32 protein-coding genes (2 of these 32 only partly in view) are annotated in these 57671 nt (G+C 31.8%); all 32 read left to right on the top strand.

Translation table 11 applies throughout. The features are described from left to right. Window positions 1–515 carry the final stretch of a type VI secretion system baseplate subunit TssK gene (tssK, locus tag MOV42_RS03745; protein ID WP_324172463.1) on the top strand. Its footprint begins 817 nt before the window's first position, so 515 of the gene's 1332 nt are visible here — the last part of the coding sequence; its start codon lies off the left edge, out of view; the stop codon is at window positions 513–515. Window positions 516–530: 15 nt separating this feature from the next. Next, complete coding sequence (gene icmH / locus MOV42_RS03750) at window positions 531–1493, top strand: type IVB secretion system protein IcmH/DotU (RefSeq protein WP_324172464.1); 963 nt, start codon at window positions 531–533, stop codon at window positions 1491–1493. Continuing rightward, on the top strand, window positions 1486–4974 hold the full coding sequence (gene tssM, locus MOV42_RS03755) for a type VI secretion system membrane subunit TssM (RefSeq protein WP_324172465.1): 3489 nt from the start codon (window positions 1486–1488) through the stop codon (window positions 4972–4974). The genes icmH and tssM overlap by 8 nt, the downstream gene beginning before the upstream one ends. Then, window positions 4974–5657 carry a PP2C family serine/threonine-protein phosphatase gene (locus MOV42_RS03760; RefSeq protein ID WP_324172466.1) on the top strand — a complete coding sequence of 228 codons (684 nt, stop codon included), beginning with the start codon at window positions 4974–4976 and terminating at the stop codon, window positions 5655–5657. The genes tssM and MOV42_RS03760 overlap by 1 nt, the downstream gene beginning before the upstream one ends. Continuing rightward, on the top strand, window positions 5654–6514 hold the full coding sequence (locus MOV42_RS03765; RefSeq protein WP_324172467.1) for a serine/threonine-protein kinase: 861 nt from the start codon (window positions 5654–5656) through the stop codon (window positions 6512–6514). The genes MOV42_RS03760 and MOV42_RS03765 overlap by 4 nt, the downstream gene beginning before the upstream one ends. 122 nt (window positions 6515–6636) lie before the next feature. Next, window positions 6637–7155 carry an Hcp family type VI secretion system effector gene (locus MOV42_RS03770; RefSeq protein ID WP_324172468.1) on the top strand — a complete coding sequence of 173 codons (519 nt, stop codon included), beginning with the start codon at window positions 6637–6639 and terminating at the stop codon, window positions 7153–7155. Window positions 7156–7271: 116 nt separating this feature from the next. Beyond that, window positions 7272–10154 carry a type VI secretion system Vgr family protein gene (locus tag MOV42_RS03775; protein WP_324172469.1) on the top strand — a complete coding sequence of 961 codons (2883 nt, stop codon included), beginning with the start codon at window positions 7272–7274 and terminating at the stop codon, window positions 10152–10154. After that, a complete protein-coding gene (locus tag MOV42_RS03780) occupies window positions 10144–11199 on the top strand; it encodes a hypothetical protein (RefSeq protein ID WP_324172470.1) in 1056 nt (351 codons plus the stop codon). The genes MOV42_RS03775 and MOV42_RS03780 overlap by 11 nt, the downstream gene beginning before the upstream one ends. Further along, window positions 11199–13544, top strand: a complete 2346-nt coding sequence (locus MOV42_RS03785) for a phospholipase effector Tle1 domain-containing protein (protein ID WP_324172471.1) — start codon at window positions 11199–11201, stop codon at window positions 13542–13544. The genes MOV42_RS03780 and MOV42_RS03785 overlap by 1 nt, the downstream gene beginning before the upstream one ends. 114 nt (window positions 13545–13658) lie before the next feature. Beyond that, a complete protein-coding gene (locus MOV42_RS03790; protein WP_324172472.1) occupies window positions 13659–14177 on the top strand; it encodes an Hcp family type VI secretion system effector in 519 nt (172 codons plus the stop codon). A 116-nt stretch (window positions 14178–14293) separates the two neighbouring features. Further along, window positions 14294–17176 carry a type VI secretion system Vgr family protein gene (locus MOV42_RS03795; RefSeq protein ID WP_324172473.1) on the top strand — a complete coding sequence of 961 codons (2883 nt, stop codon included), beginning with the start codon at window positions 14294–14296 and terminating at the stop codon, window positions 17174–17176. After that, window positions 17166–18221 (top strand): tetratricopeptide repeat protein, encoded by a 1056-nt coding sequence (locus MOV42_RS03800; RefSeq protein ID WP_324172474.1) that lies wholly within the window; start codon window positions 17166–17168, stop codon window positions 18219–18221. The genes MOV42_RS03795 and MOV42_RS03800 overlap by 11 nt, the downstream gene beginning before the upstream one ends. Then, window positions 18221–20566 (top strand): phospholipase effector Tle1 domain-containing protein, encoded by a 2346-nt coding sequence (locus MOV42_RS03805; RefSeq protein WP_324172475.1) that lies wholly within the window; start codon window positions 18221–18223, stop codon window positions 20564–20566. Before MOV42_RS03800 ends, MOV42_RS03805 begins: the two co-directional genes overlap by 1 nt. Before the next feature lie 114 nt (window positions 20567–20680). Next, complete coding sequence (locus tag MOV42_RS03810) at window positions 20681–21199, top strand: Hcp family type VI secretion system effector (protein WP_324172468.1); 519 nt, start codon at window positions 20681–20683, stop codon at window positions 21197–21199. 116 nt (window positions 21200–21315) lie between these two features. After that, on the top strand, window positions 21316–24183 hold the full coding sequence (locus MOV42_RS03815) for a type VI secretion system Vgr family protein (protein WP_324172476.1): 2868 nt from the start codon (window positions 21316–21318) through the stop codon (window positions 24181–24183). A gap of 4 nt (window positions 24184–24187) precedes the next feature. Next, window positions 24188–25240 carry a hypothetical protein gene (locus MOV42_RS03820; protein ID WP_324172477.1) on the top strand — a complete coding sequence of 351 codons (1053 nt, stop codon included), beginning with the start codon at window positions 24188–24190 and terminating at the stop codon, window positions 25238–25240. Further along, a complete protein-coding gene (locus MOV42_RS03825; protein WP_324172478.1) occupies window positions 25240–27588 on the top strand; it encodes a phospholipase effector Tle1 domain-containing protein in 2349 nt (782 codons plus the stop codon). The genes MOV42_RS03820 and MOV42_RS03825 overlap by 1 nt, the downstream gene beginning before the upstream one ends. Window positions 27589–27702: 114 nt before the next feature. Next, the gene (locus MOV42_RS03830) at window positions 27703–28221 is read left to right on the top strand and encodes an Hcp family type VI secretion system effector (protein ID WP_324172468.1); all 519 of its coding nucleotides are present in this window, start codon (window positions 27703–27705) and stop codon (window positions 28219–28221) included. Window positions 28222–28337: 116 nt separating this feature from the next. Beyond that, window positions 28338–31196, top strand: a complete 2859-nt coding sequence (locus tag MOV42_RS03835) for a type VI secretion system Vgr family protein (protein WP_324172479.1) — start codon at window positions 28338–28340, stop codon at window positions 31194–31196. After that, the gene (locus tag MOV42_RS03840) at window positions 31189–32541 is read left to right on the top strand and encodes a tetratricopeptide repeat protein (protein ID WP_324172480.1); all 1353 of its coding nucleotides are present in this window, start codon (window positions 31189–31191) and stop codon (window positions 32539–32541) included. Before MOV42_RS03835 ends, MOV42_RS03840 begins: the two co-directional genes overlap by 8 nt. Then, a complete protein-coding gene (locus MOV42_RS03845; RefSeq protein WP_324172481.1) occupies window positions 32541–35135 on the top strand; it encodes a phospholipase effector Tle1 domain-containing protein in 2595 nt (864 codons plus the stop codon). Before MOV42_RS03840 ends, MOV42_RS03845 begins: the two co-directional genes overlap by 1 nt. A 98-nt stretch (window positions 35136–35233) precedes the next feature. After that, complete coding sequence (locus MOV42_RS03850) at window positions 35234–35752, top strand: Hcp family type VI secretion system effector (protein ID WP_324172468.1); 519 nt, start codon at window positions 35234–35236, stop codon at window positions 35750–35752. Window positions 35753–35868: 116 nt separating this feature from the next. After that, on the top strand, window positions 35869–38727 hold the full coding sequence (locus tag MOV42_RS03855; protein ID WP_324172482.1) for a type VI secretion system Vgr family protein: 2859 nt from the start codon (window positions 35869–35871) through the stop codon (window positions 38725–38727). Beyond that, entirely contained in the window at window positions 38720–40075 is a 1356-nt protein-coding gene (locus tag MOV42_RS03860; protein WP_324172483.1) for a tetratricopeptide repeat protein, read from the top strand. Before MOV42_RS03855 ends, MOV42_RS03860 begins: the two co-directional genes overlap by 8 nt. Continuing rightward, window positions 40075–42669 carry a phospholipase effector Tle1 domain-containing protein gene (locus MOV42_RS03865; RefSeq protein ID WP_324172484.1) on the top strand — a complete coding sequence of 865 codons (2595 nt, stop codon included), beginning with the start codon at window positions 40075–40077 and terminating at the stop codon, window positions 42667–42669. Before MOV42_RS03860 ends, MOV42_RS03865 begins: the two co-directional genes overlap by 1 nt. A 98-nt stretch (window positions 42670–42767) precedes the next feature. After that, window positions 42768–43286, top strand: a complete 519-nt coding sequence (locus MOV42_RS03870) for an Hcp family type VI secretion system effector (protein WP_324172468.1) — start codon at window positions 42768–42770, stop codon at window positions 43284–43286. 116 nt (window positions 43287–43402) lie between these two features. Beyond that, window positions 43403–47653 carry a type VI secretion system tip protein TssI/VgrG gene (gene tssI, locus MOV42_RS03875; protein ID WP_324172485.1) on the top strand — a complete coding sequence of 1417 codons (4251 nt, stop codon included), beginning with the start codon at window positions 43403–43405 and terminating at the stop codon, window positions 47651–47653. Beyond that, window positions 47650–48588 (top strand): tetratricopeptide repeat protein, encoded by a 939-nt coding sequence (locus MOV42_RS03880; protein ID WP_324172486.1) that lies wholly within the window; start codon window positions 47650–47652, stop codon window positions 48586–48588. Before tssI ends, MOV42_RS03880 begins: the two co-directional genes overlap by 4 nt. Window positions 48589–48596: 8 nt before the next feature. Next, the gene (locus tag MOV42_RS03885) at window positions 48597–51494 is read left to right on the top strand and encodes a type VI secretion system Vgr family protein (RefSeq protein WP_324172487.1); all 2898 of its coding nucleotides are present in this window, start codon (window positions 48597–48599) and stop codon (window positions 51492–51494) included. Next, window positions 51484–52536, top strand: a complete 1053-nt coding sequence (locus tag MOV42_RS03890) for a hypothetical protein (RefSeq protein WP_324172488.1) — start codon at window positions 51484–51486, stop codon at window positions 52534–52536. The genes MOV42_RS03885 and MOV42_RS03890 overlap by 11 nt, the downstream gene beginning before the upstream one ends. Then, window positions 52536–54881: a phospholipase effector Tle1 domain-containing protein gene (locus MOV42_RS03895; protein WP_324172489.1), complete on the top strand. Its 2346-nt coding sequence runs from the start codon at window positions 52536–52538 to the stop codon at window positions 54879–54881. The genes MOV42_RS03890 and MOV42_RS03895 overlap by 1 nt, the downstream gene beginning before the upstream one ends. 83 nt (window positions 54882–54964) lie before the next feature. Then, on the top strand, window positions 54965–57671 hold the 5' portion of the coding sequence (locus tag MOV42_RS03900; RefSeq protein WP_324172490.1) for a type VI secretion system Vgr family protein. 152 nt of this gene lie beyond the right edge of the window; 2707 of the gene's 2859 nt are visible here — the first part of the coding sequence; its start codon is at window positions 54965–54967; its stop codon lies beyond the right edge, outside the window.

Below are 57671 nucleotides of genomic sequence, written 5' to 3' on the forward strand. Positions count from 1 at the left end.
TATTTATGAAAAAAGAAAAGAGAATTATTGAAGAATTTGTGTATGATCATGAGTATCAGGGTGAGAGTTTCAACAAGGTTATTACAGAACTTAATGACATGCTTAGTATGGTCTTAGAGCAGAACAGTATTTCACTTCCAGTGGAAAAACAAAAATATGGAATATATACATCTAAAGTTGCAGAAAAGTCTATGATTAATTCTTCAAGTTTTGTATTTGCTGTCAAAGCAGATATTGAAGAAGACCAGCTTAAAAAACTGCTTCTTTCTAATCTTAAGATGGGAAGTATAGAGACTATTAGAGATCTCGTTAATTACCACCTTGGAGGTTTCAAACTTAAGCCTTTAGCAACGGCTCCAAGACAAATTCCATATAAAGTAAATTATATTTATTTTAAAGTAGAACTTGAACAGGAAGATAAAGAAAAACTTGTTCGTTCTGGTGGATTTGCTTTTCACCTTTCGGGTGAACTTCCAAATGTAGAGTATACCCTTTGGGCGATTCGTAATGATTAATATGGAGACTAAATAATGAGTTCAGTAGCTAATAAAACAATGATAGTAGCAGTTTCAAGTGGAACAGATACTCTTACAAATTTCAATCAAGAACAAGAGTCTTATTCCACTTTTAAAAATACCACGATTTCACGTGCTAAATTGAAAAATAATACAAGTAAAAATATATATGAAGGTACAAGCAATAGCTTCTTATTTCTATCTTCTGATATTTTTAAACAAATTGATAGTTTTCAAAATTCTTATGAGATTGGAGAGCTTCAAGATATGAGAGTTTTGCTTATAGAAGATATTAATTTCTTTACTGAATCAGCCAATGAAAAAGGTATTGATAATTCTCAGGTTATGCTCGCGCGTTATATATTATGTACCTTTTCTGATGAAATTATATGTACAACTTACTGGGGTAAAGATAATAATTGGGCAAACTCTAGTCTTCTAGGTCATTTTTATAATGAAACATATGGCGGAGATAAGTTTTTTCAAATTTTGGAACAACTTCTTCGCGCCCCTGCCAAGTATATAGATCTTTTAGAATTGATGTATATCTGTCTTTCTCTTGGTTTTGAGGGAAAATATAGAATCCAAAATAAAGGAAAGATGGAACTTGATTCTATTCGTGAAAGCCTTTTTAGACAAATGAAGATGATGGAGGTACGTGAGACTAAAAACTTTTATGCATCACAAAAAGTATCATCCAAAAGTAACTATCTTATATATAAAACTTCTTATCAAATTTTAGCTATTAGTATTGCTCTAATGCTTTCTTTAGCGTATGGGATACTGACTTTTTCTCTTGTAAATAAAGAAAACAGGGTTCTAGAAGTACTTAAGACACAATATAATAAATATACTACAGAACAAATAAGTGATAATACATCCTTTATTCAAGTAACAGAAGAGATACTTATTCCTGGTATGACAGAACCTACAAATGAAGTACCAAAAACAATTATTATAAAGGATTTAAATGAGTAAAATTAAACAATCCTCATTATTTAAAAACCCATTTTTTTGGATTATACTAATCGCGTTTATTACAACAATTTTAATAATTTTTGTTTCACCTTATCTTTTTGAATCATTAAAAAGCTTAACTCTTAGAATGCTTATAGGCCTGAGTGTTTTCTTTGGAACTATCCTGTCTTTGCTTTTGTATACACTGTTTGTTAAAGATGAATTTAAACAGAAGATTCGCAATATTAGAGAACAGTTAAAAAGAAAGAAGGAGTACTCTAGCATTACTTCAGAGAAAGTTCAAGACCTTAAAATACGTTTTAATGAAGCTATGCGTATTCTTAAAAACTCTAGTATATATAAGAATAAACAGATAGCAGGATATGAGCTTCCTTGGTACTTGATGGTTGGTTCTGGTAAAGAAGGAAAAACCTCTATACTTGAAAATTCAGGTTTAGATTTTCCTTTAAATATTAACTATGACAATCGCAGTGTTACAGAAGTAGGCTCTACAAAATCATTTCAATGGTATTTTGCAGAACATGCTATTTTTGTAGATATGCCAGGTAATTATGTCTCAAATAATCGTTCTGAAGAAGATTTAATCTTATGGGAGTCATTTTTAAAACTTTTTGGTAGAAAACGTTGGAAACGTCCTATTAACGGAATTGTACTAACTATTAGTGTAGATACTCTTATGGAAAAAAATGAAAAAGAGTTGGAACAATATGCAAAAGATTTACGTGATAGATTTGATGAGATTTCTCATGCTTTTGTATCTAATATTCCTATTTATCTTCTAGTTAGTAAAGTGGACAATATCGTGGGATTTAAAGAGTATTTTACAGGTATAAGTGAGGAAGAAAAAGAAGAAGTCCTTGGTGTTACCTTTGATGAGAATGAAAATAGTATAGATACCTCTGTCATTCAACCAGAACTTGAAGCCCTTCTTCAAAGACTAAATAGTGCAGTTTTAGATAAAGTGAATAGAGAGTGGGATACAGATGCAAGATCGAAAATTCTACTATTTTGTAATGAGTTCTCAGCACTATTTGAAAAACTTAATATGTTTGTGGATATAGGTTTTGCTCAAACGCGATATCGTAAACCACTAATGCTTCGTGGTATCTATTTTACTTCAGTACCTAATGGAAATGAAGTACCAGTTTCCCAAGAGTTTGAAAAGAGTACATTAGCATCTATTCAACCACAAAAAGGGATGTTTATTCAGAAGGTTCTTTCCGATATTATATTTCCTGAAGCGGATATTATTAAGATGGATACAAACTATAAAAAGAATCAAAGAATCAAGCATATAGGAGCTTTAGTTGCATCTGTTTTGATTGTAGCTATTGCTATTATCTATTGGGTTCAAGATTTTAATTCACGTCTTGATTCTTTAGATAAATCTGAAAAAGCTATGCTCAAATATGATAATACTCGCGCTATTATTTCAAATCAATCTGATTTTAAAGAAATTTTAGTTGCTTTGAATCAGATTAAAAAGCTTCAAGATGAAAATAAAGATAATATGAGCAATAGCATTTGGAAAGTTGCTTATTTTAAAGTTTCCGATAGAAATAAAATGATTGAAGATCATTATAAAGAGGCTTTAGAAAATATTTTACTTCCTCGTATTGCAGAGTTTATAGAAGAACAAGTTTCAGCAAGTATAGGTGACTATGATTTAACTTGGGAGAGTATAAAAGCGTACACCATGTTGAAAAATGAAGAGCGTCGTGATAAGGACTTTTTAATAGGCTGGTTGGCAACAGCATGGTCACATTTATATCCAAATATGAATGCAACACAAAATGACTTAAATATGCACTTTTCAAATCTCCTTGATTATGGCTTCTCACCATATGAACTCAGAGAAGAAACTTTAGCAATTTCAAGAAAACAGCTTTTAGAATTTGGACAAGAAGCACTTGTATATAAAGAGTTGAAAAATGAGGCAAAAGATAAAAATTTAAGAGACTTTCGTTTTTCAGAAGCATTGGGTTCTTATGCCTCCGCCTTTGAAGGAAGTGATCATATTGTTCCAGGGTTTTATACAAAAAAAGGTTTTGAAGATGTTATTATTGCTGATGGTAAAGAGCTGATAAAAAAACTTGTGGCAAATAACTGGGTGGTTGGATACTCTACAGAATTGACTGATGAAGAGTTAAATGCGATGTATGCAAAAGTACAAAATCATTACTTTATTGATTATAAAAAGCATTGGGTAGCTGCATTAAGTTCACTTAAAATTCCTAATTATAAATCAATTTCTGAAATTAATAATCAATTAACAGTTTTAACATCAGGAACTTCACCAATTATTGGAGTGCTTCATATGCTTAAAGAGAATACTCTTATATATACTCCTGCTGAGAAACTGCAAATAAAAGTAGATGCAACGCATAAAGGTGGTAAAGCTGCTTCAATCGCTTCTCAAAATGCTATAGAAAAAGCAAAGAAAATTATAAAAAATACTAATGTAAAAAATATTAGAGAATATTTTTCGGTCTACAATAACCTTTTAGGTAAAGATAATAAACCTACCCCAAAATTAGAAACTGCACTCTTAAAACTCAATACAGTTTATCAAGAGATGACGGCAATTTATGGTTCAGTAACACCTGAAAAAGATGCTTATACAATTGTAACAGACCGAGTGTCAGGACGTCATGAACCGATTATTATGCAAATTTCTGCTCTACCAAGACCTGTTGATAAGTGGTTTAAGACAGCACTTAAAAATGATTGGGAATATTTACTATCAAGAACGAAAAAACATATTAGTAATCAATATAAACAAGAGGTTTTAGGCTTCTATAATGATAAGATTAAAGGGCGTTATCCACTTGTTAAGCGTAGTAGAAAAAATGATATTAGAGTTCAAGACTTTGAGGAATTTTTTAAGAAAAACGGTATAGTAGATACTTTTTATAAAAATTATGTATCTACTTTTGTTAAGCTCAATACGAGAAGAGGAACTTATAAGTATAGAACTATTGATGGCAGTAATATGCGTATTAGTAAAGACTTTATGAATGCAATGCTAAATGTTGAATCTATAAGAAAGATATTTTTTACAAGTAAAGGTGATTTTTTAGGTACAAGTTTTTATCTAAAACCACATGCACTAGGACGAAAATTATCACGGATGGAATTTCACTATGATGAAAACTATATAGCATATGAACATGGACCAATTAAATCAAGAAAGGTTATATGGCCAGCTGAAAGTTTAAATAATGTCGCTAAATTTACTATGTTCAACCTTGAAAAAAAGAAAGTGGTTGAGGATATAAAAGATGGAGAATGGGCCTTCTTTAAACTTGTTGATAAGTTCAAGAAAAAAGGGCATAAAATAAGAAGAGGAACTGATTCTATAATTATTGAACATAAAAAAGATAGATATAGCGGTTCTTTTACTTTAACAGGCATGGCCGTAAAAGTTTTTACAAAAGCAAATCCTCTTAGAAGATTTAAACTTAATAGGGATGGTCTTTAATGCAGTGTATTAGTTGCTCTTTTACACATCCTGGGCATATCAGGATGAATAATGAAGATGCATATTTTACTAATAATGAATCAGAACTTTGGATTGTTTGTGATGGAATGGGTGGACATCAAGAGGGAAATTTTGCTAGTCATCTGGTAACAGATATATTTGAACATGTAAAACTTAACGGTAGTCTTGATCAAAAAATTGAAGCAATTAGTTCTCAATTTTATAATATACATCGTATTTTACAAAAAAAAGTCCACAAGCTTGGAAATGATGCTGTGATTGGAACAACTTTGGTACTTTTACTAATTGAAGGTGACCAAGCAGTTAGTATTCATTCTGGAGATAGTCGATGTTACATAGTAAGAGACAACACTCTCTCTCTTGTGACTCAGGATCATGCTCGTAGTATAAATCACGGAGAAGGTGAAAGAAAAGCATTAACTAAAGCACTCTGCGCACCAGGAGAACTCTCCTTAGAAGTGAAAAAATTCAAGATACAAAGAGATGATATTTTTCTTTTATGTAGTGATGGTTTTTATGATAATCTTTCTACTAGTATCATAAAAGAAGGCATGCAAATTAATCCCTTAGAAAGTGCTATGGATTATATGAGTTCAAAAGTATTGGAAGGTACTGCCGATGATAATCTTACTGCAACATTAGTGAGTGTACAATCTGTATGAGTACTTTTAAAAGTAAGTATAAACTAATCTTAAGTGGTAATGCCATGTTAAATAAACGATATACATTGGATAAAAAGATTGGAGAGGGTGGACTAAGTGAAGTTTATGATGTAAGTGATATATACTCTCAGTATTTTCAAGATACGAGAAACCTTGTTATAAAAATTCCATCATCTGAAATTGCCAATAAAAAAGATGTGGCTGCCTTTGTCTATTCTGAATACTCTTTGTTAAATTCCTTGCATCATGAAAATATTGTCAAAGCAGTAGACTTTGGAATTGATGAAGAATCAAGTATCCCTTATTTAATTATGCAAAAACTTGAAGGTGATTTACTTGTAAATATTGCTTTACATGAAATTGACATAAAGATGAAGCATAATCTTGCCTCATCTTTATATAAAGCAATCTTATATATGCATAATAAAGGTATAGTCCATGCAGATATTAATCCTACAAATATTATGATGTCAGCAGATGGAAATGCTCAGCTTTTTGATTTTGGTATCTCACAAAATGTGGGCACCAAAAAAACATTTAGTTTAGCTATTGAAAAAAATAATGCATATAATCCAATTTACACTGCCCCTGAGATATTTGAAGGTGAAGCAGCTTCATATAAAACGGATCTTTTTTCATTAGCGTGTGTTTTATATGAACTATATACGGGGGAACTCCCTTTTAAAAACTCTTCTCGTGAACTTGCAACTAAACCTTTGGGTCGAAAAAATCTTGAAAAAATACCATTAATTCAGAGAGCTTGGTTTAAAAAAATGTTAAGCCATAATCCAAATCTCAGACCAGAAAAAATACCTCTATATACTCGCTTTATTGTTTATATTAATAATTGTATTTAAAGTGAGTATATCCGAAACATATTAATCGAAAAACCTTTTAAAAATACAAAAATAAATATTTTAAGTTATTTTTTGTATTGAGTTAACTATAATAAAACCCAAATTAACTATAAGGAAATTAAATGGATAATCCAGTTTTTATGTCAATCGAAGGTAGCACACAAGGTAATATAACAGAAGGTGCAACAACACCAGAATCAGTAGGTAATATTTATCAGAATGGTCATGAAGATGAGGCGATAGTAAAAGCATTTACTCACAACATTAACATCCCACGAAATACGACTACAGGTCAGCCAACAGGTCAAAGAACTCACAACCCATTGATTGTTACTAAACTAATTGATAAGAGTTCACCACTTCTTTATAATGCACTAACTAAAGGTGAGACTTTAAAGAAAGTAGAACTTAAATGGTATAGAACTTCATATGCAGGTAAACCTGAGCATTACTACAGTATGACTCTTGAAGATGCTGTAATAACTAATATGGATGCATCTATGGAATCTCAAGAGAGTTCATCAGCGGCTCAAGTTATGCCTCTTGAAGTAGTATCTTTTTCTTACAGAAAGATTTCTTGGAGACATGAAACTGCTAGTACATCTGGAGAAGATGACTGGAGAGTAGGTGTAGGAGCGTAAGCCCCTATACTTTATTTCGGGGAAACCCGGAAAATAAATTTTAGTGTGAAAAGTACATTTTAGTACTTTTCATACCAAAGTTTATTAAGTATCTAAGTATCTTTAAAAGGTAGAAAATGTCACAACTAACATCTCCCATGAACAGTAAAATCCACCAACGAATCTCAGCCCAACTAAAACTATCTGAATATAATCAAGCAGATACTATTATGCAAGGAAGAGACTCCTATAGCGTATATGAACTAGAAGGTAAAAGTTCAATCTTAACTGGATACGAATATAAACTTACCTTCATAAGTGATGAAGAGATAAATGTAGAGGATATAGTAGATACAGAGACAGAACTACACTTAAGAGATGAAACAAGCCCACTAAACTCTAAAAAGATATATGGAAAAATCATTGAAGCTAAAGAGAATGGAAGTGTAGCAAGAAAAAAGCTTTACCAAATAAAAATAGTATCCCCTCTACACTATCTTTCACTTAATCAAAGATATGAAGTCTATCAAGAGATGAATGTACCTGATATCATTTCATCTATCATTGCAAAATATTCAGTACTACTAAATATTCAACTTGATGTAAAAATAGATACTCAAACTATACCAAAGCGTCATACTTGTACACAGTATAAACAAAGTGACTTTGAATTTATTAAAATGTTGTGTGAAGAAGAAGGTTACATCCTTCTAATAGATGCATCTTCAAATAATCCATACACAGTTACCCTGTGTGAACTAAACGAACATGCTCCACTAAATACAGAAATTATAGAATGTACATATAATAAAGTTAAAACATTTTCAACATCAGCACAAGCACAAGACTATTATGAAAATAAAAAGCCTTCTTTAGACTTCAATATACAAGCAGGACAAGTAATGCATAGTCATACTTTTGCTGATAATGAAGTAACATCCCAATTACGCTCAGATATAAAAAAAGAGACTCTCCGTGATAGACTTGATAAACTAGATGAGTCTCTGTATAAAGACCTCTCTCGTTATGCAAAGATAGATGCAGAGCAAGGTTTTTCACAAGGTATTAGAGTTCTAGGAAACTCAGAAGAATTAAGTGTTAAAGATGGAGTAGTTCTAAACCTAAAAGATATTAAAGGACATAAGAATACTCAAGTAATTGTTCTAAGTGTAAAGTATAAAGCAACATTTCCAAATGCCTTAGATGAGTATGCTCAAGTTGCAGATGATGAACAACAAGCACAGTACAGTGTAGAGTTCATAGCAATCCCAAGTGAAGTTATATATAGACCACAAGTAATTACTTCTAAACCACGAATCCACTCTATACAAACAGCAATAGTTTCAAATACAGATAAAGATACTTCAAAGTTTGCAAATGAAATAGATGTAAACGAAAGAGGAGAGATAAAAGTAATATTTCACTTTGATGAAAAGAGACCTACCTCTGCTTATGTACCACTCTCAAATATCTATAGTGGAGATGGCTATGGCGTACAGTTCTTACCTAGAGTTAACTCTGAAGTAATAGTAAGCTTTATAAATGGAGATATAGATAGACCAATAATAACGGGAGCTTTGCACAATGGAGAGAACCGACATCCATTTAACCTGCCAAAAGAAAAAACAAAGTCATTTATAAAAACCCAAACAACACCCCAATACGAAGATAAAGAGGGATATAATGAACTACTCTTTGAAGATAAACAAGGAGAAGAGTTACTAAGCCTAAGAGCACAGAATGATTATGAACTAAATGTACTAAACAATAGTAATACACATATAGCAAACAATAAAAAAACAATCATAGATAATGACCTAGAACTCACTGTCCAAAACGATTCAACCCAAACAATAGGAAATGATAAGAAAGTAAATATACTAGGTAATGAGATAAAGACAATAGAAAAAGAGCAAATACTAACAATCAAAGAAGACCAAGAGATACATATACTTAAAGATGCTAACACCATCATCAATAATAATCAAAAAACAATCATAGAACAAGATCTTATCCAAAGGATAAAAGGTCAAGTAACTCACTATATAGAAAAAGACCAAAAAGAGAAATACTTAGCAAATCTATTTTTACAAATAGAAGCAGAACTTGGGATTGAAATAACAAGCTCTTACCATTTAAACGCAAAAACAATTAAACAAGAAGCTGAAACTGTAGAAATAGAAGCAAGTGATGGAATAAGCCTAAAGTGTGGTGGAAGTGTTCTAACTGTAGATGGAGGAGGGATTCATCTAAAAGCATCAAAAGTTGATACTGACTCAGGAAATGCAGGAGTAACAGCGAGTAAAATTGCTATTGCTAAAATAGAAAAACCACTCTATAATAAACTCAGAGTTACAAAAGTGGAAGCAAGCATTACTAAACAAGATGAGATTACCCAAGTATTAACATACACAGCAAGTGTAGAAAAGTTTGAAGATGGTGCATGGAGTGAAACAACAGAACTTACAACAACACAAGAGGCACAAATCAACTGGTACTTCATTAAAAACAATGACCAAGAGAATAAAGATATATTAACAGATAACCCAACAGACGATACCATTAACAGCAAAGGTTTAAAAATGTCTGTTACACTAGAAAAAGAGAATATCTATAAACACGGACATGCTCATGCATTTGTAGTTGATGCAGTTGAAGAGGGATATGAAGTTACTGAACTTATGCGTTATCTTGAAGTAGAAAATATTTATCATGTAGGAAAAATAAAAGATGGTTCAGTAGAATGTGAAGCAACATTAAATGTTGAAGATATTAAAGAAGATGAAAAAGCAAAAATTCGTTGGAACATTAACGGAAAAGAGAAATCAGAGCTAAATGGAAAAACAGAGATAACACACGATTTAAAAGAAGAGAAAGTTAGAGATGTTCTCTTTAAAGCTTATATCGAAGGAAATCCTGAAAATGCAGCTATTATTACTTTGAGTAATGATGTTGAAAGTGAAGAGAAAACAACAGGCGACATTAAGGATGAAAAGGAAGTTTCAAATAATGATTCTTAAGTATATATTAGCATTTTTAGTAATAACTAGCGTACTCCAAGCAAAAGTTGGAAATTGTCAAGTAGGCAATGGTAAAAGTAGTTTTGTGAAATGTTTAGAAAAAGAAGCAAAAAAAACAGACAGTATTGAAGATATAAACTTCTTAGCATCATTTTACGCAATAGATAAAGAATATGATAAGTCTATCTCTTGGTATAAAAAGTCAGCAGAAAAAGGTAATGCTAAAGCTGCTTTTTTCTTAGGTGGTATTTATGATGAAGCTCTTGATGATAAAAAAGAAGCTCTTCGATGGTATAAAAAATCTGCCATGCAAGATTATGATGATGCCATGCAACATCTTAATGAAACGATGGAAAATGTTTATGGTAAAAGTAACACCATAGAGATATATAAAAAAGCTATAAAAAAAGGTGAAGATGTTTATTGGAATAAGCGTTTTTTAGCGAATTTTTATTTTAGAATTGAGGCATACGAAAAGAGAATTGAAATTCTTAATGAGATGCTAATCCAATACCCTAAGAAAAAGGACAAATGGTTGGTATCCTTAGGAAATACCTATATGAAAAAATTCTTAAATAATAGAGAAAAAGAGTTGGAATACTATCAAGAAGCTGCAAAGCTTGGTAATAAGATGGCAATGCATAACCTTGGTCTTTATTATGGAGATAAAAAAGATTATAAAACTGCGGAGATGTGGTTTAGAAAAGCAGATGAAAATCAAATGGTTTGTTTGATGTATAAAGAAATAATTAAAGATAAGGTTAGGGCTTTAGACTGTTATAGAGAAGAAGCTAAGAGTGGTAAAATAAATGAAATAGGAAGATTAGCATATATATATCAAGTAGAGTTTGAAGAATATGATGAAGCTTTTAAATTGTATAAAGATATAGTTGAAAAAGGGGATAGTTCGGGTGCGTTGAATATGGCAATAGCATATAAGTATCATTTCCATAATGATGAAAAAGCAGTATTTTGGTACAAAAAAGCCGCATCTATGGGCAATCAAAAAGCTATAAAATACTTAAGAAAGAAAGGATTACTCTAATGGCAAAAAAAGAGAAACGAGCCTTAGGAGCAGTAGCCTTTAACGAAGATGCTATGATATTAATTGCCCAAGCTTTAACAGGAAATGAAGCGAGTACAGACTCAAATGCTCAATGTGCTTCTTTTAATGAAAAAATTCGATGGGCTTATTTGCTTGTTGGATATAAAGAGAGTCAAGAGTTACGAAAAGCTAACAAAGATAACGAGTCTCTTCTGGATGCTATTAAAAGTAAGTATGCCCCCTTAGTTAAATCTGCTATTGATGAAAACGCAGTAAGTGAACGAAGTAAGATAAAACAGCAGGTGGTTGTTAAAAGTGGGAAACATATTAACTTAGTTCAATCCGTTGCATGTTCTAGCACCTCTTTAGAAGGGTTACTAAAAGTTTATCATATGAATGCACAAGCAAAGACCTTAGATGCTACCCATAAGGAAAAAGGTGCAATGAGAACACGAATGGTTCTTCCTTTTTCTACAAAAGAGAGTCATAAACTTATTCAAAAAGAAAAAGGTAAAACAGAAGGTTCTTATAAACATCACGCTTTTGCAGTGGTAGCGTGGGCTTATGGTTACAAAGGTGAAGATGATAAGTTAGAGCTTATAAAAGCGCAAAACCCTATCGTCGCTCTTCTTCCAAAAATCCGCTTTGAGTGTGGTCTCTTTTTTGATGGAACCAATAATAATAAGTTTAATACACAGATGCGTTTGGATTATAAATCTTACTTAGATAAGAAAAAAGAAATTATTGGCTTGGAATCATTTTCAAAAGAAAGTTGGGAAAGTAAACTTGATGACCCAAATATTCCAAAATCTGAAGTATTAAAGTTAATCTTCAAAGACCTAAAAGAAAACATAGGTTCCTATGGTCACACTTCAATATCCGAAAAAAAGTATGATGGTGGAAGCTGGTTTTTTGGAATGTGGCAAGACAAAGTCTCTTACGATGCTGATAAGATATATGATTATTTTCGTGATGAAGATTCAAAAGAGGTAGATGAGTTTATTGTTGATGAGCTTCTACCAAGTGGAAAAGATTCTAGTTATACAGGGGATGATACTAATGTTGTTAAACTGTATGATTTGTATAACACACAAGTAAATAATTCAAGTCATAAAGAACAGCATCTTTACAAATGTTACAGAAAAAAGCTCTACATTACTGGTGCTGGAACTTATGACAGTAGAAAAACTGGTAAAAAAGAGGAAGATGAAGTGTTCCGTGGTTCAGCTCTTGCAATGTTTTCAACAGGCGTTGTTACTAAGGTTGAACAGGCTTGTAAAGACTTAAGAAGAGAGTTAAAAGGGTTTAGTACAGGATATATTGATACTTTAGTTTTAGATGTTTTTGGATTTTCTCGTGGAGCAGCAGAAGCTAGACATTTTGTGGGTTCAATTTCAAAAGAATTAGATACCGTGTTTGAGAGAGAAGTAACAGATAAAAAAGGTAAAACTTATATAGAATATGAACTTAGTAAAAATGGTGAAAATCTCTATCCCTATTTGATTAAAGAGGGAAATGATGAAAAAGACCAGATTATAATTGACAGAATTATTTTTCGTTTTGTAGGTATTTTTGATACGGTTCCTCATTATGGACTCATCCAAAAAAATGATGCTGAAGATTTAGATTTAAAACTACATCATAAAAAGGTCTCAAGAGTAGTTCATTTAACTGCTCAACAAGAGTACAGATATAACTTTGACCTTTTTTCTATTAAAACATCTAGTAGTGAGCAACTACCAAAGCACTTTGAAGAGAAAGAGTTTTTTGGAGCACACTCTGATGTTGGTGGTGGGTATGGCGATGATAATGATGAACTTCGTAACCTTCCGACACAATTTTTCCATGATATAGACCCTTCTTTTGATAAAAAGGTCATTTCTAAACTAAAGAAATGGAATAAATTATATTCTTGGGTTAAAGATGCAAAATTTGAATTTATAAATAATAAAAAAGAGTTTTTAAAAGATATTGAAAGTAAAAAAATTGCAGATGGGTTTTATATTGATAAATGGGAAAATGAGGGAGATGAAAACATGGAAGATGATACTACATATTATATCTACATGTACAGAAAATCCATTGACGCAGAGTATGCTCAAATACCATTTGAATATATGTTTGAAAAAGCAAAGAAACTTGTTCCTATGAAAAATCTTGGAAAATTAACATACAAAAATATGAAAGAATTAGAGAAGGCTAAGGTACTTGACTTAGATGATGCGTATTTAAAGAAGTTTAAGTCACAGTTCTTACACCACTCTTCAACTTCAGGTATCGCCCACCATCCAAACAGCGGAGATGAAAATATCTTGTATGGAAAGCGTGATGTACATTATGTTTAGTAAATCTAAGCTCTAAAGTCTTTTTAACATAAATAACTCATTATTTCACAGTTTAAGTTGTTTGTTGTATTTTAAAGACTATAATAAAACCCAAATTAACTATAAGGAAATTAAATGGATAATCCAGTTTTTATGTCAATCGAAGGTAGCACACAAGGTAATATAACAGAAGGTGCAACAACACCAGAATCAGTAGGTAATATTTATCAGAATGGTCATGAAGATGAGGCGATAGTAAAAGCATTTACTCACAACATTAACATCCCACGAAATACGACTACAGGTCAGCCAACAGGTCAAAGAACTCACAACCCATTGATTGTTACTAAACTAATTGATAAAAGTTCACCACTTCTTTATAATGCACTAACTAAAGGTGAGACTTTAAAGAAAGTAGAACTTAAATGGTATAGAACTTCATATGCAGGTAAACCTGAGCATTACTACAGTATGACTCTTGAAGATGCTGTAATAACTAATATGGATGCATCAATGGAATCTCAAGAGAGTGCATCAGCGGCTCAAGTTATGCCTCTTGAAATAGTATCTTTTTCTTACAGAAAGATTTCTTGGAGACATGAAACTGCTAGTACATCTGGAGAAGATGACTGGAGAGTAGGTGTAGGAGCGTAAGCCCCTATACTTTATTTCGGGGAAACCCGGAAAATAAGTTTTAGTGTGAAAAGTATATTTTAGTACTTTTCATACCAAAGTTTATTAAGTATCTAAGTATCTTTAAAAGGTAGAAAATGTCACAACTAGCATCTCCCATGAACAGTAAAATCCACCAACGAATCTCAGCCCAACTAAAACTACCTGAATATAATCAAGCAGATACTATAATGCAAGGAAGAGACTCCTATAGCGTATATGAACTAGAAGGTAAAAGTTCAATCTTAACTGGATACGAATATAAACTTACCTTCATAAGTGATGAAGAGATAAATGTAGAAGATATAGTAGATACAGAGACAGAACTACACTTAAGAGATGAAACAAGCCCACTAAACTCTAAAAAGATATATGGAAAAATCATTGAAGCTAAAGAGAATGGAAGTGTAGCAAGAAAAAAGCTTTACCAAATAAAAATAGTATCCCCTCTACACTATCTTTCACTTAACCAAAGATATGAAGTTTATCAAGAGATGAATGTACCTGATATCATTTCATCTATCATTGCAAAATATTCAGTACTACTAAATATTCAACTTGATGTAAAAATAGATACTCAAACTATACCAAAGCGTCATACTTGTACACAGTATAAACAAAGTGATTTTGAATTTATTAAAATGTTGTGTGAAGAAGAAGGTTACATCCTTCTAATAGATGCATCTTCAAATAATCCATACACAGTTACCCTCTGTGAACTAAACGAACATGCTCCACTAAATACAGAAATCATAGAATGTACATATAATAAAGTTAAAACATTTTCAACATCAGCACAAGCACAAGACTATTATGAAAATAAAAAGCCTTCCTTAGACTTCAGTATACAAGCAGGACAAGTAATGCATAGTCATACTTTTGCTGATAATGAAGTAACATCCCAATTACGCTCAGATATAAAAAAAGAGACTCTCCGTGATAGACTTGATAAACTAGATGAGTCTCTGTATAAAGACCTCTCTCGTTATGCAAAGATAGATGCAGAGCAAGGTTTTTCACAAGGTATTAGAGTTCTAGGAAACTCAGAAGAATTAAGTGTTAAAGATGGAGTAGTTCTAAACCTAAAAGATATTAAAGGACATAAGAATACTCAAGTAATTGTTCTAAGTGTAAAATATAAAGCAACATTTCCAAATGCCTTAGATGAGTATGCTCAAGTTGCAGATGATGAACAACAAGCACAGTACAGTGTAGAGTTCATAGCAATCCCAAGTGATGTTATATATAGACCCCAAGTAATTACTTCTAAACCACGAATCCACTCTATACAAACAGCAATAGTTTCAAATACAGATAAAGATACTCAAAAGTTTGCAAATGAAATAGATGTAAACGAAAGAGGAGAGATAAAAGTAATATTTCACTTTGATGAAAAGAGACCTACCTCTGCTTATGTACCACTCTCAAATATTTATAGTGGAGATGGCTATGGAGTACAGTTCTTACCTAGAGTTAACTCTGAAGTAATAGTAAGCTTTATAAATGGAGATATAGATAGACCAATAATAACGGGAGCTTTGCACAATGGAGAGAACCGACATCCATTTAACCTGCCAAAAGAAAAAACAAAGTCATTTATAAAAACCCAAACAACACCCCAATACGAAGATAAAGAGGGATATAATGAACTACTCTTTGAAGATAAACAAGGAGAAGAGTTACTAAGCCTAAGAGCACAGAATGATTATGAACTAAATGTACTAAACAATAGTAATACACATATAGCAAATAATAAAAAAACAATCATAGATAATGACCTAGAACTCTCTGTCCAAAACGATTCAACCCAAACAATAGGAAATGATAAGAAAGTAAATATACTAGGTAATGAGATAAAGACAATAGAAAAAGAGCAAATACTAACAATCAAAGAAGACCAAGAGATACATATACTTAGAGATGCTAACACCATCATCAATAATAATCAAAAAACAATCATAGAACAAGATCTTATCCAAAGGATAAAAGGTCAAGTAACTCACTATATAGAAAAAGACCAAAAAGAAAAATACTTAGCAAATCTATTTTTACAAATAGAAGCAGAACTTGGAATTGAAATAACAAGTTCTTACCATTTAAACGCAAAAACAATTAAACAAGAAGCTGAAACTGTAGAACTAGAAGCAAGTGATGGAATAAGCCTAAAGTGTGGGGGAAGTGTTCTAACTGTAGATGGAGGAGGGATTCATCTAAAAGCATCAAAAGTTGATACTAACTCAGGAAATGGAGGAGTAACAGCGAGTAACATTGCTATTGCTAAAATAGAAAAACCACTCTATAATAAACTCAAAGTTACAAAAGTTGAAGCAAGCATTACTAAACAAGATGAGATTACCCAAGTATTAACATACACAGCTAGTGTAGAAAAGTTTGAAGATGGAACATGGAGTGAAACAACAGAACTTACAACAACACAAGAGGCACAAATCAACTGGTACTTCATTAAAAATAATGACCAAGAGAATAAAGATATATTAACAGATAACCCAACAGACGATACCATTAACATCAAAGGTTTAAAAATGTCTGTTACACTCGAAAAAGAGAATATCTATAAACACGGACATGCTCATGCATTTGTAGTTGATGCAGTTGAAGAAGGATATGAAGTTACTGAACTTATGCGTTATCTTGAAGTAGAAAATATTTATCATGTAGGAAAAATAAAAGATGGTTCAGTAGAATGTGAAGCAACATTAAATGTTGAAGATATTAAAGAAGATGAAAAAGCAAAAATTCGTTGGAACATTAACGGAAAAGAGAAATCAGAGCTAAATGGAAAAACAGAGATAACACACGATTTAAAAGAAGAGAAAGTTAGAGATATTCTCTTTAAAGCTTATATCGAAGGAAATCCTGAAAGTGCAGCTATTATTACTTTGAGTAATGATGTTGAAAATGAAGAGAAAACAACAGGCGACATTAAGGATGAAAAGGAAGTTTCAAATAATGATTCTTAAGTATATATTAGCATTTTTAGTAATAACTAGCGTACTCCAAGCAAAGCTTGGAAGTTGTCAAGTAGGCGATGGTAAAAGTAGTTTTGTGAAATGTTTAGTAAAAGAAGCAAAAAAAACAGACAGTATTGAAGATATAAACTTCTTAGCATCATTTTACGCAATAGATAAAGAATATGATAAGTCTATCTCTTGGTATAAAAAGTCAGCAGAAAAAGGTGATGCTAAAGCTGCTTTTTTCTTAGGTGGTATTTATGATGAAGCTCTTGATGATAAAAAAGAAGCTCTTAAATGGTATAAAAAATCTGCTATGCAAGATTATGATGATGCCAAGCAACATCTTAATGAAACGATGGAAAATGTTTATGGTAAAAGTAACACCATAGATATATATAAAAAAGCTATAAAAAAAGGCGAAGATGTTTATTGGAATAAGCAGTTTTTAGCTAACTTTTATTTTAGGGTTAAAGAGTATACAAAAAGAGAAGAGATTTTAAAAGAATTAATTAAAGAGTTTCCTAAACAAAAGGCTGATTGGCTTACAATGATAGCAGATGCTTATACTAAAAACTATATGAATAATAAAGAGATGGAAAATAAATACTATCATCAAGCGGCTGAATTTGGAAGTACAAATGCTATGCATAATATTGGTTTAGACTATGCAGAAAAAGGCGATTATAAAACAGCTGAGATGTGGTTTAGGAAAGCAGATGAAAATAAAATGGTCTGTTTGATGTATAAAGAAATAATTAAAGATAAGGTTAGAGCTTTAGAGTGCTATCAAAAAGAGGCTGAAAGTGGAAAAATCAAAGATTTATATGCCTTAGCATATTGGTATCATCTAGGTTATGGAGAATATGAAAAGGCTATTCCTTTATATGAAAAATTAGTTAATTTAAATTATTCAGGTGCTGCACTAAACTTAGCTGTCGTATATAAGTATGATATAAAGAATAAAGAAAAAATGTTATTTTGGTATAAAAAAGCCGCATCTATGGGCAACCAAAAAGCTATAAAATACTTAAGAAAGAAAGGATTACTCTAATGGCAAAAAAAGAGAAACGAGCCTTAGGAGCAGTAGCCTTTAACGAAGATGCTATGATATTAATTGCCCAAGCTTTAACAGGAAATGAAGCGAGTACAGACTCAAATGCTCAATGTGCTTCTTTTAATGAAAAAATTCGATGGGCTTATTTGCTTGTTGGATATAAAGAGAGTCAAGAGTTACGAAAAGCTAACAAAGATAACGAGTCTCTTCTGGATGCTATTAAAAGTAAGTATGCCCCCTTAGTTAAATCTGCTATTGATGAAAACGCAGTAAGTGAACGAAGTAAGATAAAACAGCAGATGGTTGTTAAAAGTGGGAAACATATTAACTTAGTTCAATCCGTTGCATGTTCTAGCACCTCTTTAGAAGGGTTACTAAAAGTTTATCATATGAATGCACAAGCAAAGACCTTAGATGCTGTCCATAAAGAAAAAGGTGCGATGAGAACAAGAATGGTTCTTCCTTTTTCTACAAAAGAGTGTCATAAACTTATTCAAAAAGAAAAAGGTAAAACAGAAGGTTCTTATAAACATCACGCTTTTGCAGTGGTAGCGTGGGCTTATGGTTACAAAGGTGAAGATGATAAGTTAGAGCTTATAAAAGCGCAAAACCCTATCGTCGCTCTTCTTCCAAAAATCCGCTTTGAGTGTGGTCTCTTTTTTGATGGAACCAATAATAATAAGTTCAATACACAGATGCGTTTGGATTATGAAAGATATTTAGAAAATAAACACAAAATAATTGATGCAAATAATGCTCCAGAAGAAAGTTTAGAACGACTAATAATGAGTAAAGATGTTCCAAAATCAAAAGTCTTACCTCTAATCTTCAAAGACCTAAAAGAAAACATAGGTTCCTATGGTCACACTTCAATATCCGAAAAAAAGTATGATGGTGGAAGCTGGTTTTTTGGAATGTGGCAAGACAAAGTCTCTTACGATGCTGATAAGATATATGATTATTTTCGTGATGAAGATTCAAAAGAGGTAGATGAGTTTATTGTTGATGAGCTTCTACCAAGTGGAAAAGATTCTAGTTATACAGGGGATGATACTAATGTTGTTAAACTGTATGATTTGTATAACACACAAGTAAATAATTCAAGTCATAAAGAACAGCATCTTTACAAATGTTACAGAAAAAAGCTCTACATTACTGGTGCTGGAACTTATGACAGTAGAAAAACTGGTAAAAAAGAGGAAGATGAAGTGTTCCGTGGTTCAGCTCTTGCAATGTTTTCAACAGGCGTAGTAACTAAGGTTGAACAGGCTTGTAAAGACTTAAGAAGAGAGTTAAAAGGGTTTAGTACAGGATATATTGATACTTTAGTTTTAGATGTTTTTGGATTTTCTCGTGGAGCAGCAGAAGCTAGACATTTTGTGGGTTCAATTTCAAAAGAATTAGATACCGTGTTTGAGAGAGAAGTAACAGATAAAAAAGGTAAAACTTATATAGAATATGAACTTAGTAAAAATGGTGAAAATCTCTATCCCTATTTGATTAAAGAGGGAAATGATGAAAAAGACCAGATTATAATTGACAGAATTATTTTTCGTTTTGTAGGTATTTTTGATACGGTTCCTCATTATGGACTCATCCAAAAAAATGATGCTGAAGATTTAGATTTAAAACTACATCATAAAAAGGTCTCAAGAGTAGTTCATTTAACTGCTCAACAAGAGTACAGATATAACTTTGACCTTTTTTCTATTAAAACATCTAGTAGTGAGCAACTACCAAAGCACTTTGAAGAGAAAGAGTTTTTTGGAGCACACTCTGATGTTGGTGGTGGGTATGGCGATGATAATGATGAACTTCGTAACCTTCCGACACAATTTTTCCATGATATAGACCCTTCTTTTGATAAAAAGGTCATTTCTAAACTAAAGAAATGGAATAAATTATATTCTTGGGTTAAAGATGCAAAATTTGAATTTATAAATAATAAAAAAGAGTTTTTAAAAGATATTGAAAGTAAAAAAATTGCAGATGGGTTTTATATTGATAAATGGGAAAATGAGGGAGATGAAAACATGGAAGATGATACTACATATTATATCTACATGTACAGAAAATCCATTGACGCAGAGTATGCTCAAATACCATTTGAATATATGTTTGAAAAAGCAAAGAAACTTGTTCCTATGAAAAATCTTGGAAAATTAACATACAAAAATATGAAAGAATTAGAGAAGACTAAGGTACTTGACTTAGATGATGCGTATTTAAAGAAGTTTAAGTCACAGTTTTTACACCACTCTTCAACTTCAGGTATCGCCCACCATCCAAACAGCGGAGATGAAAATATCTTGTATGGAAAGCGTGATGTACATTATGTTTAGTAAATCTAAGCTCTAAAGTCTTTTTAACATAAATAACTCATTATTTCACAGTTTAAGTTGTTTGTTGTATTTTAAAGACTATAATAAAACCCAAATTAACTATAAGGAAATTAAATGGATAATCCAGTTTTTATGTCAATCGAAGGTAGCACACAAGGTAATATAACAGAGGGTGCAACAACACCAGAATCAGTAGGTAATATTTATCAGAATGGTCATGAAGATGAGGCGATAGTAAAAGCATTTACTCACAACATCAACATCCCACGAAATACGACTACAGGTCAACCAACAGGTCAAAGAACTCATAACCCATTGATTGTAACTAAACTAATTGATAAGAGTTCACCACTTCTTTATAATGCACTAACTAAAGGTGAGACTTTAAAGAAAGTAGAACTTAAATGGTATAGAACTTCATATGCAGGTAAACCTGAGCATTACTACAGTATGACTCTTGAAGATGCTGTAATAACTAATATGGATGCATCTATGGAATCTCAAGAGAGTTCATCAGCGGCTCAAGTTATGCCTCTTGAAGTAGTATCTTTTTCTTACAGAAAGATTTCTTGGAGACATGAAACTGCTAGTACATCTGGAGAAGATGACTGGAGAGTAGGTGTAGGAGCGTAAGCCCCTATACTTTATTTCGGGGAAACCCGGAAAATAAATTTTAGTGTGAAAAGTATATTTTTGTACTTTTCATACCAAAGTTTATTAAGTATCTAAGTATCTTTAAAAGGTAGAAAATGTCACAACTAACATCTCCCATGAACAGTAAAATCCACCAACGAATCTCAGCCCAACTAAAACTATCTGAATATAATCAAGCAGATACTATGATGCAAGGAAGAGACTCCTATAGCGTATATGAACTAGAAGGTAAAAGTTCAATCTTAACAGGGTACGAATATAAACTTACCTTTATAAGTGATGAAGAGATAAATGTAGAGGATATAGTAGATACAGAGACAGAACTACACTTAAGAGATGAAACAAGCCCACTAAACTCTAAAAAGATATATGGAAAAATCATTGAAGCTAAAGAGAATGGAAGTGTAGCAAGAAAAAAGCTTTACCAAATAAAAATAGTATCCCCTCTACACTATCTTTCACTTAACCAAAGATATGAAGTTTATCAAGAGATGAATGTACCTGATATCATTTCATCTATCATTGCAAAATATTCAGTACTACTAAATATTCAACTTGATGTAAAAATAGATACTCAAACTATACCAAAGCGTCATACTTGTACACAGTATAAACAAAGTGATTTTGAATTTATTAAAATGTTGTGTGAAGAAGAAGGTTACATCCTTCTAATAGATGCATCTTCAAATAATCCATACACAGTTACCCTATGTGAACTAAACGAACATGCTCCACTAAATACAGAAATCATAGAATGTACATATAATAAAGTTAAAACATTTTCAACATCAGCACAAGCACAAGACTATTATGAAAATAAAAAGCCTTCTTTAGACTTCAATATACAAGCAGGACAAGTAATGCATAGTCATACTTTTGCTGATAATGAAGTAACATCCCAATTACGCTCAGATATAAAAAAAGAGACTCTCCGTGATAGACTTGATAAACTAGATGAGTCTCTGTATAAAGACCTCTCTCGTTATGCAAAGATAGATGCAGAACAAGGATTCTCACAAGGTATTAGAGTTCTAGGAAACTCAGAAGAATTAAGTGTTAAAGATGGAGTAGTTCTAAACCTAAAAGATATTAAAGGACATAAGAATACTCAAGTAATTGTTCTAAGTGTAAAGTATAAAGCAACATTTCCAAATGCCTTAGATGAGTATGCTCAAGTTGCAGATGATGAACAACAAGCACAGTACAGTGTAGAGTTTATAGCAATCCCAAGTGATGTTATATATAGACCCCAAGTAATTACTTCTAAACCACGAATCCACTCTATACAAACAGCAATAGTTTCAAATACAGATAAAGATACTCAAAAGTTTGCAAATGAAATAGATGTAAACGAAAGAGGAGAGATAAAAGTAATATTTCACTTTGATGAAAAGAGACCGACCTCTGCTTATGTACCACTCTCAAATATCTATAGTGGAGATGGCTATGGAGTACAGTTCTTACCTAGAGTTAACTCTGAAGTAATAGTAAGCTTTATAAATGGAGATATAGATAGACCAATAATAACGGGAGCCTTGCACAATGGAGAGAACCGACATCCATTTAACCTGCCAAAAGAAAAAACAAAGTCATTTATAAAAACCCAAACAACACCCCAATACGAAGATAAAGAGGGATATAATGAACTACTCTTTGAAGATAAACAAGGAGAAGAGTTACTAAGCCTAAGAGCACAGAATGATTATGAACTAAATGTACTAAACAATAGTAATACACATATAGCAAACAATAAAAAAATAATCATAGATAATGACCTAGAACTCTCTGTCCAAAACGATTCAACCCAAACAATAGGAAATGATAAGAAAGTAAATATACTAGGTAATGAGATAAAGACAATAGAAAAAGAGCAAATACTAACAATCAAAGAAGACCAAGAGATACATATACTTAAAGATGCTAACACCATCATCAATAATAATCAAAAAACAATCATAGAACAAGATCTTATCCAAAGGATAAAAGGTCAAGTAACTCACTATATAGAAAAAGACCAAAAAGAGAAATACTTAGCAAATCTATTTTTACAAATAGAAGCAGAACTTGGGATTGAAATAACAAGTTCTTACCATTTAAACGCAAAAACAATTAAACAAGAAGCTGAAACTGTAGAACTAGAAGCAAGTGATGGAATAAGCCTAAAGTGTGGGGGAAGTGTTCTAACTGTAGATGGAGGAGGGATTCATCTAAAAGCATCAAAAGTTGATACTAACTCAGGAAATGGAGGAGTAACAGCGAGTAACATTGCTATTGCTAAAATAGAAAAACCACTCTATAATAAACTCAAAGTTACAAAAGTTGAAGCAAGCATTACTAAACAAGATGAGATTACCCAAGTATTAACATACACAGCTAGTGTAGAAAAGTTTGAAGATGGAACATGGAGTGAAACAACAGAACTTACAACAACACAAGAGGCACAAATCAACTGGTACTTCATTAAAAACAATGACCAAGAGAATAAAGATATATTAACAGATAACCCAACAGACGATACCATTAACAGCAAAGGTTTAAAAATGTCTGTTACACTAGAAAAAGAGAATATCTATAAACACGGACATGCTCATGCATTTGTAGTTGATGCAGTTGAAGAGGGATATGAAGTTACTGAACTTATGCGTTATCTTGAAGTAGAAAATATTTATCATGTAGGAAAAATAAAAGATGGTTCAGTAGAATGTGAAGCAACATTAAATGTTGAAGATATTAAAGAAGATGAAAAAGCAAAAATTCGTTGGAACATTAACGGAAAAGAGAAATCAGAGCTAAATGGAAAAATAGAGATAACACACGATTTAAAAGAAGAGAAAGTTAGAGATGTTCTCTTTAAAGCTTATATCGAAGGAAATCCTGAAAATGCAGCTATTATTACTTTGAGTAATGATGTTGAAAGTGAAGAGAAAAAGACAGGCGACATTAAGGATGAAAAGGAAGTTTAAAATAATGATTTATAAATATATATTAGCATTTTTAGTAATAACTAGCGTACTCCAAGCAAAAGTTGGAAGTTGTCAAGTAGGCGATGGTAAAAGTAGTTTTGTGAAATGTTTAGAAAAAGAAGCAAAAAAAACAGACAGTATTGAAGATATAAACTTCTTAGCATCATTTTACGCAATAGATAAAGAATATGATAAGTCTATCTCTTGGTATAAAAAGTCAGCAAAAAAAGGTGATGCTAAAGCTGCTTTTTTCTTAGGTGGTATTTATGATGAAGCTCTTGATGATAAAAAAGAAGCTCTTAAATGGTATAAAAAATCTGCCATGCAAGATTATGATGATGCCATGCAACATCTTAATGAAACGATGGAAAATGTTTATGGTAAAAGTAACACCATAGAGATATATAAAAAAGCTATAAAAAAAGATGAAGATGTTTATTGGAATAAGCGTTTTTTAGCGAATTTTTATTTTAGAATTGAGGCATACGAAAAGAGAATTGAAATTCTTAATGAGATGCTAACCCAATACCCTAAGAAAAAGGACAAATGGTTAGTATCCTTAGGAAATACCTATATGAAAAAATTCTTAAATAATAGAGAAAAAGAGTTGGAATACTATCAAGAAGCTGCAAAGCTTGGTAATAAGATGGCAATGCATAACCTTGGTCTTTATTATGGAGATAAAAAAGATTATAAAACTGCGGAGATGTGGTTTAGAAAAGCAGATGAAAATCAAATGGTTTGTTTGATGTATAAAAAAATAATTAAAGATAAGGTTAAGGCTTTAGAGTGCTATAAAAAAAGAGCGCAGGGAAATAATCCCAAAAGAATAGGCGAACTAGGTTATGTGTATAGTGAATATGAAGATTATGAAAATACTTTAAAAAGCTATAAGCGTGCAAGTGAATTAGGTAGTCACACGGCAACATATGGCATTGGTTCTTTATATAGACATATCTACCGTGACAACAATAAAGCGAATAAATGGTATAAAAAAGCCGCATCTATGGGCAACGAAAAAGCTATAAAATACTTAATAAAGAAAGGATTACTATAATGGCAAAAAAAGAGAAACGAGCCTTAGGAGCAGTAGCCTTTAACGAAGATGCTATGATATTAATTGCCCAAGCTTTAACAGGAAATGAAGCGAGTACAGACTCAAATGCTCAATGTGCTTCTTTTAATGAAAAAATTCGATGGGCTTATTTGCTTGTTGGATATAAAGAGAGTCAAGAGTTACGAAAAGCTAACAAAGATAACGAGTCTCTTCTAGATGCTATTAAAAGCAAGTATGCCCCCTTAGTTAAATCTGCTATTGATGAAAACGCAGTGAGTGAACGAAGTAAGATAAAACAACAGATGGTTGTTAAAAGTGGGAAACATATTAACTTAGTTCAATCCGTTGCATGTTCTAGCACCTCTTTAGAAGGGTTACTAAAAGTTTATCATATGAATGCACAAGCAAAGACCTTAGATGCTGTCCATAAAGAAAAAGGTGCAATGAGAACACGAATGGTTCTTCCTTTTTCTACAAAAGAGTGTCATAAACTTATTCAAAAAGAAAAAGGTAAAACAGAAGGTTCTTATAAACATCACGCTTTTGCAGTGGTAGCGTGGGCTTATGGTTACAAAGGTGAAGATAATAAGTTAGAGCTTATAAAAGCGCAAAACCCTATCGTTGCTCTTCTTCCAAAAATCCGCTTTGAGTGTGGTCTCTTTTTTGATGGAACCAATAATAATAAGTTTAATACACAGATGCGTTTGGATTATGAAAACTATCTAGCAAAGAAAGAATTCTTGATTGATAATATTGAGTTAGCTCCAGATGGTAGCTGGGAAAGTCAACTTGATGACCCAAATATTCCAAAGTCTGAAGTATTAAAGTTAATCTTCAAAGACCTAAAAGAAAACATAGGTTCCTACGGTCACATTTCAATATCCGAAAAAAAGTATGATGGTGGAAGCTGGTTTTTTGGAATGTGGCAAGACAAAGTCTCTTACGATGCTGATAAGATATATGATTATTTTCGTGATGAAGATTCAAAAGAGGTAGATGAGTTTATTGTTGATGAGCTTCTACCAAGTGGAAAAGATTCTAGTTATACAGGGGATGACACTAATGTTGTTAAACTGTATGATTTGTATAACACACAAGTAAATAATTCAAGTCATAAAGAACAGCATCTTTACAAATGTTACAGAAAAAAGCTCTACATTACTGGTGCTGGAACTTATGACAGTAGAAAAACTGGTAAAAAAGAGGAAGATGAAGTGTTCCGTGGTTCAGCTCTTGCAATGTTTTCAACAGGCGTTGTTACTAAGGTTGAACAGGCTTGTAAAGACTTAAGAAGAGAGTTAAAAGGGTTTAGTACAGGATATATTGATACTTTAGTTTTAGATGTTTTTGGATTTTCTCGTGGAGCAGCAGAAGCTAGACATTTTGTGGGTTCAATTTCAAAAGAATTAGATACCGTGTTTGAGAGAGAAGTAACAGATAAAAAAGGTAAAACTTATATAGAATATGAACTTAGTAAAAATGGTGAAAATCTCTATCCCTATTTGATTAAAGAGGGAAATGATGAAAAAGACCAGATTATCATTGACAGAATTATTTTTCGTTTTGTAGGTATTTTTGATACGGTTCCTCATTATGGACTCATCCAAAAAAATGATGCTGAAGATTTAGATTTAAAACTACATCATAAAAAGGTCTCAAGAGTAGTTCATTTAACTGCTCAACAAGAGTACAGATATAACTTTGACCTTTTTTCTATTAAAACATCTAGTAGTGAGCAACTACCAAAGCACTTTGAAGAGAAAGAGTTTTTTGGAGCACACTCTGATGTTGGTGGTGGGTATGGCGATGATAATGATGAACTTCGTAACCTTCCGACACAATTTTTCCATGATATAGACCCTTCTTTTGATAAAAAGGTCATTTCTAAACTAAAGAAATGGAATAAATTATATTCTTGGGTTAAAGATGCAAAATTTGAATTTATAAATAATAAAAAAGAGTTTTTAAAAGATATTGACAGTAAAAAAATTGCAGATGGGTTTTATATTGATAAATGGGAAAATGAGGGAGATGAAAACATGGAAGATGATACTACATATTATATCCACATGTATAGAAAATCCATTGATGCAGAGTATGCTCAAATACCATTTGAATATATGTTTGAAAAAGCAAAGAAACTTGTTCCTATGAAAAATCTTGGAAAATTAACATACAAAAATATGAAAGAATTAGAAAAGACTAAGGTACTTGACTTAGATGATGCGTATTTAAAGAAGTTTAAGTCACAGTTCTTGCACCACTCTTCAACTTCAGGTATCGCCCACCATCCAAACAGAGGAGATGAAAATATCTTGTATGGAAAGCGTGATGTACATTATGTTTAGTAAATCTAAGCTCTAAAGTCTTTTTAACATAAATAACTCATTATTTCACAGTTTAAGTTGTTTGTTGTATTTTAAAGACTATAATAAAACCCAAATTAACTATAAGGAAATTAAATGGATAATCCAGTTTTTATGTCAATCGAAGGTAGCACACAAGGTAATATAACAGAAGGTGCAACAACACCAGAATCAGTAGGTAATATTTATCAGAATGGTCATGAAGATGAGGCGATAGTAAAAGCATTTACTCACAACATCAACATCCCACGAAATACGACTACAGGTCAACCAACAGGTCAAAGAACTCATAACCCATTGATTGTTACTAAACTAATTGATAAAAGTTCACCACTTCTTTATAATGCACTAACTAAAGGTGAGACTTTAAAGAAAGTAGAACTTAAATGGTATAGAACTTCATATGCAGGTAAACCTGAACATTACTACAGTATGACTCTTGAAGATGCTGTAATAACTAATATGGATGCATCTATGGAATCTCAAGAGAGTTCATCAGCGGCTCAAGTTATGCCTCTTGAAGTAGTATCTTTTTCTTACAGAAAGATTTCTTGGAGACATGAAACTGCTAGTACATCTGGAGAAGATGACTGGAGAGTAGGTGTAGGTGCGTAAGCCCCTATACTTTATTTCGGGGAAACCCGGAAAATAAATTTTAGTGTGAAAAGTATATTTTAGTACTTTTCATACCAAAGTTTATTAAGTATCTAAGTATCTTTAAAAGGTAGAAAATGTCACAATTAACATCTCTCATGAACAGTAAAATCCACCAACGAATCTCAGCCCAACTAAAACTATCTGAATATAATCAAGCAGATACTATTATACAAGGAAGAGACTCCTATAGCGTATATGAACTAGAAGGTAAAAGTTCAATCTTAACTGGATACGAATATAAACTTACCTTCATAAGTGATGAAGAGATAAATGTAGAGGATATAGTAGATACAGAAACAGAGCTACACTTAAGAGATGAAACAAGCCCACTAAACTCTAAAAAGATATATGGAAAAATCATTGAAGCTAAAGAGAATGGAAGTGTAGCAAGAAAAAAGCTTTACCAAATAAAAATAGTATCCCCTCTACACTATCTTTCACTTAACCAAAGATATGAAGTTTATCAAGAGATGAATGTACCTGATATCATTTCATCTATCATTGCAAAATATTCAGTACTACTAAATATTCAACTTGATGTAAAAATAGATACTCAAACTATACCAAAGCGTCATACTTGTACACAGTATAAACAAAGTGATTTTGAATTTATTAAAATGTTGTGTGAAGAAGAAGGTTACATCCTTCTAATAGATGCATCTTCAAATAATCCATACACAGTTACCCTATGTGAACTAAACGAACATGCTCCACTAAATACAGAAATCATAGAATGTACATATAATAAAGTTAAAACATTTTCAACATCAGCACAAGCACAAGACTATTATGAAAATAAAAAGCCTTCTTTAGACTTCAATATACAAGCAGGACAAGTAATGCATAGTCATACTTTTGCTGATAATGAAGTAACATCCCAATTACGCTCAGATATAAAAAAAGAGACTCTCCGTGATAGACTTGATAAACTAGATGAGTCTTTGTATAAAGACCTCTCTCGTTATGCAAAGATAGATGCAGAACAAGGTTTTTCACAAGGTATTAGAGTCGTAGGAAACTCAGAAGAATTAAGTGTTAAAGATGGAGTGGTGCTAAACCTAAAAGATATTAAAGGACATAAGAATACTCAAGTAATTGTTCTAAGTGTAAAGTATAAAGCAACATTTCCAAATGCCTTAGATGAGTATGCTCAAGTTGCAGATGATGAACAACAAGCACAGTACAGTGTAGAGTTCATAGCAATCCCAAGTGAAGTTATATATAGACCCCAAGTAATTACTTCTAAACCACGAATCCACTCTATACAAACAGCAATAGTATCAAATACAGATAAAGATACTCAAAAGTTTGCAAATGAAATAGATGTAAACGAAAGAGGAGAGATAAAAGTAATATTTCACTTTGATGAAAAGAGACCTACCTCTGCTTATGTACCACTCTCAAATATTTATAGTGGAGATGGCTATGGCGTACAGTTCTTACCTAGAGTTAACTCTGAAGTAATAGTAAGCTTTATAAATGGAGATATAGATAGACCAATAATAACGGGAGCTTTGCACAATGGAGAGAACCGACATCCATTTAACCTGCCAAAAGAAAAAACAAAGTCATTTATAAAAACCCAAACAACACCCCAATACGAAGATAAAGAGGGATATAATGAACTACTCTTTGAAGATAAACAAGGAGAAGAGTTACTAAGCCTAAGAGCACAGAATGATTATGAACTAAATGTACTAAACAATAGTAATACACATATAGCAAATAATAAAAAAACAATCATAGATAATGACCTAGAACTCTCTGTCCAAAACGATTCAACCCAAACAATAGGAAATGATAAGAAAGTAAATATACTAGGTAATGAGATAAAGACAATAGAAAAAGAGCAGATACTAACAATCAAAGAAGACCAAGAGATACATATACTTAGAGATGCTAATACCATCATCAATAATAATCAAAAAACAATCATAGAACAAGATCTTATCCAAAGGATAAAAGGTCAAGTAACTCACTATATAGAAAAAGACCAAAAAGAAAAATATTTAGCAAATCTATTTTTACAAATAGAAGCAGAACTTGGAATTGAAATAACAAGTTCTTACCATTTAAACGCAAAAACAATTAAACAAGAAGCTGAAACTGTAGAAATAGAAGCAAGTGATGGAATAAGCCTAAAGTGTGGGGGAAGTGTTCTAACTGTAGATGGAGGAGGGATTCATCTAAAAGCATCAAAAGTTGATACTAACTCAGGAAATGCAGGAGTAACAGCGAGTAACATTGCTATTGCTAAAATAGAAAAACCACTTTATAATAAACTAAGAGTTACAAAAGTTGAAGCAAGCATTACTAAACAAGATGAGATTACCCAAGTATTAACATACACAGCTAGTGTAGAAAAGTTTGAAGATGGTGCATGGAGTGAAACAACAGAACTTACAACAACACAAGAGGCACAAATCAACTGGTACTTCATTAAAAATAATGACCAAGAGAATAAAGATATATTAACAGACAACCCAACAGACGATACCATTAACAGCAAAGGTTTAAAAATGTCTGTTACACTAGAAAAAGAGAATGTCTATAAACACGGACATGCTCATGCATTTGTAGTTGATGCAGTTGAAGAGGGATATGAAGTTACTGAACTTAAGCGTTATCTTGAGGTAGAAGATATTCTCGTTAATATTACGAACAATGACAATAAAGAGTTTGAAGCTCAAGCAATATATAATGTTGATGAGATTACTGAAGAAGAAAAAGCAGAAACAAGATGGACAGTAGAAGGTAAAGATGTTCCTGCGTCAAATGCAAAAGGGACAATGACTCATACCTATAAGGGTGAAAAACTAGACCCTAAAATAACAGCATATATAGAAACAACTCAAATGAATGTTGCCGTTGCACATGCCAATTTTGCAGATAGTGAAGAAGAGATAAATGGAGAAGAAAAAAGTAATGAATAGATTTTTATTAATAATATTATTTTTACTAACAGCATTAAATGCTGATGTTTCAATATGTACAGATAAGTTAGAAACTACAAATAAATATATAGAGTGTTTAAAAAAAGAAGTTAATAATAGTAAATCTGTAGAAGATATAAACTTCTTAGCAGGTTACCTTGTTACTAAAAATAGATTTGATGAAGCTATTAATCTTTACAAACAAGTAACTCTTCAAGATGATGCAAAAGCTATGTACTATCTTGGTGGAATTTATGAAGAGCAGAAAAAAGAGTATGACCTTGCAGTAAAATGGTTTAAAAAAGCAGCAGATAAAAATTATAAAGATTCAGTATTTAGAGCGGGTTCAATCTTAGAAAAAAAGCTACTTAAAGAAGATGAAGCTATTGCTTATTATCAAGAGTGGATAAAAAAAGGTAATGTTGAAGCATATAACTATCTTGGGAATCTCTACCTAGATAAAGAGGACTTTCAAAAAGCAAAGAAAGAGTATCTAAAAGGTGCTAAAAAAGCTTCCAAAGAATCTTACTACCTTTTAGGAAGTCTTCATGAAGCCTATATAGAAAATGGACTTAATGATGCAATTGATTATTATAAAGAAGGGGCAGAGTTAGGTGAGTATAAGTCTATTTATAATCTAGCAGTGCTGTATGATAATATGGCTAAATATGATAAATCTCAAATATGGTATAAAAGGGCAATGGCACTTAATAATAAAGATGCTTATTTTGGATATGGTCATATGCTTAGAAAGAAAGGCGACTTAAAAGGGGCATTAAGTGCCTTAGAAGAGCTTGGTAAACTTGGTGATGGTCGAGGATATTGGGGAATGGCTCAAATATATATCAATGAATACAATGATTTTGAAAAATGTAAAGAGTATTGTTTGAAAACTATTGAGAATGGAAATGCAAGAGGGGCTAGTTTACTTGGATATATTTATTTAAAAGACCTTAAAGATAAAGAAAAAGCTATTAAATGGTACACGAAAGCTTATGAAATGAAAGATTGCAAAGGAACTGAAGACTTAGTAATAGTTTATGAAAAATTAAATGATGAAAAAAAATCTATGGAATGGCTAGATAAAGCAGATGCCATGGGTTGTGGCTTTGCTGGGTTTAGACGCGGATATGATTATCATGATAAAAAAGATTATAAAAATGCAATAAAATGGTATAAAAGAAGTGCTAAACTAGGAAGTATGAAAGCAGCTAATAATCTTGGAAATATTTATCAAAGAGATTTAAAAGACAAAGAAAAAGCAATTTATTGGTATAAAAAAGCTTCTAAACTTGGTAGCAAACGTGCAAAAAAACAACTAAAAAAACTAAAGGCACAAAAATAATGTCAGAAATAAAAAGAGGCTCATCAAATGTCTATTATCATGATACAGAGTTTATGCATGTTGTACGGTTTTTTTATAATAATAGTGGAGTCGCTGCCGCGCAGAATGCTAGAACAAGATGGGCTTTTTTAGTAGTTGGACGAGATGAGTTAGGCGATGCGTTTCTAAATGATAAAGCAAAAAGTAATGAAGATAGAATTAATGAGATAAAAGACAGATACCTCCCACTTTTACAAGAGTGTGTAAATGCAAAAGATGAACCTGCCTTTACTTTAGATAAAACAAAAATATCTGAGTTTAGAACTTATCCCTCAAAGTTTAAAAATAAATGGATAATTCGTCAAAGTACACCGTCTAAAGATGCTAATAAGTTAAAAAGTCTTCTAAAAGGCTTTGGTTTTTTTGATGAAGCTTCTGTGTTAAAAAATGATAAAAATATGCATTCAAATTTTGGATACCTTAGGTTAGATGTTAAAATCTGTAATCAATACTTATATGCTGATAATATAGAAGATGAAGCTTATGCTTTAGTAGCACTCCCTTATATATACAATAAAAAAGATGATGTTTATGATGTACTAGTTCTAAGTGAACATGCTTCTGTTTCTTTGATGCCAAAGGTTCTAGTTGAGTATGGAGTATTTTTCGATGGAACTAAAAACAGTATGTATAATGTAGACTTTAATCTTGATTTTCATAAGTACCTTAGTGAGCAAACTAAAATTGTTTTGGATACTGAAGCAATAGTAGATTATATTAAGAAAGAAGATGTACATAATGAAAAATTCTATCCAAATGCAGCAACATACATAAGAGAAGTTGATGAACCAAGAAAAGATGTAATCATCAATAGAATTCGTGACGAAATCCAAGAAAATGTCCGTTATTTCCAAAACTCATCAAAAGACAAGATAAACAACGAAGATACAAAATATAAGTCTTGGTTTCAAGATAGAGCATCAGATCATTCAGATAAAGTCTATGACTTTCTTATAAATATTAAAGATGGAAAGTTAAACAAAGATACTGAGAAAGCTGTTAAAGATGGGATAATACTAGATGCAGACACACAAGAGTATAAAGAGACTCTAGTAAAAGAGTATGTATATGATGAGATTCTTCCTTCAGGGGAGGGCAGTAGTTTTGTGAATGGATATACAAATATCAAACGTTTGTTCGAACATTACAAAGCTTATGACCCCTTAAATCTAAAAGACTCAGAGCCAAGGAAATATATAAAAGACAGCTTTAAAGTATATGCTAGTGGAGATGGTTGTATAGACCCTTATGAGAGTGGGAAACTAAAGTCAGATAGTAAAATAGGTTTAGGATTGGCATTTGGAAGTACCGGTGTATTAGCCCATATAGTATATACCTGCGATAAAATAGCTAAAAACTTACGTCATAATAATTATAACTTAGTAAATGAATTGGTTCTTGATGTTTTTGGATTCTCACGTGGAGCGGCAGAAGCAAGACACTTTGTGAGTTCTATAATGAAAGAGTATGATGTCCAGACATCTGATACAACACGTAAATATACACTAAATACAAGTGATGAATCAAAAAACATATTTTCTCCTTTTTATCCAGAGCAAGGTGGTGTTTATACAAAGGTAGAAGGACGTTACTACTTTAATCCTCTACGAACAGATATTGAAAAAATTACTGTTACAAAAAGTGTAGGTAGAAATAAACGAAATGTAGACTACTATAATCCATATTACAAAAAATATGCAAGAAAACTACAGATAGATTCTGTTTCGTTTCGTTTTATAGGGATTTACGATACTGTAGCTCATTATGGGATTTGTCAAGCAAATGATAATAAAGATTTAAATTTAGATTTTAAAGAGGCTAAATTAGGAAGACTTGTTCATCTCACAGCTGAAGATGAGTACAGAAAAAACTTTGCTATGACACATATTACTGAGAGTGCTTCTAAAAAGTTTCAAGAAGATTCAAAAATGAAAGAGATAGCTCTTCCTGGGGCACACGCTGATGTCGGTGGTGGTTATATGGATAAAGAAAAGAGTCCTCGTTATATCGCTGATGAGAATGAAAAATTGCTTCTTAAATGGAATAAAAAGTATGAGTGGATAAAGAGCAGTCCAGACTTATTTGTAGAGGCAGCTGAAGATATAAAAGAAATTAAGCGAAATAAAAAAGCTGGTTTTTATAGAATTAAAAACTTGATTGAAGATGATAATTTATATATATACAGACCAAAAATTTCAAATAAGTATGAGTATGTTAGCTTGAAGCTTATGCACACGGAAGCTTTGAACTCAGATGATAATTCAGAAAAAGTTCCTTTTGAAGATATCTCAACTCAATATAAAATTGATTCAAGAAATAATAAATTTTTATATAAAGTATATAAAGAGCTAAAAGAAGATAAATTCGAAATGCATGGTGATTTACATAAAGAGTTAAGACAAGGATATCTTCATCATTCAGCTGATTTAGATGGAATAGCTCCTATTGATGTAAATATGCCTTCAATGGACAACTATACCAATAAGAAAGTGGAAATTTACGGCAAAAGAGTTAAATATAGCTCAACAAAAAAACAATCTTGCTTTATTAGTTAACTTCGATAATTGTAATATAACAAATAAGCATATTTTTTAAGTTGTTTGTTGTATTTTAAAGACTATAATAAAACCCAAATTAACTATAAGGAAATTAAATGGATAATCCAGTTTTTATGTCAATCGAGGGTAGCACACAAGGTAATATAACAGAAGGTGCAACAACACCAGAATCAGTAGGTAATATTTATCAGAATGGTCATGAAGATGAGGCGATAGTAAAAGCATTTACTCACAACATCAACATCCCACGAAATACGACTACAGGTCAGCCAACAGGTCAAAGAACTCATAACCCATTGATTGTTACTAAACTAATTGATAAAAGTTCACCACTTCTTTATAATGCACTAACTAAAGGTGAGACTTTAAAGAAAGTAGAACTTAAATGGTATAGAACTTCATATGCAGGTAAACCTGAACATTACTACAGTATGACTCTTGAAGATGCTGTAATAACTAATATGGATGCATCAATGGAATCTCAAGAGAGTTCATCAGCGGCTCAAGTTATGCCTCTTGAAGTAGTATCTTTTTCTTACAGAAAGATTTCTTGGAGACATGAAACTGCTAGTACATCTGGAGAAGATGACTGGAGAGTAGGTGTAGGTGCGTAAGCCCCTATACTTTATTTCGGGGAAACCCGGAAAATAAGTTTTAGTGTGAAAAGTATATTTTAGTACTTTTCATACCAAAGTTTATTAAGTATCTAAGTATCTTTAAAAGGTAGAAAATGTCACAACTAGCATCTCCCATGAACAGTAAAATCCACCAACGAATCTCAGCCCAACTAAAACTATCTGAATATAATCAAGCAGATACTATGATGCAAGGAAGAGACTCCTATAGCGTATATGAACTAGAAGGTAAAAGTTCAATCTTAACTGGATACGAATATAAACTTACCTTCATAAGTGATGAAGAGATAAATGTAGAGGATATAGTAGATACAGAAACAGAACTACACTTAAGAGATGAAACAAGCCCATTAAACTCTAAAAAGATATATGGAAAAATCATTGAAGCTAAAGAGAATGGAAGTGTAGCAAGAAAAAAGCTTTACCAAATAAAAATAGTATCCCCTCTACACTATCTTTCACTTAACCAAAGATATGAAGTTTATCAAGAGATGAATGTACCTGATATCATTTCATCTATCATTGCAAAATATTCAGTACTACTAAATATTCAACTTGATGTAAAAATAGATACTCAAACTATACCAAAGCGTCATACTTGTACACAGTATAAACAAAGTGATTTTGAATTTATTAAAATGTTGTGTGAAGAAGAAGGTTACATCCTTCTAATAGATGCATCTTCAAATAATCCATACACAGTTACCCTATGTGAACTAAACGAACATGCTCCACTAAATACAGAAATCATAGAATGTACATATAATAAAGTTAAAACATTTTCAACATCAGCACAAGCACAAGACTATTATGAAAATAAAAAGCCTTCTTTAGACTTCAATATACAAGCAGGACAAGTAATGCATAGTCATACTTTTGCTGATAATGAAGTAACATCCCAATTACGCTCAGATATAAAAAAAGAGACTCTCCGTGATAGACTTGATAAACTAGATGAGTCTTTGTATAAAGACCTCTCTCGTTATGCAAAGATAGATGCAGAACAAGGTTTTTCACAAGGTATTAGAGTCGTAGGAAACTCAGAAGAATTAAGTGTTAAAGATGGAGTGGTGCTAAACCTAAAAGATATTAAAGGACATAAGAATACTCAAGTAATTGTTCTAAGTGTAAAGTATAAAGCAACATTTCCAAATGCCTTAGATGAGTATGCTCAAGTTGCAGATGATGAACAACAAGCACAGTACAGTGTAGAGTTCATAGCAATCCCAAGTGAAGTTATATATAGACCCCAAGTAATTACTTCTAAACCACGAATCCACTCTATACAAACAGCAATAGTATCAAATACAGATAAAGATACTCAAAAGTTTGCAAATGAAATAGATGTAAACGAAAGAGGAGAGATAAAAGTAATATTTCACTTTGATGAAAAGAGACCTACCTCTGCTTATGTACCACTCTCAAATATTTATAGTGGAGATGGCTATGGCGTACAGTTCTTACCTAGAGTTAACTCTGAAGTAATAGTAAGCTTTATAAATGGAGATATAGATAGACCAATAATAACGGGAGCTTTGCACAATGGAGAGAACCGACATCCATTTAACCTGCCAAAAGAAAAAACAAAGTCATTTATAAAAACCCAAACAACACCCCAATACGAAGATAAAGAGGGATATAATGAACTACTCTTTGAAGATAAACAAGGAGAAGAGTTACTAAGCCTAAGAGCACAGAATGATTATGAACTAAATGTACTAAACAATAGTAATACACATATAGCAAATAATAAAAAAACAATCATAGATAATGACCTAGAACTCTCTGTACAAAACGATTCAACCCAAACAATAGGAAATGATAAGAAAGTAAATATACTAGGTAATGAGATAAAGACAATAGAAAAAGAGCAGATACTAACAATCAAAGAAGACCAAGAGATACATATACTTAAAGATGCTAACACCATCATCAATAATAATCAAAAAACAATCATAGAACAAGATCTTATCCAAAGGATAAAAGGTCAAGTAACTCACTATATAGAAAAAGACCAAAAAGAAAAATACTTAGCAAATCTATTTTTACAAATAGAAGCAGAACTTGGGATTGAAATAACAAGTTCTTACCATTTAAACGCAAAAACAATTAAACAAGAAGCTGAAACTGTAGAAATAGAAGCAAGTGATGGAATAAGCCTAAAGTGTGGGGGAAGTGTTCTAACGGTAGACGGAGGAGGGATTCATCTAAAAGCATCAAAAGTTGATACTAACTCAGGAAATGCAGGAGTAACAGCGAGTAACATTACTATTGCTAAAATAGAAAAACCACTTTATAATAAACTCAAAGTTACAAAAGTTGAAGCAAGCATTACTAAACAAGATGAGATTACCCAAGTATTAACATACACAGCAAGTGTAGAAAAGTTTGAAGATGGTGCATGGAGTGAAACAACAGAACTTACAACAACACAAGAGGCACAAATCAACTGGTACTTCATTAAAAACAATGACCAAGAGAATAAAGATATATTAACAGATAACCCAACAGACGATACCATTAACAGCAAAGGTTTAAAAATGTCTGTTACACTAGAAAAAGAGAATATCTATAAACACGGACATGCTCATGCATTTGTAGTTGATGCAGTTGAAGAGGGATATGAAGTTACTGAACTTAAGCGTTATCTTGAGGTAGAAGATATTCTCGTTAATATTACGAACAATGACAATAAAGAGTTTGAAGCTCAAGCAATATATAATGTTGATGAGATTACTGAAGAAGAAAAAGCAGAAACAAGATGGACAGTAGAAGGTAAAGATGTTCCTGCGTCAAATGCAAAAGGGACAATGACTCATACCTATAAGGGTGAAAAACTAGACCCTAAAATAACAGCATATATAGAAACAACTCAAATGAATGTTGCCGTTGCACATGCCAATTTTGCAGATAGTGAAGAAGAGATAAATGGAGAAGAAAAAAGTAATGAATAGATTTTTATTAATAATATTATTTTTACTAACAGCATTAAATGCTGATGTTTCAATATGTACAGATAAGTTAGAAACTACAAATAAATATATAGAGTGTTTAAAAAAAGAAGTTAATAATAGTAAATCTGTAGAAGATATAAACTTCTTAGCAGGTTACCTTGTTACTAAAAATAGATTTGATGAAGCTATTAATTTTTACAAACAAGTAACTCTTCAAGATGATGCAAAAGCTATGTACTATCTTGGTGGAATTTATGAAGAGCAGAAAAAAGAGTATGACCTTGCAGTAAAATGGTTTAAAAAAGCAGCAGATAAAAATTATAAAGATTCAGTATTTAGAGTAGGTTCAATCTTAGAAAAAAAGCTACTTAAAGAAGATGAAGCTATTGCTTATTATCAAGAGTGGATAAAAAAAGGTAATGTTGAAGCATATAACTATCTTGGGAATCTCTACCTAGATAAAGAGGACTTTCAAAAAGCAAAGAAAGAGTACCTAAAAGGTGCTAAAAAAGCTTCCAAAGAATCTTACTACCTTTTAGGAAGTCTTCATGAAGCCTATATAGAAAATGGACTTAATGATGCAATTGATTATTATAAAGAAGGGGCAGAGTTAGGTGAGTATAAGTCTATTTATAATCTAGCAGCCAATTATGACAAACTGCTAGAGTATAAAAAAGCAGAACCTTGGTATAAAAAATCGATGGCACTCGGAAATAAAGATGCTTATGATGCTTATGGATATATGCTTGCTAAAAAAGGAGATGCTAAAGAGGCATTGGAGATATTTCAACGCTTAGCAAACCTAAATGATAGCAGAGGTTATATAGGGATGGCAAGGGTTTATGTTAATGAGTATAAAGATTATGAAAATACAAAAAAATACCGTTTAAAGGCATTTGAAATGGGTAATCCAGAAGGTGCTTCAGGAATTGGATATTTGTATGCTGAACATTTTAAAGATTATAAAAAAGCTATTAAGTGGTACACTAAAGCTTATGAGATGGGTGATTGTGATGGAACGGAAGATTTAGCAATTACATATGAAGTAGATTTAAAAGATGAAAAAAAATACAATGAATGGTTAGATAAAGCAGATGCTATGGGTTGTGGCTTTGCTGGGTTTAGACGCGGATATGATTATCATGATAAAAAAGATTATAAAAATGCAATAAAATGGTATAAAAGAAGTGCTAAACTAGGAAGTATGAAAGCAGCTAATAATCTTGGAAATATTTATCAAAGAGATTTAAAAGACAAAGAAAAAGCAATTTATTGGTATAAAAAAGCTTCTAAACTTGGTAGCAAACGTGCAAAAAAACAACTAAAAAAACTAAAGGCACAAAAATAATGTCAGAAATAAAAAGAGGCTCATCAAATGTCTATTATCATGATACAGAGTTTATGCATGTTGTACGGTTTTTTTATAATAATAGTGGAGTCGCTGCCGCGCAGAATGCTAGAACAAGATGGGCTTTTTTAGTAGTTGGACGAGATGAGTTAGGCGATGCGTTTCTAAATGATAAAGCAAAAAGTAATGAAGATAGAATTAATGAGATAAAAGACAGATACCTCCCACTTTTACAAGAGTGTGTAAATGCAAAAGATGAACCTGCCTTTACTTTAGATAAAACAAAAATATCTGAGTTTAGAACTTATCCCTCAAAGTTTAAAAATAAATGGATAATTCGTCAAAGTACACCGTCTAAAGATGCTAATAAGTTAAAAAGTCTTCTAAAAGGCTTTGGTTTTTTTGATGAAGCTTCTGTGTTAAAAAATGATAAAAATATGCATTCAAATTTTGGATACCTTAGGTTAGATGTTAAAATCTGTAATCAATACTTATATGCTGATAATATAGAAGATGAAGCTTATGCTTTAGTAGCACTCCCTTATATATACAATAAAAAAGATGATGTTTATGATGTACTAGTTCTAAGTGAACATGCTTCTGTTTCTTTGATGCCAAAGGTTCTAGTTGAGTATGGAGTATTTTTCGATGGAACTAAAAACAGTATGTATAATGTAGACTTTAATCTTGATTTTCATAAGTACCTTAGTGAGCAAACTAAAATTGTTTTGGATACTGAAGCAATAGTAGATTATATTAAGAAAGAAGATAGACATAATCAGGATTTCTATCCAAATGCAGCAACATACATAAGAGAAGTAGATAAACCTCAAAAAGACAAAGTTATCAACGCTATTCGTGATGAAATTCAAGAAAATGTCCGTTATTTCCAAAACTCATCAAAAGACAAGATAAACAACGAAGATACAAAATATAAGTCTTGGTTTCAAGACAGAGCATCAGATCATTCAGATAAAGTCTATGACTTTCTTATAAATATTAAAGATGGAAAGTTAAACAAAGATACTGAGAAAGCTGTTAAAGATGGGATAATACTAGATGCAGACACACAAGAGTATAAAGAGACTCTAGTAAAAGAGTATGTATATGATGAGATTCTTCCTTCAGGGGAGGGCAGTAGTTTTGTGAATGGATATACAAATATCAAACGTTTGTTCGAACATTACAAAGCTTATGACCCCTTAAATCTAAAAGACTCAGAGCCAAGGAAATATATAAAAGACAGCTTTAAAGTATATGCTAGCGGAGATGGTTGTATAGACCCTTATGAGAGTGGGAAACTAAAGTCAGATAGTAAAATAGGTTTAGGATTGGCATTTGGAAGTACCGGTGTATTAGCCCATATAGTATATACCTGCGATAAAATAGCTAAAAACTTACGTCATAATAATTATAACTTAGTAAATGAATTGGTTCTTGATGTTTTTGGATTCTCACGTGGAGCGGCAGAAGCAAGACACTTTGTGAGTTCTATAATGAAAGAGTATGATGTCCAGACATCTGATACAACACGTAAATATACACTAAATACAAGTGATGAATCAAAAAACATATTTTCTCCTTTTTATCCAGAGCAAGGTGGTGTTTATACAAAGGTAGAAGGACGTTACTACTTTAATCCTCTACGAACAGATATTGAAAAAATTACTGTTACAAAAAGTGTAGGTAGAAATAAACGAAATGTAGACTACTATAATCCATATTACAAAAAATATGCAAGAAAACTACAGATAGATTCTGTTTCGTTTCGTTTTATAGGGATTTACGATACTGTAGCTCATTATGGGATTTGTCAAGCAAATGATAATAAAGATTTAAATTTAGATTTTAAAGAGGCTAAATTAGGAAGACTTGTTCATCTCACAGCTGAAGATGAGTACAGAAAAAACTTTGCTATGACACATATTACTGAGAGTGCTTCTAAAAAGTTTCAAGAAGATTCAAAAATGAAAGAGATAGCTCTTCCTGGGGCACACGCTGATGTCGGTGGTGGTTATATGGATAAAGAAAAGAGTCCTCGTTATATCGCTGATGAGAATGAAAAATTGCTTCTTAAATGGAATAAAAAGTATGAGTGGATAAAGAGCAGTCCAGACTTATTTGTAGAGGCAGCTGAAGATATAAAAGAAATTAAGCGAAATAAAAAAGCTGGTTTTTATAGAATTAAAAACTTGATTGAAGATGATAATTTATATATATACAGACCAAAAATTTCAAATAAGTATGAGTATGTTAGCTTGAAGCTTATGCACACGGAAGCTTTGAACTCAGATGATAATTCAGAAAAAGTTCCTTTTGAAGATATCTCAACTCAATATAAAATTGATTCAAGAAATAATAAATTTTTATATAAAGTATATAAAGAGCTAAAAGAAGATAAATTCGAAATGCATGGTGATTTACATAAAGAGTTAAGACAAGGATATCTTCATCATTCAGCTGATTTAGATGGAATAGCTCCTATTGATGTAAATATGCCTTCAATGGACAACTATACCAATAAGAAAGTGGAAATTTACGGCAAAAGAGTTAAATATAGCTCAACAAAAAAACAATCTTGCTTTATTAGTTAACTTCGATAATTGTAATATAACAAATAAGCATATTTTTTAAGTTGTTTGTTGTATTTTAAAGACTATAATAAAACCCAAATTAACTATAAGGAAATTAAATGGATAATCCAGTTTTTATGTCAATCGAGGGTAGCACACAAGGTAATATAACAGAAGGTGCAACAACACCAGAATCAGTAGGTAATATTTATCAGAATGGTCATGAAGATGAGGCGATAGTAAAAGCATTTACTCACAACATCAACATCCCACGAAATACGACTACAGGTCAGCCAACAGGTCAAAGAACTCATAACCCATTGATTGTTACTAAACTAATTGATAAAAGTTCACCACTTCTTTATAATGCACTAACTAAAGGTGAGACTTTAAAGAAAGTAGAACTTAAATGGTATAGAACTTCATATGCAGGTAAACCTGAACATTACTACAGTATGACTCTTGAAGATGCTGTAATAACTAATATGGATGCATCAATGGAATCTCAAGAGAGTTCATCAGCGGCTCAAGTTATGCCTCTTGAAGTAGTATCTTTTTCTTACAGAAAGATTTCTTGGAGACATGAAACTGCTAGTACATCTGGAGAAGATGACTGGAGAGTAGGTGTAGGTGCGTAAGCCCCTATACTTTATTTCGGGGAAACCCGGAAAATAAGTTTTAGTGTGAAAAGTATATTTTAGTACTTTTCATACCAAAGTTTATTAAGTATCTAAGTATCTTTAAAAGGTAGAAAATGTCACAACTAGCATCTCCCATGAACAGTAAAATCCACCAACGAATCTCAGCCCAACTAAAACTATCTGAATATAATCAAGCAGATACTATGATGCAAGGAAGAGACTCCTATAGCGTATATGAACTAGAAGGTAAAAGTTCAATCTTAACTGGATACGAATATAAACTTACCTTCATAAGTGATGAAGAGATAAATGTAGAGGATATAGTAGATACAGAAACAGAACTACACTTAAGAGATGAAACAAGCCCATTAAACTCTAAAAAGATATATGGAAAAATCATTGAAGCTAAAGAGAATGGAAGTGTAGCAAGAAAAAAGCTTTACCAAATAAAAATAGTATCCCCTCTACACTATCTTTCACTTAACCAAAGATATGAAGTTTATCAAGAGATGAATGTACCTGATATCATTTCATCTATCATTGCAAAATATTCAGTACTACTAAATATTCAACTTGATGTAAAAATAGATACTCAAACTATACCAAAGCGTCATACTTGTACACAGTATAAACAAAGTGATTTTGAATTTATTAAAATGTTGTGTGAAGAAGAAGGTTACATCCTTCTAATAGATGCATCTTCAAATAATCCATACACAGTTACCCTATGTGAACTAAACGAACATGCTCCACTAAATACAGAAATCATAGAATGTACATATAATAAAGTTAAAACATTTTCAACATCAGCACAAGCACAAGACTATTATGAAAATAAAAAGCCTTCTTTAGACTTCAATATACAAGCAGGACAAGTAATGCATAGTCATACTTTTGCTGATAATGAAGTAACATCCCAATTACGCTCAGATATAAAAAAAGAGACTCTCCGTGATAGACTTGATAAACTAGATGAGTCTTTGTATAAAGACCTCTCTCGTTATGCAAAGATAGATGCAGAACAAGGTTTTTCACAAGGTATTAGAGTCGTAGGAAACTCAGAAGAATTAAGTGTTAAAGATGGAGTGGTGCTAAACCTAAAAGATATTAAAGGACATAAGAATACTCAAGTAATTGTTCTAAGTGTAAAGTATAAAGCAACATTTCCAAATGCCTTAGATGAGTATGCTCAAGTTGCAGATGATGAACAACAAGCACAGTACAGTGTAGAGTTCATAGCAATCCCAAGTGAAGTTATATATAGACCCCAAGTAATTACTTCTAAACCACGAATCCACTCTATACAAACAGCAATAGTATCAAATACAGATAAAGATACTCAAAAGTTTGCAAATGAAATAGATGTAAACGAAAGAGGAGAGATAAAAGTAATATTTCACTTTGATGAAAAGAGACCTACCTCTGCTTATGTACCACTCTCAAATATTTATAGTGGAGATGGCTATGGCGTACAGTTCTTACCTAGAGTTAACTCTGAAGTAATAGTAAGCTTTATAAATGGAGATATAGATAGACCAATAATAACGGGAGCTTTGCACAATGGAGAGAACCGACATCCATTTAACCTGCCAAAAGAAAAAACAAAGTCATTTATAAAAACCCAAACAACACCCCAATACGAAGATAAAGAGGGATATAATGAACTACTCTTTGAAGATAAACAAGGAGAAGAGTTACTAAGCCTAAGAGCACAGAATGATTATGAACTAAATGTACTAAACAATAGTAATACACATATAGCAAATAATAAAAAAACAATCATAGATAATGACCTAGAACTCTCTGTCCAAAACGATTCAACCCAAACAATAGGAAATGATAAGAAAGTAAATATACTAGGTAATGAGATAAAGACAATAGAAAAAGAGCAAATACTAACAATCAAAGAAGACCAAGAGATACATATACTTAAAGACTCAAACTCTATTGTTAATAATAACTCATTTAATGTTGTTCAAAAAGACTTAACACAAAGAGTAAAAGGTTTCTCTACCTCTTTTGTAGAAAAAGATACTCAACAAAAACACCTAGGTAGTAAATACCAACAAGTAGGAGAGAACTTAGCTATAGAAGTAAAAAAAGCATACTCCCTAAAAGCAAAGACCATAAAACAAGCAGCAAAAACTATAGAGCTAGACTCAGCAAAGGGAATAAGCTTGAAAGTTGGAGGAAATGTTCTAACAGTAGATAGCTCAGGTATACACTTTAAAACATCAAACTATGATGATAACTCAGCAAACGCAGGAGTCACTTCAAAAACAGTTAGTATAGAAGACTTGAAAAAACCACTCTATGAAAAGATAAGAGTAATAGGAATGCAAACATCAATCTCTAAACAAGATAAGATTACACAAGAACTTATATATACAGCAAAAGTAGAAAAATATGAAGATGGAACATGGAGTGAGACCACAGAACTAAACCCAACACAAACAGCTCAACTAAAATGGTACTTCATAAAAAACAATGATGAACTAGATACAAGACTACTACAAGATAATCCAACAGATGATGAGATAGAGATAGATGCTCTCATAATGAAAGTAAAACTACAAGATGATAATATACAACACTACGGACATGCACACTGCTTTGTAAATAGCCCAGAAGATGAAACAGAGGGTTATGGACTAAGTGAACTAAAACGCCAAGTAAATGTAGTAGAAGTCTTAGGTAAGAATATAGTTGAACCTCACTCTACCCAAGTAAACTATAGTGTTGAACTAAACATAGATAACCCAACAAAAGATGAGATAAAAGATTTAAAAGTAGAGATACAAGAAAAAGACTCTTCAGGTAAAGTAACAACTATAGAAGAAAAAGTAAAAGATGACCTAAGCGTAGAACATAAACTTAAAGCAAAAAAAGAAGATGAACCTAAACTAGTAGAGATAAATATAAAAGTATATCCAAGAGAGTATCCAAAAAACACAGGAGAGACTATCTCTTATGTAAGACCTACACTTGAAGGTGAAATAACAAATGTTTCAATAGATAAACCAACACAAGCCTTCGCTAAAGTAGTAAAACCTGATGAAGAGATAATAATAAAAGCAAATGCAAATATTGGAGAAGGAATAGAAATACAACTAGATATAGTCACTTTGCTAAAAAACATCAATGAACCTAAAGTATGTAGCTTCGAAGAGTATGTTAAAAACAAAGAGATTCAAAAAACATTAACTATGCAAGAAATAGCAACAATGCTAAGTATAGATATAAATGATATACAAGATATACAAGCAGTAGTCAAACATAAAGATAAAGAGTATAAAAGTAATAAAACAAGTATACAAAGAACCCTAAAATCAAAACTCTACAAAGAAGATAAAGTTTTAAATGATATAGTAGAAGATATACAAAAGACAGTATTAAAAAAAGGTTCTAAAGGTAATGAAGTAAAACTCATACAAGAAGCTCTTCAAAAGATGAAAATAGATATAGGTAGTGATGGTATAGATGCTAAGTTAGGAAATGATGGAGAACAAGCAGTAATGACTTTCCAAGAGAACTATAAAGCAACAAACAATACTCATCAATACAATCAAAGTAAAGCTGACGGAGTAGTAGGAAAGAACACACTACTTGCTTTGGATGAGGCTTTGGTTGAGGGGTGGGGGTATGAAGTTAAAGACGAGTTGATTACTAAAGAGATGTTGAATTCGATTTGTAGTGGTTCTGGCAATAGAACTAACTTATTGAATGCTCTTAACAAGTATTGTCCACTTTATGAAATAAATACTAATATTAAAATTGCTCATTTCTTATCTCAAGTTTCTGTTGAATCGAACTGTTTCAAAGATTTAACGGAAGGGGTTAACTATAGGAAAACAGCCGCCTCAAACTTTAGAAGCTTTCGTAAATTAGATACTTTACAACAAAATTCTTACTTCCCTAATAATCAAAAATACTGCAAACAACCTGACTTTTTTAATTTAGTTTATGGTGGACGTATGGGAAATAATACAACTGGAGATGGATATAAATTTAGAGGTCGTGGTATTCTTCAAGTTACTGGACGAGATAACTATAAAACTGTTTCAACAGAGTATAATAAAATCAATCCAAATAACAAAAAAGATTTTGAAGTTACACCTGAACTACTTGAAACTGATTTAGAATGTGCTGTACTATCAGCGTGTATTTGGTGGAAAACTAAGCCAATGAATGCATATACAGCTGGAATCACTAAAGAAGATGTATATAAGGTGAGTGGTAGAGTAAATGGAAAACGTACACAATCTAATCCATTTATGAGTAATCACTCTAGTGAAGCAAACCACCTAAAAGAAAGATGGCACGCTTTTGAAAAAATAAGTAAAAAACTAGGACTCACATCATGATATATAAGATTTTTATAACACTATTCGCTACATTATTATTTAATCAGGCTTATGCACTGAGTAATTTTGAGCTTGAAAGATTATCTGATATTGATTATCGTGATAATACAAATACGAAAATAAATGATATAAATTTAAAAAATATTTCTATTAAGTTTAATAAAAAAAATAAAGTAAAATCTTATACTGATGAAGAAGGACATTATATCCCCGCACATAATAGTATTGAAGGTTATGTATTAAAGGGGAATGTGAAAAAAAAATTCCTTAGTGAAAAATATGTCTATGGATCAGGAGAAAATGTCTTTGATATTTCTTGTTCAAAAAATGGAAGTAACTATTTAATTCTAATGATTCAAAGTTACAATAGTGGCATACGTTTTGGCTCTCTTGAGTTTATAACACATATCTATCAAATTAATGAAAATGGATTAAGTGAAATAAAGGAGAAAAATATAAGTATTTTGGGTTCTGGTGGTGAAATAGTTTTTGATCCATCGTGGACACCGCATTATAAATACTACAACAAAAAACTACTTTTGAAACGTCTATATGAAACAAAGCTTTGTGCAGAACCTGCTTTAACAATAAAACAACTAGGGAACAATAAAGGTGATATAAAAGAGATTACTAAAAATTATTTAAAAAATTATTTAATTATAGATTCAATATCTGGAAAAACTCTAACTTCATACAACAACATAGCATACTACCTAGAAAAAGCAAAAGCCTATCCAGAAGCAATCTACCTCCTAGAAAAAATCATAGATAAATATCCAAACAGAACAGTAGCCTACATTAATCTAGGAGATGCTTATTGGGGTTTAAAAAACAAAGAAAAAGCTAAACAAGCCTACAGTACATATATAAAACAGATGAAAGAAAAAGGTAAAGAGAGAAAAATTCCAAAAGTTGTTTTAGAGAGAATAAAGTAAGCTAAAATATGTCTAAACTAATTTACTTAAATAACACTCTAAAGCAAAAAACCAAACTCCATAAAACCATAACAGCCCAACTAAAACTATCTGAATATAATCAAGCAGATACTATGATGCAAGGAAGAGACTCCTATAGCGTATATGAACTAGAAGGTAAAAGTTCAATCTTAACTGGATACGAATATAAACTTACCTTCATAAGTGATGAAGAGATAAATGTAGAGGATATAGTAGATACAGAGACAGAACTACACTTAAGAGATGAAACAAGCCCACTAAACTCTAAAAAGATATATGGAAAAATCATTGAAGCTAAAGAGAATGGAAGTGTAGCAAGAAAAAAGCTTTACCAAATAAAAATAGTATCCCCTCTACACTATCTTTCACTTAACCAAAGATATGAAGTATATCAAGAGATGAATGTACCTGATATCATTTCATCTATCATTGCAAAATATTCAGTACTACTAAATATTCAACTTGATGTAAAAATAGATACTCAAACTATACCAAAGCGTCATACTTGTACACAGTATAAACAAAGTGATTTTGAATTTATTAAAATGTTGTGTGAAGAAGAAGGTTACATCCTTCTAATAGATGCATCTTCAAATAATCCATACACAGTTACCCTATGTGAACTAAACGAACATGCTCCACTAAATACAGAAATCATAGAATGTACATATAATAAAGTTAAAACATTTTCAACATCAGCACAAGCACAAGACTATTATGAAAATAAAAAGCCTTCTTTAGACTTCAATATACAAGCAGGACAAGTAATGCATAGTCATACTTTTGCTGATAATGAAGTAACATCCCAATTACGCTCAGATATAAAAAAAGAGACTCTCCGTGATAGACTTGATAAACTAGATGAGTCTCTGTATAAAGACCTCTCTCGTTATGCAAAGATAGATGCAGAGCAAGGTTTTTCACAAGGTATTAGAGTCCTAGGAAACTCAGAAGAATTAAGTGTTAAAGATGGAGTAGTTCTAAACCTAAAAGATATTAAAGGACATAAAAATACTCAAGTAATTGTTCTAAGTGTAAAGTATAAAGCAACATTTCCAAATGCCTTAGATGAGTATGCTCAAGTTGCAGATGATGAACAACAAGCACAGTACAGTGTAGAGTTCATAGCAATCCCAAGTGATGTTATATATAGACCCCAAGTAATTACTTCCAAACCACGAATCCACTCTATACAAACAGCAATAGTTTCAAATACAGATAAAGATACTCAAAAGTTTGCAAATGAAATAGATGTAAACGAAAGAGGAGAGATAAAAGTAATATTTCACTTTGATGAAAAGAGACCTACCTCTGCTTATGTACCACTCTCAAATATTTATAGTGGAGATGGCTACGGCGTACAGTTCTTACCTAGAGTTAACTCTGAAGTAATAGTAAGCTTTATAAATGGAGATATAGATAGACCAATAATAACGGGAGCCTTGCACAATGGAGAAAACCGACATCCATTTAACCTGCCAAAAGAAAAAACAAAGTCATTTATAAAAACCCAAACAACACCCCAATATGAAGATAAAGAGGGATATAATGAACTACTCTTTGAAGATAAACAAGGAGAAGAGTTACTAAGCCTAAGAGCACAGAATGATTATGAACTAAATGTACTAAACAATAGTAATACACATATAGCAAACAATAAAAAGACAATCATAGATAATGACCTAGAACTCACTGTCCAAAACGATTCAACCCAAACAATAGGAAATGATAAGAAAGTAAATATACTAGGTAATGAGATAAAGACAATAGAAAAAGAGCAAATACTAACAATCAAAGAAGACCAAGAGATACATATACTTAAAGATGCTAACACCATCATCAATAATAATCAAAAAACAATCATAGAACAAGATCTTATCCAAAGGATAAAAGGTCAAGTAACTCACTATATAGAAAAAGATCAAAAAGAGAAATACTTAGCAAATCTATTTTTACAAATAGAAGCAGAACTTGGGATTGAAATAACAAGTTCTTACCATTTAAACGCAAAAACAATTAAACAAGAAGCTGAAACTGTAGAACTAGAAGCAAGTGATGGAATAAGCCTAAAGTGTGGGGGAAGTGTTCTAACTGTAGATGGAGGAGGGATTCATCTAAAAGCATCAAAAGTTGATACTAACTCAGGAAATGCAGGAGTAACAGCGAGTAACATTGCTATTGCTAAAATAGAAAAACCACTTTATAATAAACTCAGAGTTACAAAAGTTGAAGCAAGCATTACTAAACAAGATGAGATTACCCAAGTATTAACATATACAGCTAGTGTAGAAAAGTTTGAAGATGGTGCATGGAGTGAAACAACAGAACTTACAACAACACAAGAGGCACAAATCAACTGGTACTTCATTAAAAATAATGACCAAGAGAATAAAGATATATTAACAGACAACCCAACAGACGATACCATTAACATCAAAGGTTTAAAAATGTCTGTTACACTCGAAAAAGAGAATATCTATAAACACGGACATGCTCATGCATTTGTAGTTGATGCAGTTGAAGAGGGATATGAAGTTACTGAACTTATGCGTTATCTTGAAGTAGAAAATATTTATCATGTAGGAAAAATAAAAGATGGTTCAGTAGAATGTGAAGCAACATTAAATGTTGAAGATATTAAAGAAGATGAAAAAGCAAAAATTCGTTGGAACATTAACGGAAAAGAGAAATCAGAGCTAAATGGAAAAACAGAGATAACACACGATTTAAAAGAAGAGAAAGTTAGAGATATTCTCTTTAAAGCTTATATCGAAGGAAATCCTGAAAATGCAGCTATTATTACTTTGAGTAATGATGTTGAAAGTGAAGAGAAAACAACAGGCGACATTAAGGATGAAAAGGAAGTTTCAAATAATGATTCTTAAGTATATATTAGCATTTTTAGTAATAACTAGCGTACTCCAAGCAAAGCTTGGAAATTGTCAAGTAGGAGATGGTAAAAGTAGTTTTGTGAAATGTTTAGTAAAAGAAGCAAAAAAAACAGACAGTATTGAAGATATAAACTTCTTAGCATCATTTTACGCAATAGATAAAGAATATGATAAGTCTATCTCTTGGTATAAAAAGTCAGCAGAAAAAGGTAATGCTAAAGCTGCTTTTTTTCTAGGTGGTATTTATGATGAAGCTCTTGATGATAAAAAAGAAGCTCTTAAATGGTATAAAAAATCTGCCATGCAAGATTATGATGATGCCATGCAACATCTTAATGAAACGATGGAAAATGTTTATGGTAAAAGTAACACCATAGAGATATATGAAAAAGCTATAAAAAAAGATGAAGATGTTTATTGGAATAAACAGTTTTTAGCTAACTTTTATTTTAGGGTTAAAGAGTATACAAAAAGAGAAGAGATTTTAAAAGAATTAATTAAAGAGTTTCCTGAACAAAAGGCTGATTGGTTTACAATGATAGCAGATGCTTATACTAAAAACTATATGAATAATAAAGAGATGGAAAATAAATATTACCATCAAGCGGCTGAATTTGGAAGTACAAATGCTATGCATAATATTGGTTTAGAGTATGGAAATAAAGGCGATTATAAAACAGCTGAGATGTGGTTTAGGAAAGCAGATGAAAATAAAATGGTCTGTTTGATGTATAAAGAAATAATTAAAGATAAGGTTAGGGCTTTAGAGTGCTATCAAAAAGAGGCTGAAAGTGGAAAAATCTCTGATATTGGTGTTCTTGCACAGAATTATAGCAGGTATAAGGAATACGATAAAGCAAGAATTCTATATGAAAAACTAGTAAAAAGAGGTGATTCTATAGCTGCGTTAAATCTTGGTGTCTTATATCATTATATATATAAGGATAATCAAAAATATATTAAGTGGTATAAAAAAGCCGCATCTATGGGCAACCAAAAAGCTATAAAATACTTAATAAAAAAAGGATTACTTTAATGGCAAAAAAAGAGAAACGAGCCTTAGGAGCCGTAGCCTTTAACGAAGATGCTATGATATTAATTGCCCAAGCTTTAACAGGAAATGAAGCGAGTACAAACTCAAACGCTCAATGTGCTTCTTTTAATGAAAAAATCCGATGGGCTTATTTGCTTGTTGGATATAAAGAGAGTCAAGAGTTACGAAAAGCTAACAAAGATAACGAGTCTCTTCTAGATGCCATTAAAAGTAAGTATGCCCCCTTAGTTAAATCTGCTATTGATGAAAACGCAGTGAGTGAACGAAGTAAGATAAAACAGCAGATGGTTGTTAAAAGTGGGAAACATATTAACTTAGTTCACTCCGTTGCATGTTCTAGCACCTCTTTAGAAGGGTTACTAAAAGTTTATCATATGAATGCACAAGCAAAGACCTTAGATGCTGTCCATAAAGAAAAAGGTGCAATGAGAACAAGAATGGTTCTTCCTTTTTCTACAAAAGAGTGTCATAAACTTATTCAAAAAGAAAAAGGTAAAACAGAAGGTTCTTATAAACATCACGCTTTTGCAGTAGTAGCGTGGGCTTATGGTTACAAAGGTGAAGATGATAAGTTAGAGCTTATAAAAGCACAAAACCCTATCATAGCTCTTCTTCCAAAAATCCGCTTTGAGTGTGGTCTGTTTTTTGATGGAACCAATAATAATAAGTTTAATACACAGATGCGTTTGGATTATGAACAATTTATTAATGAGAAAATAGTGAATATAGATTCAGGGGTATATCCAGATGAAAGTTGGGAACAACTAATAATGAGGAAAGATATTCCAAAATCAAAAGTCTTACCTCTAATCTTCAAAGACCTAAAAGAAAACATAGGTTCCTACGGTCACATTTCAATATCCGAAAAAAAGTATGATGGTGGAAGCTGGTTTTTTGGAATGTGGCAAGACAAAGTCTCTTACGATGCTGATAAGATATATGATTATTTTCGTGATGAAGATTCAAAAGAGGTAGATGAGTTTATTGTTGATGAGCTTCTACCAAGTGGAAAAGATTCTAGTTATACAGGGGATGACACTAATGTTGTTAAACTGTATGATTTGTATAACACACAAGTAAATAATTCAAGTCATAAAGAACAGCATCTTTACAAATGTTACAGAAAAAAGCTCTACATTACTGGTGCTGGAACTTATGACAGTAGAAAAACTGGTAAAAAAGAGGAAGATGAAGTGTTCCGTGGTTCAGCTCTTGCAATGTTTTCAACAGGCGTTGTTACTAAGGTTGAACAGGCTTGTAAAGACTTAAGAAGAGAGTTAAAAGGGTTTAGTACAGGATATATTGATACTTTAGTTTTAGATGTTTTTGGATTTTCTCGTGGAGCAGCAGAAGCTAGACATTTTGTGGGTTCAATTTCAAAAGAATTAGATACCGTGTTTGAGAGAGAAGTAACAGATAAAAAAGGTAAAACTTATATAGAATATGAACTTAGTAAAAATGGTGAAAATCTCTATCCCTATTTGATTAAAGAGGGAAATGATGAAAAAGACCAGATTATCATTGACAGAATTATTTTTCGTTTTGTAGGTATTTTTGATACGGTTCCTCATTATGGACTCATCCAAAAAAATGATGCTGAAGATTTAGATTTAAAACTACATCATAAAAAGGTCTCAAGAGTAGTTCATTTAACTGCTCAACAAGAGTACAGATATAACTTTGACCTTTTTTCTATTAAAACATCTAGTAGTGAGCAACTACCAAAGCACTTTGAAGAGAAAGAGTTTTTTGGAGCACACTCTGATGTTGGTGGTGGGTATGGCGATGATAATGATGAACTTCGTAACCTTCCGACACAATTTTTCCATGATATAGACCCTTCTTTTGATAAAAAGGTCATTTCTAAACTAAAGAAATGGAATAAATTATATTCTTGGGTTAAAGATGCAAAATTTGAATTTATAAATAATAAAAAAGAGTTTTTAAAAGATATTGACAGTAAAAAAATTGCAGATGGGTTTTATATTGATAAATGGGAAAATGAGGGAGATGAAAACATGGAAGATGATACTACATATTATATCTACATGTATAGAAAATCCATTGATGCAGAGTATGCTCAAATACCATTTGAATATATGTTTGAAAAAGCAAAGAAACTTGTTCCTATGAAAAATCTTGGAAAATTAACATACAAAAATATGAAAGAATTAGAGAAGGCTAAGGTACTTGACTTGGATGATGCGTATTTAAAGAAGTTTAAGTCACAGTTTTTACACCACTCTTCAACTTCAGGTATCGCCCACCATCCAAACAGCGGAGATGAAAATATCTTGTATGGAAAGCGTGATGTACATTATGTTTAGTAAATCTAAGCTCTAAAGTTTACCATAGTAGGTGTAGGTGCGTAAGCCCCTATACTTTATTAAGTATCTTTAAAAGGTAGAAAATGTCACAACTAGCATCTCCCATGAACAGTAAAATCCACCAACGAATCTCAGCCCAACTAAAACTATCTGAATATAATCAAGCAGATACTATTATACAAGGAAGAGACTCCTATAGCGTATATGAACTAGAAGGTAAAAGTTCAATCTTAACTGGGTACGAATATAAACTTACCTTTATAAGTGATGAAGAGATAAATGTAGAGGATATAGTAGATACAGAAACGCAACTACACTTAAGAGATGAAACAAGCCCACTAAACTCTAAAAAGATATATGGAAAAATCATTGAAGCTAAAGAGAATGGAAGTGTAGCAAGAAAAAAGCTTTACCAAATAAAAATAGTATCCCCTCTACACTATCTTTCACTTAACCAAAGATATGAAGTTTATCAAGAGATGAATGTACCTGATATCATTTCATCTATCATTGCAAAATATTCAGTACTACTAAATATTCAACTTGATGTAAAAATAGATACTCAAACTATACCTAAGCGTCATACTTGTACACAGTATAAACAAAGTGATTTTGAATTTATTAAAATGTTGTGTGAAGAAGAAGGTTACATCCTTCTAATAGATGCATCTTCAAATAATCCATACACAGTTACCCTATGTGAACTAAACGAACATGCTCCACTAAATACAGAAATCATAGAATGTACATATAATAAAGTTAAAACATTTTCAACATCAGCACAAGCACAAGACTATTATGAAAATAAAAAGCCTTCCTTAGACTTCAATATACAAGCAGGACAAGTAATGCATAGTCATACTTTTGCTGATAATGAAGTAACATCCCAATTACGCTCAGATATAAAAAAAGAGACTCTCCGTGATAGACTTGATAAACTAGATGAGTCTCTGTATAAAGACCTCTCTCGTTATGCAAAGATAGATGCAGAACAAGGTTTTTCACAAGGTATTAGAGTTCTAGGAAACTCAGAAGAATTAAGTGTTAAAGATGGAGTGGTGCTAAACCTAAAAGATATTAAAGGACATAAGAATACTCAAGTAATTGTTCTAAGTGTAAAGTATAAAGCAACATTTCCAAATGCCTTAGATGAGTATGCTCAAGTTGCAGATGATGAACAACAAGCACAGTACAGTGTAGAGTTCATAGCAATCCCAAGTGATGTTATATATAGACCCCAAGTAATTACTTCTAAACCACGAATCCACTCTATACAAACAGCAATAGTTTCAAATACAGATAAAGATACTCAAAAGTTTGCAAATGAAATAGATGTAAACGAAAGAGGAGAGATAAAAGTAATATTTCACTTTGATGAAAAGAGACCTACCTCTGCTTATGTACCACTCTCAAATATTTATAGTGGAGATGGCTACGGCGTACAGTTCTTACCTAGAGTTAACTCTGAAGTAATAGTAAGCTTTATAAATGGAGATATAGATAGACCAATAATAACGGGAGCTTTGCACAATGGAGAGAACCGACATCCATTTAACCTGCCAAAAGAAAAAACAAAGTCATTTATAAAAACCCAAACAACACCCCAATACGAAGATAAAGAGGGATACAATGAACTACTCTTTGAAGATAAACAAGGAGAAGAGTTACTAAGCCTAAGAGCACAGAATGATTATGAACTAAATGTACTAAACAATAGTAATACACATATAGCAAACAATAAAAAAATAATCATAGATAATGACCTAGAACTCTCTGTCCAAAACGATTCAACCCAAACAATAGGAAATGATAAGAAAGTAAATATACTAGGTAATGAGATAAAGACAATAGAAAAAGAGCAAATACTAACAATCAAAGAAGACCAAGAGATACATATACTTAAAGATGCTAACACCATCATCAATAATAATCAAAAAACAATCATAGAACAAGATCTTATCCAAAGGATAAAAGGTCAAGTAACTCACTATATAGAAAAAGACCAAAAAGAAAAATACTTAGCAAATCTATTTTTACAAATAGAAGCAGAACTTGGGATTGAAATAACAAGTTCTTACCATTTAAACGCAAAAACAATTAAACAAGAAGCTGAAACTGTAGAAATAGAAGCAAGTGATGGAATAAGCCTAAAGTGTGGGGGAAGTGTTCTAACGGTAGACGGAGGAGGGATTCATCTAAAAGCATCAAAAGTTGATACTAACTCAGGAAATGCAGGAGTAACAGCGAGTAACATTACTATTGCTAAAATAGAAAAACCACTTTATAATAAACTCAAAGTTACAAAAGTTGAAGCAAGCATTACTAAACAAGATGAGATTACCCAAGTATTAACATACACAGCAAGTGTAGAAAAGTTTGAAGATGGTGCATGGAGTGAAACAACAGAACTTACAACAACACAAGAGGCACAAATCAACTGGTACTTCATTAAAAACAATGACCAAGAGAATAAAGATATATTAACAGATAACCCAACAGACGATACCATTAACAGCAAAGGTTTAAAAATGTCTGTTACACTAGAAAAAGAGAATGTCTATAAACACGGACATGCTCATGCATTTGTAGTTGATGCAGTTGAAGAGGGATATGAAGTTACTGAACTTAAGCGTTATCTTGAGGTAGAAGATATTCTCGTTAATATTACGAACAATGACAATAAAGAGTTTGAAGCTCAAGCAATATATAATGTTGATGAGATTACTGAAGAAGAAAAAGCAGAAACAAGATGGACAGTAGAAGGTAAAGATGTTCCTGCGTCAAATGTAA

The sequence above is a fragment of the Sulfurimonas sp. genome, from assembly GCF_029027405.1.
In the GTDB taxonomy this organism is placed as follows: Bacteria; Campylobacterota; Campylobacteria; order Campylobacterales; family Sulfurimonadaceae; genus Sulfurimonas.

Coding starts and splice junctions, on each gene's coding strand:
- icmH (WP_324172464.1), top strand. CDS start 531: ATGAGTTCAGTAGCTAATAAAACAATGATAGTAGCAGTTTCAAGTGGA.
- tssM (WP_324172465.1), top strand. CDS start 1,486: ATGAGTAAAATTAAACAATCCTCATTATTTAAAAACCCATTTTTTTGG.
- MOV42_RS03760 (WP_324172466.1), top strand. CDS start 4,974: ATGCAGTGTATTAGTTGCTCTTTTACACATCCTGGGCATATCAGGATG.
- MOV42_RS03765 (WP_324172467.1), top strand. CDS start 5,654: ATGAGTACTTTTAAAAGTAAGTATAAACTAATCTTAAGTGGTAATGCC.
- MOV42_RS03770 (WP_324172468.1), top strand. CDS start 6,637: ATGGATAATCCAGTTTTTATGTCAATCGAAGGTAGCACACAAGGTAAT.
- MOV42_RS03775 (WP_324172469.1), top strand. CDS start 7,272: ATGTCACAACTAACATCTCCCATGAACAGTAAAATCCACCAACGAATC.
- MOV42_RS03780 (WP_324172470.1), top strand. CDS start 10,144: ATGATTCTTAAGTATATATTAGCATTTTTAGTAATAACTAGCGTACTC.
- MOV42_RS03785 (WP_324172471.1), top strand. CDS start 11,199: ATGGCAAAAAAAGAGAAACGAGCCTTAGGAGCAGTAGCCTTTAACGAA.
- MOV42_RS03790 (WP_324172472.1), top strand. CDS start 13,659: ATGGATAATCCAGTTTTTATGTCAATCGAAGGTAGCACACAAGGTAAT.
- MOV42_RS03795 (WP_324172473.1), top strand. CDS start 14,294: ATGTCACAACTAGCATCTCCCATGAACAGTAAAATCCACCAACGAATC.
- MOV42_RS03800 (WP_324172474.1), top strand. CDS start 17,166: ATGATTCTTAAGTATATATTAGCATTTTTAGTAATAACTAGCGTACTC.
- MOV42_RS03805 (WP_324172475.1), top strand. CDS start 18,221: ATGGCAAAAAAAGAGAAACGAGCCTTAGGAGCAGTAGCCTTTAACGAA.
- MOV42_RS03810 (WP_324172468.1), top strand. CDS start 20,681: ATGGATAATCCAGTTTTTATGTCAATCGAAGGTAGCACACAAGGTAAT.
- MOV42_RS03815 (WP_324172476.1), top strand. CDS start 21,316: ATGTCACAACTAACATCTCCCATGAACAGTAAAATCCACCAACGAATC.
- MOV42_RS03820 (WP_324172477.1), top strand. CDS start 24,188: ATGATTTATAAATATATATTAGCATTTTTAGTAATAACTAGCGTACTC.
- MOV42_RS03825 (WP_324172478.1), top strand. CDS start 25,240: ATGGCAAAAAAAGAGAAACGAGCCTTAGGAGCAGTAGCCTTTAACGAA.
- MOV42_RS03830 (WP_324172468.1), top strand. CDS start 27,703: ATGGATAATCCAGTTTTTATGTCAATCGAAGGTAGCACACAAGGTAAT.
- MOV42_RS03835 (WP_324172479.1), top strand. CDS start 28,338: ATGTCACAATTAACATCTCTCATGAACAGTAAAATCCACCAACGAATC.
- MOV42_RS03840 (WP_324172480.1), top strand. CDS start 31,189: ATGAATAGATTTTTATTAATAATATTATTTTTACTAACAGCATTAAAT.
- MOV42_RS03845 (WP_324172481.1), top strand. CDS start 32,541: ATGTCAGAAATAAAAAGAGGCTCATCAAATGTCTATTATCATGATACA.
- MOV42_RS03850 (WP_324172468.1), top strand. CDS start 35,234: ATGGATAATCCAGTTTTTATGTCAATCGAGGGTAGCACACAAGGTAAT.
- MOV42_RS03855 (WP_324172482.1), top strand. CDS start 35,869: ATGTCACAACTAGCATCTCCCATGAACAGTAAAATCCACCAACGAATC.
- MOV42_RS03860 (WP_324172483.1), top strand. CDS start 38,720: ATGAATAGATTTTTATTAATAATATTATTTTTACTAACAGCATTAAAT.
- MOV42_RS03865 (WP_324172484.1), top strand. CDS start 40,075: ATGTCAGAAATAAAAAGAGGCTCATCAAATGTCTATTATCATGATACA.
- MOV42_RS03870 (WP_324172468.1), top strand. CDS start 42,768: ATGGATAATCCAGTTTTTATGTCAATCGAGGGTAGCACACAAGGTAAT.
- tssI (WP_324172485.1), top strand. CDS start 43,403: ATGTCACAACTAGCATCTCCCATGAACAGTAAAATCCACCAACGAATC.
- MOV42_RS03880 (WP_324172486.1), top strand. CDS start 47,650: ATGATATATAAGATTTTTATAACACTATTCGCTACATTATTATTTAAT.
- MOV42_RS03885 (WP_324172487.1), top strand. CDS start 48,597: ATGTCTAAACTAATTTACTTAAATAACACTCTAAAGCAAAAAACCAAA.
- MOV42_RS03890 (WP_324172488.1), top strand. CDS start 51,484: ATGATTCTTAAGTATATATTAGCATTTTTAGTAATAACTAGCGTACTC.
- MOV42_RS03895 (WP_324172489.1), top strand. CDS start 52,536: ATGGCAAAAAAAGAGAAACGAGCCTTAGGAGCCGTAGCCTTTAACGAA.